Source organism: Shewanella gaetbuli (assembly GCF_023284065.1).
Taxonomy (GTDB): domain Bacteria; phylum Pseudomonadota; class Gammaproteobacteria; order Enterobacterales; family Shewanellaceae; genus Shewanella; species Shewanella gaetbuli.
Map to the genome: position 1 here is coordinate 115,344 of NZ_JAKIKP010000007.1, position 57,671 is coordinate 173,014.

The following is a 57,671-nucleotide window of genomic DNA, read 5'->3' on the forward strand; positions in this document are numbered from 1 at the left end:
AGCCCAACCATGCCTATTTTGTCTAATAAAGGCTTCCCAGTTGTAGGCACGGTAAGTGGCATTCCATAATCAGGGTTTTCAATTAACTTATTTGGAAAATCGGGATCAACCGCCATAGTACGTGCAATACCAACAAAATCTGTCGCCCCACTACTTAACGCTTCATTCATTGCAGGCGCACTACGAAAACCGCCCGTAACGACCAGAGGAGTACTCACCAGTTTTCTCACTTTTACCATGTAATCAAGAAAGTAAGCCTCACGTTTTACAGTGCTTTCCTTTACAGGTTCTGCGGTACTTTTAGATCCCATCATTGATGGACTTTCGTACGTTCCCCCAGAGATTTCAATTAAATCAATACCGTGTTCACTGAGAGTTTGAACAACCTGCATAGACTCCTCTTCGGTAAAGCCTCCTTTCATAAAATCGGCACTATTAAGCTTAATGCCAACAGGAAAATCAGCACCAACTTCGTTGCGGATTGCACGATAGACTTCTACGACAAACCTCAGACGATTTGCTAAACTCCCGCCCCATTGATCATCACGTTGGTTGTGCCTAGTAGATAAAAACTGGCTGACCAAATAACCATGAGCACCATGAATTTGTACCCCAGTAAAACCCGCTTGTTTTGCAAGCTTAGCGCTGGTCGCGAATTTATTAATTATTTGATAAATTTCGTTTTCAGTAAGTTCACGCGGAGTATTAAAGCTTTTTTCTAAGCCTCGGCCTAATGAAATAGCAGAAGGAGCTACAGGCTCAGAGCACAAAAATTTAGGAATTTGTTTACCCGGATGATTAAGCTGCATCCAAATTTGAGAATCATTCTGTTTGCCAGCACTAGCCCACTGACGAAATAATGCTAAATCACTTTGCTCATCTAACACTACATTTTTAGGCTCACCAAGCGCAGTCCGGTCAACCATTACATTACCAGTAATCGATAAACCAATACCGCCTTCAGCCCATCTTTGATAAAGAGTCACTAAACCAGTAGTAGGATTATGTAGCTTATCGCCAAGCTGCTCACTCATAGCAGACTTAAAAAGACGATTTTTAATAAGGTGGCCATTGTTAAGGGTAAAAGGTTGTTCAATATTTATCGCGTTCATACAGGCTTTTAGGTGATATTTTTTGATAAGCAAGTATGCAATATTACACTGATTTTTCATAGGATTAAGTCTCTTTTTGTTACAGATTGCCCCGTCATTCTGGCGATGCTTTTGGGCCAGAATCTAGCTTTTCTTATGGAAAATACAAAAAGCAGATCCTCGATAAAAGATCTCGAGGATGACGAAACTAACAACCATTCTGGTAATGCTTTTGAGCCAGAATCTAGCTTTTCTTATAGGGAAAAACACAAGCAGATCCTCGATAACAGACCTCGAGGATGACGGAAGTTTGGATTCATCGAGGATGATGAAGCTAATCGTTATTGAGCAACGCAACAAACACGCAATCCAGACTGCGCAAGTACCACGCTATTCTGGCAATGCGTCCCACTCGTCATTCTGGCAATGCTTTTGGGCCAGAATCTAGCTTTTTTATGACGAAAATAACCGTCAACAATGAAAAAATAACCGAAAAGGAAACTAACAGGAAAATAAAAAAAAGGTAAAAAGATAAGATAAAACGAGGGATAAACAAGAAATGGTACACCCGAGTGGACTCGAACCACCGACCCCTACCATGTCAAGGTAGTGCTCTAACCAGCTGAGCTACGGGTGTATATTTGAAATGCTTGAGGAAATAAAATTGGTACACCCGAGTGGACTCGAACCACCGACCCCTACCATGTCAAGACGTTTAAAAGCGAGCTAACAAAACACCCTCAAAACTTCATTTCACAGCCATTCCCCTCTATTTATCTAGTTTTAACATCGAAATCAGCATCTCATTTTCATTAATTTAAGAGAAAAAACGCAATTATTGCGCTTGATTTAGGCACAAATTAGGCACAATATAGAAATTTCCAAATTGACCACTATTTCGTCGTTTAGGGGGCATGATGAATGCACATGCTGAACATTTCAATAAGGGTCTAGAAAAGTTGTTAGTCGACGTGAAATTAGAAATGATTGCATTTAATCAACTTCAACTTGAGCGATCACTGAAAAGCTTTTGTGAGTCATTTAATCTTCTCAGTACCTTAAAACCAAGCTCGGATGATGACGTCGAATCACCCGCATCAATATTGCTCGACTCATATCAAGCCCCCTTGTTAGCAAGTAAAACTGAGGCTGGTTATTATCGTTTAATTTCTGGATTATTGACTTATCAAAAGCTATGTAAAATATATGCTGGTGATGCCAAAGCTCTAGTACCATGTATTGTATTACCTCGGCGCCCTAATAAAGACATACTCCATTTATTAATGCTCAATGATATTGTTAGGCCTTTATTAAAACAGTTTGTTAATGTCACTGGAGATTCAATCACTCAATCTCTATCTACATGGTTTGTCACTGATGAACACCCATCAATATTTAACTCCCCACAATGGCAATCGCTGTTTCCCATGATAAAAACCAAAAAACAATTATGCGAGTGGTTACATGTCAGCACTAAAACGGTCAGATTAAAATGACAAGTCTCAAGCAATATCTAGTAGAGCATATTTGTCGATATTGCGAACTAAAAATGCCGCAAATTGGCAAAGACGAAGTGTGTGAAGATCTTGATGAATTTGTTGATCGTATATTTGCCCCAGAATCTCTCGGAGGACTTAAACAACTTATTCAAATGATAGTCCGTATTCGAAATATATCCTTTCATTCAGCACACACCATAATGAAAGAGTTGCATTTGCCAATCTATATTTTTGATGCCTTACACAACTATAGTTTTGACGTTGATGACCGTTATATCAGCAATGAATACCATCGGACTAAGTATCAAAAAGGATGGTGTAGTGAATATCCTTTCTATGTTGTATTACTTAAATCTTATGAGTACAACCTGACAATAAAATCATGCGAATTATTCGCTGCATTCATCAAGCACTATTATTCAGTGTTAGATACCCTCAGAGATAAAGACTTAGCAAGGGAATCGTCAACCAGAGAAGAAGATGCCTGCTCAAATTTCAGGCTTTTCATGAGAACCAATGCTTCTGAACTGAATTATGTACGCGAGACAATTCCCAATATAACAGGCGATTCACCTACGGCTATTGCTCACCAACTAGATCAATATCTTAATAGTAAAGAAACATGGCCATATCTACCGCATAAAAATTATCTTCGAACACTGTGCCATTTTTTTTCCAATGATTGGAGGCCACCAAAGCATATCCGTCGCCGAAGAGCATCAATTGACAGATTACCCAAACGTTATGCTGATCCAATAGCCATTCCGATTGTTGGTGCTCACAATGACATTTTCGCATTAATTCCCGATGAACCATTAATACCTAACAGTGAAGGTTTAAATGAAGATGACCAACATGCTGCTCAGACATTTGTGATCAATAACCGCGATGTTGATACTAAACGTGACAAAACCGAACTACTAGACACTGCAATTCCATTCAATAAGCATGTACAAAAGCGAACAGCAATTGACATCACCGCAAGTGTTCGTCGCTCTCATAATATGGGCATACAAAATACACAGTTATTAATGCCTGAAGAGCTTAACTTCCTTGCTAGAAAGTTAATTCTTATGAGTCATCAAGCTGAAAACAGCGAAATGGTGATAGTAATTTGGCTAATGTTGTTATTGAGTAAATCTGTAGAAGAATTACAAAGCTTAGTGGTGTTCACCGATTTATCTAGCAAACAGCAAGGCTTGTATATTGATGAACTTGGTCAAGGGTGGTGGTTCTTCTATGTTAGCCATTCAGCAAAAGCTAAGCTAAATAACGAAGGACTAAGAGAGAACAAAGAAGAGGTTTTTACATCATGCCCAGAGTTTTTACAAAAACTAATAGTTGCAAATAGAGGGGATCAGTTAACTGGACCAATCCTTAAGGAAAAAGATCCAAAGGTAATCACACAATCAGTAGTTCATAAACTAAAAAAGCTATCTGATCGCCATGCTTCAGGCCGCGTGAGTGTTCGACGCTTGGTTAACTTTGTAAGTTATTATCTTAATTCAACAGAAGTTATCGATCCTATTTTTATCGACTATAGCTATGCTGTGCATATGTACATGACTCGAGTTGCGAGAAGTTACGCGAATGTAAGTGATCATTTTCGAAGCGTACAACTCGAGAAACTCTGGCGAAATGTTGAACAAGATATTGAAAGCTACACCGGCAACGTCCTACCGATTTCATTATTTGAGCTTCGACATTTTGATCAAGCTGATTCATTCATAGGGTCATCGTTCACGCCGACAAATGATGCCATATCAACATTGATTAACTCATTAACAAGGCGAATCTCGGCATCTATGCCCAGTTTTCAACATAGATTAATAGATATAGTTGATTATCATAATGCATTCACAGCTTATACGGCGTGGATGTTGCTATTTGGAACGGGTTATAGAGCGGCTTGGAATCCGTTACCGACATTCGCCTTATTTTTACCTTCATTAAATTTAATGGGGATAAGTGATAAAGACGATTCTGATTTTAGTCATTCTCGTATCGTCGCCGTTCCCAATGTTTTAGCCTCACAACTTAAAGAATATAAACGTCACTTAGGGTGTTTACGCTCACTGTTGCGCGTGTTATTACCAAAGTTATGTAGCACGATTGACAATATCGTAGATGTTGAGCAAAACATACTGAGCTTTAATCATTCTCAGGCAACACAATGGTACAAAGTCATCCGTAATTCACGTAAAGAACAAGGTCCTTTCTTTTTTTTAAATAGGCAACGCAATAGTGTTGTAGCCACGAATTTATCTCCTTCAGAACTTGTGAACTATTGTAAAAATGAAATACAACTGCCAGCTAATGCTGGACGCCATTGGTTGAAATCCCACTTACTAAAGAAAAACATTTGTCCTGAGTTAATCAATTTCCAAATGGGTCATTGGCAAGCCGGAGAAGTGCCATTAGGCCATTATTCAGCGTTAAGTCATGTTGAAGCTATAAATGAAATGGTCCCTGTACTTGATGAATTATTTGAGGAGGTGGGATGGAAAACATTAAAGTCCGTCATTTCATAAAAAGACTCATTGAAACTGGAAAATTACACCCTTTGTATCGAGAAGTGTTTGATGCTTTCGTTGAACAAAATGAACATGCAGTTGAAGACGATTCTGAAAGTAAAGTTGATGATGCTCAAAGTAAAATTGAAGCGGATTTTTATCAATCTTATAAAAACTTACTTGGGCATTTAAAAAAACGATTCATTCTGTCGGAAACAAAAATTTTACCTGATGAGTTAGAGGCGTTAATTGCGCAACTAAAACCAGCTGTTTTGAGTAAGCAAACACAGTTGTTGATTTTGCAGTCGATACTCAACTATGCCAAAAAACATCATGGCATAGATTCTCCTAACATACCGTCTATTGTCACTCTTAAACGTGATAAACCTATTTTATCGCCGGTTGAACTCGTCAAACTACCAATTGTTGATATGCTTTACACGCTACTCGATAAAGAATTAATTAGCCCAAATAGAGCGCTATCTAAAAACGAAAAGCTAGGACGAGCTGCACTGTTAGTCTATCTGACAGTTAATGTGAGCAAGACTCAGGAACTTCTGTCGATTCTTGAGCATCCCAAGGATGTGTTTTATGTCGGGGGAATTTGTTATTGGCAAAAACAACAGACAATAACAGCTCCAAAAAGATATATATTGAGTGATGTTGCGGTAATGGCATTACAGCAATGGGTTAACGTCAATCAGAGTTCATCAAAGATCCAAGCATGTATCGTAAAGTACTTAAACACCACATCTGAATTTGATTGGTCAGATTTATCAATTCTAAAATTACGGACTCTTAGAAAAATTCACAACATCCTGCATTTAGGGCCAGTACAGTATCAGATGTATTTTTTACCCAGTGTGAGCCAAGCACTACCAGAACATCCTCTTATGCGGATACTAACAAATAAAGCATGCTTACATTCAGAGCCTCATTTGTTAGGGGTAAGTGAGCGAGGCACAAACAAATTTAACCAATGGCGACATATGGTCAATAACAACCATTGCTTTATTGCTATTGATATCACCTTAAAACAACTCGATGACATATTTTTTAAACTCAATCTGCTCAAAGAACGCAATGAGCCACGAGTAACATGTTTAGCTTTTGTGAGTGATATGCTTCAATCATCTGAATTGACAGCTAATCCTTATCTTTGGTTGTTATGCTCTTGGTTATTCTCGCTGTTAAAAGATGGAGGTACTTATAAGCGCCGTTTAAAGTTGGCTACTACAGTGGACTACGTTAGAAGCTTGAGTAAACCGTTTCTTGCCGTATTTAGTACTTGTGATTTAGGGTTATTATCGGGTGAAGATTGGGCGAATAAACTGAATGAATCCGCTGAAACCTTTACCTCAGCTCAACGAAAAAAATATATTTATTATTTTGCACAGTTTTTAGTTGAAACAAACTTAGTTCGAGATCTCTGCCTATCCGATATCGATGTTGTTGGAAGTTCTAGTAAAGTTGACGCGAATTTAATTTCTCCAAGTCATATTGATGAAGTATTGGGCTATCTTACAGAACATGTTCAAGATGATGTAGTCTATCAATATGCTTATTTTTTGTTATGTTTTTGCTTTTACAGCGGCTTACGCAGGAATGAAGCTTCAAAATTAACCTGGGCTGACTTTTCATTTGCAGTCAAGGCACCAACCATAGATGAATTTGACTATGTGCAACTTTCGGTTAGACCAAATCAACATCGCTCGCTTAAAACGACTTCTGCTCGTCGTGAGTTACCATTAGATGCTCTTTGGCCAAAAACAGCCATAGAAAAGTTGCGGGTGAGATATCAAATACAGCAACACTCAGGAACAAACAAAAAGGCGCTATTGTTTGATGATGCAAATCGAGTCAATCAAGCTTATGAGTTAATATCAGATTTAATCCGCCACTTTACAAAAGACTACACTTTACGAATTCATCATCTTCGTCATAGCTTTGCTAATTGGTCTTGGTGCCGCTTAAATCCAAGAATCATTAAGCAAGGGCGTACACAATTAACGATGCTAGACCATCAAATGTTTGATGATGATTACCTACAACGGTTACAAACTCGATTACGCTACAATATGAATAGCCGTAAAAAGATGTTCATTTTGGCTCATCTAATGGGGCATAAAGATGTCCAATCAACTTTAAATAGCTATTTACACCTTAAAGATATTTTGTATTACCTAGAGTTAAAGCCTTACTTTAATTTAACTAAGTATTTTACCTCTGAATGTGTCGGACGCGTATCTTGGCTAGAACCTGAACAGGGCTTAAGTTTGGCAGAAAGGTTAAATTATTATACTAGAGATACTGAAGCGAAATTAGCGATTCAACCAGCACCATTAACGTCATCCTTGTCGGTTCCTACATTTTCAAATTATGTCAGAGAAATAAAACCCAATTGTGAGATAAGCAGTATGACTTGGGCTAGAGCACTGAACGCTTTAAAAGTCAGTTCGGTTATCGAGTCTTCTCAATATTACAATGTTCCCCTAGAAGAATTACAGCAACTGCTTAATAATGCTAAGCAAGTTCATCAGCACTACCCGCGCGTGAGTAAGCGACTTCCATTAATACCAGCCTTTCCAAGATTACCTCACGCCGACGATGCAGCCAAAGTTGATGTTTTCGTCGCTAAATCCAGTAAAGTCTTTATGTATCTTTGCAACAAATTCGACAAGAGTATTGGAGTTGAACCGTTTACCTTATCTAATGTCAGGTTGAGCATGGAAATATTGAATTACGCCGTACCTGGAAAGGATTTTGCTTTAAGGTGTCCCGACTCAACAGTATCAAGAATATTTATTCGTTTTTGTCAGCTAATGGGCTTAAAAGATAGACATTTAAAATTCAGGTTTCATCGAGCAGATTTAACTAAAGATAAAGAGCAATCAAAGGCTATTGAATATCGATGGAAAAAAACCATCAAAGATTACGGATTTAATGAAAATAATTTTGTAGTTGCAAGTGAGAGTGAAGGACGCTTTTTAGGTAAACATGACGGTAATGGCTTTTTAGAAATCGCATTGGTCAACAATCGATATAAGCGGGTTCAACGACATAAAAGCCTGTTTAGTTTTTTACATTTTTTGCTCATTTTGAGCTACCAAGGAAAATAAATCTATGGTCAATTCCACCAAGTCTTACATCTTTCAATCAAACCTACCTTATCTGCTATTAAAATACCTTTTGAAGGAGCCTCTAAAAAAGTAAGAACAGGTGTACTAGCTCTCACTTTTTCAAGTTGAATGTCAGATCAAGTCGAGACTAATACAATTTACGACAAAGTCGCTCGGTAATTAGACCGACAGTCTCCCTTGGTAATCACACTAATACACCTAATGGCTGGACTCCCATTCTCTGTAGTGTAAAGCCCATTCAAGTTCCTTTGCCTTTTTCTCTGCCTCTGTGGTTCTTTCGGATAGATGAAGGATATTGACTATCAAGAATATAAGGGTTAATGACTGCACAACTATAACTGCAATCATATGACTCTTCTTTATTTTGCAAACCACTTTTTACAACACCTCTAAAATTTGAGCTCAAAACAGGATTCTGTAACTTTATTAAAGCTTTGTGATTATGTAACTTTAACCATCACTATATCGATCACATTTTAAGAGAGTTTTCCTCATTTAATCACTTGTAAAATATTAGCAGTAAATCATTCAGCGATTCATGTAGCCGATCATAATTATATTCTTCAATTCAACTATCAGCGATTTCCCTAACCTCAGTCAAGCCACTGGACAAATAACAATCTAATACTTCATTTCGATACGTACGGCTAAATGGTTCAATATACACATGTTGTGAAGGTATCCTAGGCATAATGATGTATAACTTGATGTCATTTTGCTCAGCCCAAACCTCAAGTACATGTGAAATAAACTCAGGCCCATGATCTGTCTTAACCGCTTTGAATAACCAAGATAGACGACAATCGGGTCAAACACGCGTATCTCAAGCCAACACAACACCTAAGCCAAATTTATTAATGGCATAGTGAGCTAAGACCTTTCGCTCTGCTGGCTTTATATCTTTTACTCAACAATATCTTTGGGTACCATATTCTGTAAACTGACGTCAGCAAACATATTTTTAAGTTTGGTGTTCTCGGCTTCTAATTCTCGCATACGAGTTAAATCAGAGGCTTGAAGTAATATTGAGCTAACTGTTGAAATCAAATTTAGTTCCATTGGCTATAGAATGCTTATTCTATAGCCAATGGTTTCTTTTAAAAGTTTCACAAAGTAAAATCCTTTTTACCTAGGTATATAAGGTGAAGGATCAATCAATAAAAATTTTTAATGAAAAATCAATTGATTCAGTTTATCTCGGTCTGCAAATAGCATTTCCTCATATTAATTAAGCATCAAGTACACTAATCTAAGTTGAGCTAAGCTACCGTATGCTTACAACACAATAAACTCAAAAGCTCGAATGCGTTCTCGATACTCTCTAGATATACATTCAACAATATTAGGCTTTACAGAGCATAATTGGTCGATGTTCCTAAGCCATCGTATTTGATCAGTCTTTAGAGCCTGTGAGTTGGGGGACTGGTCGTATGATTCAGAATATAGATAGCTAAGCTCTCTGTCGTATTCCGATAACATTTCATCTGAGCAAATGGCTTTCTCTCTTGTACTTGTTGCTAGCTCGCAATTGAAACTAGGCCCTGATTGAGAAAGATAAGCTCGAGCCTTGCTTGAGTTGAATCGCCAATTCTTATCCATGTAGCTAAAATAGTTATTCCCCATACTATCTTTCACATTAGGATCTACACCCGCATCAAGTATTAGTTGTATTGTTCTTTGGCTTGAATTCTCTGCAGCATACATCAGAGCCGTTCGACCATAAGTCACCATATTCTCAGCAAGTGGAAAGTCGAAGCGAGCAGTGTTAATGGTTCTTGCGTTGATTAGCTCAGGAATTTTTAGCAAGGTTGATACGGCCTTCGAATTATTCATATGAGCAGCGTACATTAGAAGGTTTTTACCGAATGCATTGACCTCAGATAAAGAGCAGTTGGGAGTTGAGCCAGAACATTCTGTTATTAAATCATCAAGTACTGTTGGTTTATCCAATACTATCGATAGGCAGTCGGCCATACTCCTTTTGTTATCATGATAATAATCAAAAGATTTACTACGAATGATCGCTTGGCAACTTTTTACTATTGAATCAGAATCATCGTTTGAAAGTGCATTTGCGAGTTGCTTTAACTGACTCCGCCCAATTTCATCAAGCTGTTTTCGGTCATAATCAGAGTAAACTTTATCCAAAACCAGTGAAGCAAGATTATTAGCATCTAGCTGACGAGAAACATCACGAAAATAGCCTTCTAAGTATGATCGGTTTATGGATGCGATGTTTTTGGCGGCCCCCAATTCTCTGACTGACCAAGCGTCACTTTGAGCAAGATACAGAAAACTATCGACTTCTTTAGAACTTTCAAATTCCTCCGTATGGACAGTAGGGCGGTAAATGATATCCAACATTAAATCATGATTCTTAGAATAATAAGGACTTCCTGCGCTCCCGAAATGGCCTTTGATATCTGTCATAAAGTATCTCAGACCATGACGATACGCTAAGTCAAGGCCTGCATTTTTTACATCAACTGATATCGGTGGTTCTACTTGGCAGACTTCTTTACTCTGACTATTGTCAAGTAAATACACGGAAATTGGCCTATATAGCCCAGAAGTTGCCATTACATAAGCTTGATCTTCAAAATGGAAGACATTCCAAAATGAGCTATGTAACCACCCAAATGGCCCTGCATTATGAAAACTGCCTTGGAGTGCTTTATCATTATCTACCAGATATTTATATATAAGGCCTCGCCACCATTCAAATCCATTGATTTGCAGTCGTAAATCTTCATTCTTGGATTTGTCGCTTGATGAGAAATTCAAAGATTTAGGAGAAGTCTCGGCAGAGTCAAGTGACCACCTTGTCCAAACAAAATCATCTCTCACAAATGGTGCCTGTACTATCAGTTGGCTATCATCTTTAAGGTTTGCCTTGCTCGCCATTCTTAAAGAATAACTGTCAGCCTGTGCACTTGAATAAACCTTATTTAACTCTTGAGTAATTGCTTGGCATACTGGTAGTTGGGAGCCTGCATAAGCAATAGAAGTTTGGCCTATTAATACAATCAAGGCGATTAATAGAAAAGTATTTTTCATGGTAGTACCACTTAGTTTGAATTCTGGACGATAAATTATGTTCGCAGGGAACTTAATGTTTGTTTCTAAATCTAGCTATTAATTTTCATGAAGACTAACCAATTAATAGTTTTTTGCAATTGCCACGGTGCATCAATATCTTTCAAGTAGCTTAGCTAGTTGTGCTAAATCTTTATCTGATGCGACACCAACATACTTATCAGCGTAAATAAATTGTGGCTCATTCCAATTCGCACGTTCAACTGAAAATATTTTTTCACCTGGATATGTCTGGAAAAGTAACGAGTTCTTTCTTCCCGATTGATTTTGAATCAAGTTACGGTCTAATATTACCCAACCATAATAACTCGAGTAACCAATCCAAATTTTTCGAACGGTGTTGAGTGAAGTAATCACTTTTTGAAATTCTAACTTCTTCTTCGCAAATCTAGATAAGTTAGCAGCCTTAGCGAATACAGCCGCTTCTTTGTGACCAGCTTCAGCTATATTCATAATAAGATCTTCGCCCTTAGTCCTTTGAGGAGCAGTACCTTGCATAAGCATTAAACCTAACTGCCATTTAGCTTGGTTATTATTCTCGCTGGCCGCCTGTTCTAATAATTGCATATGTGCTTTTTCAGAATCCAACTCTTTAGCCACGATTGCTCTGGAATATAAAGTAGCTCCAGCATCAGAGAGCTCTTTTGAATCACCATACTTCGGATTCATTAATTCCAACTTCCAAAAGTTGCGTAACCACATCTCCATCTTTTCCGCACGGTCTTTTAAAAAAGTTGAACTAGGCTTGACGATACCGGTTTCATAGGAATATCTGGCTGCAGTCTTTGGAAGTCCGACAAAAAACTCAGTCCGCTTATTTGGCAAAATGGTGTACTTTTCTCGTAACAGCTTTTCACAAAAGTGCTGCCAAGATGTTAGGTGGTCATGAATATCCGCTTGCACAAAATCTAGAATATCTTTAATAGAAAGAGCACCGTTATTAAACAGAGCTTTAGCATTCCATTCTATGTTTTTGAAGATGCGAGTTTCACTAAATTGACCTCTTAAGAACTCAACAATGATGACCTTTTCAAGCTCAAATATTAAAATCTCAGTTTGGAAATTTGAACACGCCTTTAGTACTTCAACGTTGGCAGGGATCGCCCTCATTTGCTCTTCAATGTATTCATAACTAGTTTGTGGAAGTAACACGCGAATACGATTAAAACGCTCTGAGTAATTTGACCAAAATGAAGCACGACTTTTAATTTGGCGTTGTTCAAACTCTTCTAACGCAAGCTGCTGTGCTGCATTTTGACTGCATAGCATTCTAGTAATTAACTTTAATTCAAAAAAATTTGATAGGTTAAACTTACGTTTAAGTAGCGCTCTAGCTTCAACACTTAACTCATACCAATAGGTATCTTTTTTCATTGGCAAACAATGTTCTTCAATTATAGTTGTACTAACTTCACCATAAGTATCAATTTGAAGTTTTCTGACAAATTCATCACAATACTTTATCCTATCCTTGGTCGTATCCAACGAATAGAAGCAGCTAGTAATCCAAAGAACATCGCTTTTAGTGTGTAAATTTTCTTGTAATACGCTAATAATCAAACTTGCAACTTTTTGTATATACGTATTAGCCAATGGTAAGCGTAAAGACTTAACTCGCTGCTTGGGAGTCATTTTTTTGCTATAACAATCGAGGATCATTACTTTAAAATCACTTTTGTAAAGTGCTAACAACCAATCAATTTTCTGTGAGACTATTGAATCGAGTCCTTTAGTTGTTCTAGCTATTTCCATGGTTTCAAGTAACTGATAAACGATGCTACTCGGCTTTCCATCTAATGCTAAAGCAACCTTAAAAAATGCAATATTACCTAAAATTTTATTGCTACATATTGCAGTCCACACCGCTCGACATGCATCAAACACGTCGTCTTCACATAAGTTTTGCCATTGAAGAGGGTTTTCAATGACGTCTAACCATTCACAAATTGAGATATTTGCATACAGCCCCTCATCAACTAGTTTGACTATCTCTTTTAGAGTTTTAGGAGGAAAGCTTGGCAAAATTATCTCGCCACCTCCTATAGATAAAAAATCTTCAGCTAAGTCTTTATCTATGCCATTAATGCTTGGCAACTCTGGTAAAGAAAAAGAAAACATATTACTTTTCAACTTTCTCTACCTCTGAAAAGTGCCCTAAAAACTCATCATCTTTAAATTGGAATCGAAACTTTACTTTACGATCTGATGCATTTACATTAATCGGGTCTGCCTCTATCGGCCCTCGGCCAGATATGACCACTTTGTCAAAGAAGCGCGCTTTATTCTCGAACTCCATCGAATTAATAAAAGTGATAACACTGTTGGCACGTAATACACTTAACTCCATGTTGCGATTAAATGCACCTTCCGAACTGGAGTGGCCTTCAATAACAATACGGCTTACTTCTTGTGCCGTTGCATCACTTTGAAAAATAACGTCTGAATAAATGGGTATAAATGTACTCAAAAATTTCTGACCAGATTCTTTCAATTTATAATCATCTAGATCAAATAATATCGAGTCAGTGATAGAGATGTCACCGGTATCTGAATCAGCTTGCACCTCTATACCCACTGCATTTAGCGCGTCGTTAATCCCTTTAATAATGACTACTCGAGTATTTTGACTATCTTCATATACTTCTGATATTTGGACTAAAGCACTAATTAGCAATAATGCAAAAATCATTAGTAGTACGGACATTAAATCGCCAATCGAAAGCCAAACCCCTGATTCATCGGCATCAACAGTTTTCAGTTCAGTACTAAACCCACGCATTAGGAAATCAACTCATGTTCTGCTTCAAACTCACGAAGCTGAACTTGCGAAGTAATCAGATAGCTTGCCGCTTGCGATAGCTTATTGTGAATAGTTGAGGCAGACTGATCAAAATCTTTGAAGAAGGTTTCAAAGCTTTCATTAGCCCGAGTAAAATAATCATCCATTGCTTTCGGTAAATTCTCAGTCACATTTGTAAATGTTGCAGCGGCTTTAGAGTACTCTTTTTTCAACAAAGCAATTTCACGACCCATTGTATGAGCCGCATCTTGAAGTTCTGCCATTTTAGATACTTCATTTAAACCTATTGCTTTAGCTACACGCTCTACTGTTTGTGCAGATGCCTCTAAATTTTGGTACTGGGCAGTTAGTTCTTGAAGCAAATTATGGCGAGCTTTGTACTCACTTTCGAACACTTGACGGAAATTATCGACAACTTCATTCAAGCCATTACGCTGCTTGCTTAAGCTATTTTCTAACAGGCTATTTTGCTGTTCAAAGTAGTTTGTAAGATTCTCTTGGTACTGCACTCGGAAGGCTTCAAGTTCACTTTGTACCGTCTCTGACATTGATTTAACTTTGTTGTCTATATCACCTAAACCTTGTTGAAGCTCAGTTTTGGCTGACTCCATGACGCCACTGGCTTCAATACCGACTAACTTAATAACATCGGCCTGTTCTTTAAAGATCATCTGTGAACTTGCTACTAAATTAGCAATTCGAGTCTCCATTTCGCCAAATAAGTGCGACTCCTCATCACGGCGTAATTTTACTGAGGTTTCAAAATCTTTGTGAGCCCTATTCATCAACGCTGTTGCGGCATCCCCAGTATTAGCAATAACAGTCGATTGAGCCTGGAATGAATTAGAAACATCGTGTAATAGAATACTAATTCGTTTTTCAATCTCACCAAATAAGTACGACTCCTCGTCACGACGTAACTCAACCGAAGTTTCAAAGTCTTCCTGAGCCTTGTTAATTAATGCGGTTGCGACATCACCTGTTTTGGCAATAACTGTTGACTGTGCTTCGAAAGAGTTTGATGTCTCGTTAAGCAAAGCATTAATCCGTGTAGTAACATCTTCAAATAGCGCCCTTTCAGAAACTTGGCGTTGATCTAATGCAAGCTCTAATGACTCTTTCATACCTTCAAATGCCGATGCTGCATCTTGTGAGCTTTGTTCAAATGCCACTCGCTGCTGGTCCATGCCTTGTGAGGCACCTTGGAGCATATTATTAACCTCTGTAGCTATTTGACTCATTGCTCCTTGAGTGTCTTCTTTAAAGCTCGATAAAATTGTTTGTAAAGACTTTGCAAACGATTGCAACTGAGCCATAGTTTCTTTTTGGAATCCATCAATTGTATTAACTGTTTCTGACGTCGTTGTAATCACGCGCTCAACATTGGCATTCAAGGTAGCAGTAACAGTGTTACTCTCGCTTACTGCTGCACTAGTTTTACTAAGCTCCTCAGTAACTGGCTCAATAAGTTCTGACTTCATCTCTCCAATTAATAGTTGTACTAATTCTTTCTGTGATTGTTCCTTGATGTCACGCAAGGTAGCAAGCTCAACCTTTATTGCCTCTAACGTTGGTACCATTGTGACTTCAATTGACGAAGACAAGGCTGATGCAACTCTTTCTGCAATCACATCACCATTAAATGACTCACCTAATTTATTTAAAGCCGAAGATGTCTGCTCCATCTTCTCGCCCATCGTCTCCATTACTTTAGATGAGCGTAATTGCGCTTCAATAACCTGCTCTTGTCCTTCATTTGACATGTTTTTTAAATAATAAATAGCACTGGCTTCATAGTATTCCTTTGAAATAGCATAAATGAATGTTTTCTGAGCCTTTGCAACTGAACTAGAAGAGAATTTAATAAGCCCCATAAAAATTGCAGAAGTACTTAACCCTGCTAACGATGTATAAAACGCAGTTTTCATGCCTTCTAAAAGTTCAGCAGCTGATGCAAGTAATGCTTTTGAATCGCCAGACATTCCAAACTGGCTTAAACCTAGAGTAATACCCAAAAATGTACCAGTTATACCGATACTAGTTAATAGAGCTGGTACCAATTTGTAACGATTTGGATCATATGCTGGTATCATTTGAGAAATAGGTGTTTTTGATAACCAAAGTGCCCCTTTAGATTCTATCTCAAGGAAATCAGCTTTTGGTGAATATATAAGATGGTTGGTAACCCACAACCTTTGAGCACTATTTAGGGAGTCCATACTTAAATAATTATTATCGCTATTACTCTTCACTTTTAGAAGATCTTGTAGCTGCGACTTTGCTCTATTACTCGAAAGGATTTCTCTAATGGTAAAGAAACAAAAAATAAGTACTGTGATCGAAATGATAAGATCTGTTACCAGATCTCCAGAAGTAAAATTATTAAACATGGACAACCTATTGTTTCAAGAAACTTTCAATTTCTTCTATTGTAAAAATGTCATGAGCAATTCTTGCAGGTAAATGCTCTGCATCGCTTCGCAATACTCCATTAATGGTTACAGGATGTTTTAGGCGAACGCTATAAACCTGCTCTTCATGATCATGACTATCTGTAGCGACCATTAAATATGCATCATTCGAAAACTCTCTAAGTAAAGTCGCTTGCAAAGAGGATTTAGTATCTCGAAAAGAATTTGTAGCAGGAAAGTTATTGCCAAACTGCTCTTTAGATAATTTCCATGCATGATTCACAGCAATGATCCGTGAAATTATTTCATTTTTTAGAACCGTCATAACTATATCCCCTCCCAATTAATACAAACAAAATCATTTTAAGATTTAACATGTGTTGTTCAAGCAAGCATGTTCATTGAATTTTAAGGAATTTTCCAAAAAGGAAGACATTAATTTAATTAAAGTATTATTAAGTTATCGGTAGGTGTACAACACGAATAACCAGAGGTTTAAAATTACTTGGTTTAAGAAGTGACTAATGACTTTTATACCTGTCCACATCTAAGTTGTAATGTTCTAAAATTAAGGGAACTAACTCAAGAATTTTGTGCTTCTTACTTTTAACTTAAACATTTATCCAACATTCCACCAACCTTATCTGCCTCAGTGTTGATGATACTCAATAAACCACTTTAATTTTAATAACAATTAACCAGAACAAGCATTAAGCCACCTAGTTAAATATAAGGTTGAGTTTAATTGTTAAAGTAAAATGGCTAGATACCAAACAGTAACGGTAACCAAGTCATTAGCTTTAACTGGTTACATATATCACTTTTCAAGAAAAAAAGTGAAGAGCAAATATAGATAATTAACACAAAAATTAAGAGTCAAATATGTAAAAAATTGACTCATTTATCTTGTAATAATTTTTTAAATCTTGACCAAAAAAATTAACAGAATCAAAACAAACAGCAGGCAAATCTAGCATAAATATAACAGAATAATTTTATATTCAAAAGTTTTATAGATAAAGCTGACAAAAAGATCGACTTTCTATAAATTAATTCATAAGTATTTTATTCAATTATCAATTAATCCTAAAAATATGAAGCCAGATAATATGTTACCAACAAAAATCAAAGTATTAGTAAAACATCAAGAACATTGCAATCTAGATTCATTCCCTCTACGTTTCGGTTTTAGTTTCGATAGAGACCAAATGATAGAAATTAGCCAAGAAACAGAAGCAGAACCATCAGAAAAATATCCCAACAGATGGCGGTTTAAGGGCTCGATGATAAACCCAGAGTCAGGAATACTTGAAAAAGCCTCTTTTGTGATAGTCAAAACCAATTCTAATTCAAAAATCGTAACAGCCTGGCGAAATGATCAAGAAACGGAATATTATCTTTCAGAAGTAATGAAATCACTGAGAAAATCCGGTGCATTAACGGTCATTGATCTTTTAGGTTTTCATCAAAAATACATTCAAGGTGAACTCTGCACACATGCCGATCTCGTTAATGCTCTATCAACCAATAAATCGAGTTCAGAGATTGATAAAATCAAACGTGAATCCTCTGAAACTGTAGCTAAAGTCTGTGAAGAACTTGAACATATTAAAATTGAAAACATGATATTAAAAGAGGAAAATATAGTGCTTAAAAACCAGCTAGATAAGGAAAAAGAACAAGCTCGCCGCACTAATGAACAAGTAAGTACTAGTGCTCCAAATACGCTAGTAAGTGTTGAACTATCAATTATTCATAATAACTCTTCTTGTACGGTGTTGACTCTAGGTGACAATCAAAAATGGTATATGGTCACTAAATACTTTGATAAAAATGGCGATGTTACTCGTAAGGCGCAATCTTTAATTGGTAAGCAAGTTGTTATTACTTCTTGGGATCCAATTGATGAACCAGGAAAATGGTCATCTCGAAACTATTTTAGAAACATTTATAAAATATAGTAGCTTTAGCCTAAGTTTCTTCTGAGAGCATAGTCAAGTCAAGCTAATCTTTTCTATGCTCTAACGCTCAACTCAAGATAATATTTAACCACTTTGACTTTATTGATATTTATATAAATACTCCTGCCCCTTGTTCGTACGTTTGCATATACTGCTCGACCCAATTAACTTGATTGGTTAAACGAGTACAAAGTGCTTCACCTCTATTTATTTCAACAATTGGTTGATACCCCTCCCATTTAAACTGATTATCATCGAATCCAGAACAACTTACACTTTCTTTATAAATGGTAAGCTTGTTATGATTTAAATACTCTGAATATAAAACACCATCATCAGAAAGCACGAATAATTTCGGCCATGTATTATAAGTTTTTTTTGCATAGAAAAATCTAAACGTTTTTTTTGCTGACACCATATTTAGCATATGTGTAATATCATTTACCCACTGAATTTGTTGTTTATCACCTCGAGGTAAAGGGTGATAGTAAGCTAAAACACTATCGGTTTTTAGCTTGCCAATGGGAGATTTTATTTTAAGCGTTTTAATTGCCATTTCAGCAAGATGATTTAGCGCAGGATCAATTCCCCAAGCAAAAATAACAGGTACATCTTTTATAAACAATTCATTTAGTTCATTATTTCTTTGTGGATCAAATATAGAATGCGGAAAGCATTTTGATTTTTCTGAACAAATAAAATCATATAGCACTTTAGATTTTGGAGTTCGCAAATCAGATAGATTTAATATACGCGCAAAGACACGAGAGGTATTGCGCATTACTTCCATAATTTGATCTTGGGTTCTATCTGGAATAGTAAGTGTTACCTCACAACTATTATCTACACCATTAATAGGTTTAGATGCACCAGGATTCATCATTATTACCATTAAATCTGGTATGTTACTATTCGATGACTTGCACCGTATGTCCAAATATTTTCTACATTTATACCCTGAATGTTCATAAAACATTCCCGTGATATTAAATTGTTCTTTCATCTTAAATGCCCTAAAAATTTAACCAATGTGCTCTCATTAACACTGAAGCAAACAATTCAAACACCACCCTCACACTTGTTCCCATCCTTCTTTGCAGCCTCTAACCACTTATAAACAAGTTCGCGGGTTTCGTTTGTTGGGAGCGCATTACACTTTCCTGCTATTTGATCCAACTGAATCACATGTTTATGTTTGTCTTTCTTATAAACACTTACGCCGATGGTGATCCGCTCAGGCTTTATCATGGTAAAAGCGCAATAATGACCACCCACAATTCTATGGTGATAAACCGCAATACAATGTTTTTGTGATTTACCTTCATTAATCAATTCATCGTAATTTTTAATCGGAACAATATACTCATTTCCAGGTATAAGTTCTGGATAAGGTAAATCAGCATTATCTGGCCTTACTTTTTCACGTCGTTCAGCCCTGATATTATTTCGCTGCTCAATCCATAAGTGATGTAATTCTTGTAACTCTTCAAGAGAGGCCAATTCCCTTACTCTAGCCGTTGGATCATTTACGCCTAATTCAATACCTAACATCAATGTGTCAGATAAATAGCGAACTAAAGAGACACGTCTGATTTGACAATTATTCGCGTATTGCCCCAAACGACTTCCTGTTAAAAACGGGAATTTGCCATCTAAGCTCAAAGCAGCAAAGTTAACCCTTGAGTAATGCTTGAATACCTTATGACGACAAAAACGTGCATCCAACTGTTTTTTAACGTGTTCAAGCTCTATATTGCGTTCAAAATCAAGTGCTAGCTTATCAATAAACTTTAAAGCCGCTTTTGAACCGTCATACCCAAGATTTTTTAGAATATCTCGCTGACCGAGATTGCTTAACGTCAAAGCCATACGATTATCAATCGCAAAATGTTCGCATATTAAAACCAATAATAACGGCCTAGACATAAGTAGCTGTTTTGCTGGCTCAGAATTAGCAACAAGCCATAGCATCTGATATTGATGCTCAACAAACGGTGCCGTTTTCTTCAAGTACTCCTCAGGAATGCTATTTTCCCAGTCCGTATCCGCATAAAACTGGCTAATAATGTTAAACCCTAATCCAATTCCGCCTTCTATCAACTCTTTCGATTTATTATTAAACACCCTATAAGCATTTAAGTTACTGTTCCAATTATGTAACTCTAAATCATATTCAAAACCAAGCGTTCGTGTTGGTATAACAAGTTGTTGATTCATTTGAATACCCATACCTTTTCTAAGCCACTTCTAGGCGAGTAATAATAGCCTCTAGAGGAATCGATTTTTGGCGGATCATTGCTACAACAGCCTCAATATCCTGCTCTCGGTTCAATGTCATAGCTTGTTCAATATTACTAATTAGCTCATTCGCCTGATCGCTTGTCATCGTCCGAAACGCATTTACACGATTATGGGTAGAGAGTTGCAAAAGTTGTGTTAAACCAGTTAACTTTTTACTTTGGCCATCCTGAGCGATTTGAGCTTTAGCCGTTGGTATTACTTTCTCTTGTTTAATTTCGGGCAAAGCTTGCTGGCCTTTACTCAATTCCCTCACTGGCTTATTAATCGACTTGGAGATGATGCTAATATCTGATTCAGCTTGCTCTATAGTGGTGTTCTCGACCAGCAAATCTGAATAAAATGCCATAGTAGGCAGCATGAAATTCAAATGCCTCAGAATGCTTGATTCAATCTCTTTCATCGCCTTAGGTTTAATATAATTAGCTTGCCTTTGATTCTGCAAAGTATGAGATATTGACGCTTTAACAATTTTTAGGCGCTCATCCTTAATAAAGTCAATATCATTCGTCTCAAGCACTTTGTCTTGCTCTTGCTGCTTAATAGAATCCACCCTGGTTCTTAAAGATTTAATGCAAGTTTGAATTAATTTTTCAAAATTAGGTTGAAACATCGATTTAATCGAAGGGTTTTGTGGTGTTGCCTTCATTGACGTATTCGCTAAATTCGACGTTAACACTTCGATTGCTTTTAATTCTCTTTTGACATGGCTCATAAAATTATCTAATGACTTAGTGTCAGATGGCGTCGAGCTGGTATATAAAGGCTTATCAAGCCCTTCTATTAACACTTTTAGATGATTATTTTGAGTTTTTTCATAGGTGAATGGTATTTGAGTGCCAAGTAGTTCATTTAAAAACTTGATAACACTCTTTTGATACTTACTAAAAGTTGCTTGCTTGCACATATCTTTACCCTTTGCTTCAAAGTGATGAAAAATAAATTTGAATCAAAAGCAGCAAGTGTTTCTTAGCATAAAATTGCCAACCACAATTTAAAAATGTTGTAGGCAATACTAAGAGGCTGCTACTGCTTAAAGTTTGATTGAGGTTGTGCTTAAATCTGATGATTTAAGTACACCTAAGCCGAATTTCAGTTAATGAAAAAGCGCTCAAGTTCTTTAAGGCTTACTGTACCAGCCCCTTCAAATTGAAAAATTTTTTGAATAGGTATCTCTACCTTAATAATTGCTTTTTTATCCGTGGGATCAGGTCTAACTACAAAACCTAGTTGAGCCCCCTCTTCCCAAATAATGACATAAAGCGGATCGCCGTGTTTGCTGTAATCAATTGCTGCTTTACCCGAAAATAAAGCCTTGGCGCCTCTTTTATTACCCAAGGCATTCTCTAAAGATTGATGAGAAGCTTTTCGCCATGCATTCTTTGTATGTATGGCTCTGTAGTTAACTTTTTTTGTTTTTAATATATTCATGTTTACTGGCCCCAAAATTGGATTGACATAAAATGATTGACTAAATGAGTAATTCAATCTGTACATCTATATCAAAGCAACAAAGGGGCCAATATTTAAAGAATTGATTTTAAACACAAAATAAAACATCAAACAAATACAAACACATCGAATAGTAATTTTTATTACCTATAGGTAATTTAATTAAAAGTTAAGTTTAAACGGAAAATCTTATTCTAAACATTCTGATTTTAAGGGCGGTTACAATTTGTTATAGCGCCATCACCTAAAACCTGTCTCTGGCAATACGCCAATAGAATTTCCACAGGGATCACTTTCTCTTTACGCTTAGTTTCTTTATTTGTTATCCGTTTTACCGAAGTGTTTAGGTAAATTGCTAATTCAGTCGCTTGCTGAGCCGATAACTCAGAGGCACCTTGCTCCCTTAAAATGTGTTCAACCCAAAGCCCGGCATCACTAATATGCCCATTTATACTTAAATCAGTGTTTTTGACCCACTCTACGTTAAATGTTCCATCAGATAGCTGGCTCAATAATCGGGCTATTTCACTTCTAGGAATGAGTTGATAGCTTTCTAATGTTTCCGCCAACATTGCCTGCCACTCCATAGTGAGTAAATTAGTTAACTCATTAAGAGTTAAGCGTGTAGTAACTGGGATGAAGAAAATGAAGCGACTATTGGCTTCACAAACAATGATGGTCTTTTCATAGGACTTGTATTGGTTATCAATAATGTGAATTTGCCAGCACATAGTTGTGCTGTCTGACTTCAATACGTTGACGCCAGCTTGTTTACCTTCAAGTGTAGGTAATCTCGGCAGGTCTGCATTTAGCCACTTTGCCAGGGAGTTTGACGCACCAAACAACAAAGATATTTCTCTACCCATTTGAAATCCCTAACAACTCTAATTTAACTCTTTCCTTACTCTTATGGCTCAAATCAAATGGCACTACTTTTAACTTTAACTTTCGTTCTTCGTCGTAATAAAAATCATTCATTAAAGGCTGGTCAAAACTATCCGTTTTCGGGTAGATCAATACTAAGCTGCCTTCACCTTTAAGGTACTTGTAGCCATAAGCCAGCATTTGATAAAAATCATTTTGCGACAAACCAAATTTATATTTACCTGCTTTTTTATGTTGATCGATTAACTTCCATTTGGTGTCCAATACCGTGTCAATACCTATAAAATCTTTAAGATAGAGATCAGGCTTGAGGCGGAAATAGTTCCTATCACCATAAGTTACCAATGATTTACTTTTTACTTGAGAAGATAGCTTTTGAGGGTTCGTAACTCGTTGCTTGAGGTATTTAGCGACAAAGTTTTCAAACACGGCTTCCATTGGAAACAACAACGAATAAGCATTGTTATCACCTAACATTGACTGGGGCGAGTAACCTTCCAATATAAGCCTTGCCCAACTTAACGGCACATCATAATGCTGCATTCCTCTTTGGAGTTTCACACTAGAAAAGTCGTTCTTGTAGTTTGTACTAAAAGGCACTTCGTCAAAAGCAAACAGCAGCTCCTGAGATAGCTTCTTACTCTTATTCATATTGGTATACGAGGCGACAGATTTAAGTGCAGAATGAATAAGTCGATTTTCTGCTCTATCCATCAAATAAGCTTCATATTCAACATAAAACTTGTGCCGATTAATAAAATTGTGCTTAAGTTGCTGGCTATGAAGTAGCTTGCCTTTTAGATAAGCACTATTAGTTTGCTCGCTAACATAGTCACTTTTTACGCCCTTCTTAACGAGAACATTCACCGCATTTAAAAACTGTGCGATAAATATTTCCATCAATGGCATTTTTTGCTTCTTAATGCTCGCAACTTCAGTTTCTATGTGGCGAAACTGCTTTAATGACTTGAGCATCATTAACAAGGACTTTTGAGCTTCTGTGGCTGCATTTTCCTGATTATTTGCTTTTGCAATTTTAGGGAGTATTTCTATTTGTGTTCCATCAGGACAAAAAACCACACCAGCGTAATTCTGAACTTGCAGAATTTCCATGCCATGCGCAATTTTCAGCTTTAAAAAACGTGATTCCGACTCATCACATAAACAACACTTTTTAAGATATGCAAAAGCATCTTCTGTTATTGCTTCAACATTATCTTTTTCTACCGCCTTAGTATTTGCACTCAACAGCCCATACTCAAATACGGTGATGCTTGTTGTTTGTCGTCGTTTTAATCCCTTAATCATGATGAGTGAGTTAACCTTCATCCTGGTTTGAGAAAGTTAAATCACTAGCGTTATACATACCTATATAGGTCAAAGCATCAATCCAAAGTTCAGAGTCAACTTTAATTAATTTATAGTCTTGAACGTCATCGGCGATATCACCAACATCCTCTGTATCACCAAAGAGCATCTCATAATCTACATCTGACTGATTGATAAGTTGATAAGCTTCTGGCTTTTGATTGTCTCCAAGCACTAAGCGAATTTTTTGCCAATCGTCAAAAAAGTATTCAGCTAGTAAAGGTATGATCTTATTCTGAAAGCAGTTCTTTAATTCATTAAGCGCCTTATCGTTATCATCAGCAACTATTGCCTTAACCACTGGCATTAAGAACGCATGCCCTAATTGGTGCTCTCTGTCATAAAGCGCTGATATTCGTTTGTTTAGTGCTTGTAATAACAAGGCTAAATCGACTTCAAAACCATTACTTTCAACTCTAAATGGCTCGCCACCTTCGTCACGTAATACATTGTAATCAGGCATCATCTCAACAAAGTCAAAACGGCGGCGAAGCGCGGTATCCATAAGTGCTAAAGACCTATCAGCGGTATTCATGGTGCCGATTATGTAAAGGTTATCCGGTACTGAGAACCTATCACCAGAGTATGGCAATGACACTTCTATAACCTCTTCACCACCCAAACGTTTTGATGGCTCAACCAATGTAATTAGCTCACCAAAAATTTTTGATATATTGCCTCTATTTATTTCATCGATGATTAATACATAGTTTTTACGCTCTTTTTTAGAAGCATCATTTTGTGTTTTGAATTTATTAAGGTACTCAATCACAGCACCATAATATGGTTGAAATCCACCTTTAATTTCTTTTTCACCGTTATGAACAGCTCGCAGTGTCTTAACACTCAACGAATGAACTGACGCTCCTTTACTTTTATCAAATCGAATAGTGTTATTCGTTATATCTGTAACGGTAAAGTATGTTTTTTTACTTAAAGTATCTATTTTAATTCCGTCATCAGCTTCGGCTAACTCTTCAGAAAACGCCTGCCATTTATCTTCAAAAGTACTTGCAACCGTCTTTGTTTTCGCAATTTGGTGCTCTTTTGCATCTAAACATAACGACTTAAACACACCATCTTTTTCAAAGTAACTAAGTTGATCACCTTCAGTTTTAGCGCTTAAACCCTCAACGAATTCCTCATAGCCATAACTTTGATGGAAAGTAACAAACCTTATACGCCCTGTGTCATAAAGTTCCTTATAGAGCTTAGTTAACTCTTCTCGCTGCAACTCTGTAGTGCCTTTCCGCTCATTTATACCGAGCTTATTGTAAGCCTCAGGTTCTGCCGCTTTAACCGCCGCCTGAATTGAGTGATAGGTTTTTCCGGTTCCAGGAGGGCCATATAAAATTTGATTAAGAGGAGATTGATTCTTGCTAATGTTCAGATTGTCCATAACTTGATAACCGCCAGCTTCTTTTTCTTTGACGTCACTTACTTCCGCATAAGACTGTGCTTCAATTTTTTGGGTGAAAACTTGATATAACTGCCATATCAAAATATTGCGCTTGTATATGTCGGTATTGGGTTCTATAAAAGGGGTAACAGCATTTACTAATGTATGGTTATCTTCAAACCAATGCTGAGAGTGAAGCATTGACAACTCAAATTTTGAATTTAACCCTTTAAATATCTCATTTAAATATTCCTTACCAACAACACTAGTCATATGCTCTGGATCAGCTAAAGCAAAAACACGGTGCAATACTGAATAAAGCGTTCTTGAAAAACCTTCTTGCTTCTTCCAATCAGCAAATGCTTTATCAAATGTCGTTTTTGTCGGGCTAGTTAAAATATCTAATGTCAGTTTCTCAAGAAATACTTTATTGTCATCAATCTCTCTCTGATACATAAAGCCATTACCAACGCTTGCAATACCATTCGCTTTTTTAAGCCAAATTTTATGTATTATTTCATCAGTAACAGAGCTTGCTGATGTAACACTTTTTTTTAAGTTACATGCTGCTTTGTAATCTTGATACCAACCTTCTTCTTTAAAAGAATTAACACTTAACCAATCAAATAATATTGCCAAACTATGCTTACTCCTCCCCAGCTTCCAGAGGTCATTAACCCCTTCTACATATTCAGGTTTTATTGATATACCAGAACTTTGCGGGCTCCATTGCTGTTCAGGAAACGCATTTTGCAGTAAAATTTGAGGGACCAACCCTTCATTACAAGAGTGTCTAATATCCTCAACTCGAAAATCAATATAAGTACGTGCCTTGGTTGAGTCTTTCCAACACTTATCTAAATAACTCGCTTTTGTAACGACACCCTTTGAAATAATGCCTCTTGAACCTTTACCTAATTTTATTAGATATACAATATCCCCTTCTACCACTTGTTTACTGTGGCAAGACCAGCGAACAACTTCACCTTTCTGGTAGTCTAAAGTTCCTTGGTCTGAGCCTTCGCCACCTGTTGAGAAATTTTTTGGATTCCAACTTAATAAATATGCAGACATTATCATTTCCTTAACTTTTCGATGATAGGCGATTAATCATATCGACTAGCTGTGTTGGTCCTTGGTCATTTTTAATCATATCGGTGGTGCTTGGCCTGAATAAGGTTTGCAGAATAAGCTGTCGGTCTTCCTCTTTGGGTCCTTGGCCCTTACGGGTTAAAGCTAGGTAAGTATGGATCATGGTTCTGCGCTCTTGAGCATCAGTTGCTAAGTGCAGGTGAGACATAAATATATTACCCACTATCTTAATAATCCAAATGCCAAACGTCGTTATCGCTGCTGCGGTTACTAAACGGCTAACAGCTACTTCCTTGAAAGGCTTATCTAAGCCAAATATTGCAAATAAAATAATGGTCAGCAGAACCACGACAGTCGTTGCACCTAATACCTTTGCATAAAACTTAGCTTTGTCGTTATGGCTATCTTGTTGAATGCCCCAATAACGAACTGCTGCATGTAGTGCTAACTTGTCATCGTATGTTTTTGTGAGGTTTTCTAAATCAGTTTTGGCGTATACTAACTCTTCATCAAACTTCTTCTTAAACTGCTCTTTATGTGAATTTAAGTCCCCTGTTTGCGTTTCCGTTTGGTTTTGCCATTCAGTAATTAAACCATCAACTTTCGAGTTCTGAATTGTCGCTTCATCAATTTTTAATTGATATTCATTAACCCAACTGTCACGCTGATTGGTTTGCTCTTCATCCCAGCGGTCTTTTAATTGCTGCAATGAGTCCGCTTCCTCTTTAATACGATCATCACTACCTGCAAAATAGTCATCTGCTTGCTGTAAGCCTTGATACATTTTGCGATCAACAGGTGACACATTAGCATCAAAAGCAACAGCTAATACGGCGAGACCCAATTCAGCACTTTTGTCAGCTTGGCATTGTACGAATGGTGCAAATGGTGCTTCCTCAGTAAAAAGTTGCTTATTAGTGAGATAGGAGGAAAAGCTGTTACTAAACTGCTCAACTCGATTGTTGTAGTTATCAGGGTCGTTTTTAAATCGGCGCAGACCATTGGTAATTTGTTGTTGTAAGTCATTCCAACTTTGGTCAAATCTGCTAAATAACTGCTGCATTTGATAACGCTGACTCACATTACCGTGAAAACCATATAACTGACGTTGCTGTTGAACCCAGGACAACAACTTTTCAGGATCATCAAACCACTTACTGCCTGTTTCGGTTTTGATGGTGATGCGCTTTAGTTTTATTTCTTCTTGTTCAATTTCTTCTGACATATCAACGTCCTTGTTACTCTTGTTTTAAGTTAAACCCTATAATTCGCAAGCTCAGCAGACGAGCTTTGTGATAAGCAAACTCAGTTGAGCAGTCTTTCTGGGTAGGGGCTTTTTGCATCAGCGGCTAACGCCGTATTTAACGCATAGTCGAGCTATTCACTGATGTTATTGTCGTCATCGGGGTTAATCCCTATATAGTTGGCGTTCTTCAATAGCCTTGAGTAATAGTGACATAAAACATCCTTGTTTTTATTTACCTTGCGTAGAGAGCTAAAGTTCACCAGCGAAAGCTTTTTGGCTTAACGAGTTGAAATTATCATCTAACCACTCAGCACTCTTATCAAAGCTTTTTAGCTTTGATTTAGTTGCTCTCACAATTTTTTCATATTCATTTTGAAGCTCAATTGATGGCAAAAGAATTTTTATATCCTGCAACTCTTGAGCATTAATATTCGCCATTCCGACAATGCTTTTACACATATTTAAAAGCGTCTGCTTACCATGGTATGAATTCAAATAGCCCGAAATATAGTAATTATTGCCGTGTTCATTAGGCCGAACTCGTATCAAGTAGCCTGCTATCGCCATTGGCTCGTCTTCTTCAAAAACAGCGGTTTTACCCACTAACTCTTTACTGTTTGTACGGTTAAAGAGTAAGTCACCTTTTTGTGTCAAATACTTAGGTTTATCATTTGCACTCAGGTCAATATATTTTAGATTTGTAAAATCCCAACCACCTTCGTATGTGATATTTCCCATACGTAACATTGGGTATTCGCCTTCAGTTTCTGACGCTTTACCTGATGACCCGTAATTTACAGTTTCAACAAAATCACGAATAGTACCTCTTGGAAAACTCTTAGGGTTGGTGACTGGATCGCCGAACATGTCGAGGAAGACGCTGCGGAGGAAGTCGTCGGCGAGTTGGATGGCTTGTTGGCGTTTGCGGCGGATGGCGTCGGCTTTATCTAATATCGCGGCAATGCGTTTTTGCTCGTCCAGTGGTGGGAGTGGGATTTGTAGGCTGCGAATGTTTCCTAATGAAACAAACTTCTGTGTTCCCCCTCTAGAATTACTTTGAAATTGACGAATAGCCAAATTGCTATTTAAAAAATGATAAATATAACGATTATAGACTTCTGTACCCTTAGTAAACTTAAAGAGTGCTACGTTTTTAATTGAAAACTCTCGCGATTTTTCAACTATAACTGGATTACCTATAGTACCAATCATTGCATAAAGGATATCACCATCATCAACTGATGAACGCTTAGAAATAGCTTCATGATCTTCCATTGAAATCAAGTTACAGGTTGAGAAGTCAACTTTTCCTCCAACAAGATTTTTTGAAGTTACAAGAGGGATACCTTCGTCTACTGCCTTAGGAGAATCATGAGTACCATCTCTAACATCCATTACGTCATTAGCTTCTACCCAACGCCAATTATTTGGTAACGATTCATCGCATCCCAATTTAATCACAGCATCGCCTCCAACTCTTTAAGGTCAGCCAATATTTCATTTTCCAATGACACTAACTTGCCTAATATTTCTTTTGGGGCTTCGTAGCTTTCTTCTTGGTACACAACTTCTTTGTAACGGTTAATGGATAAATCGTATTTATTTGAGGTGATCTCTTCTTTACTTACCCAGAACGCCTTTTGGGTTTTGTCGTTTTTAGCACTGGTGGCAATGGCTTTATCGCGGGCTTTAAACTCGCGCACTAGGCTGGGTAAGTCGTTGTCTTTTATTGGGGTGCGTTTATCGTCTAGCGAGAAGCCATCGGCTTGGACATCGTAAAACCATACGTGGTCGGTGCTGCCGCCTTTGGTAAAAATCAGGATGGCGGTGGATACGCCCGCGTAAGGTTTAAATACGCCACTTGGCAGTGAGATAACGGCTTCAAGCTGGTTGTTATCTACCAGTAATTTACGCAACTGCTGGTGTGCTTTAGATGAACCGAATAATACCCCGTCTGGCACGATGGTGGCTGAGCGGCCACCCACTTTTAACATGCGCTCGATAAGGGCAACAAACAGCAGCTCAGTTTTTTTGGTTTTCACCTTACGCAGTAGCTCTGGGCAGACGTCTTCTTCATCTAAACTGCCTTTAAATGGCGGGTTAGCAAGAATAATTTCCATGCCTTCTTTGGCCTCGTTGGGGAAGTTTTCACTAAAGCGCTGACTTAAGGTATCTTGGTAATGAATGTCTGGCTGTTTAATGCCGTGCATCACCAGGTTCATGGCGGCAACACGTAACATGGTGGCGTCAAAGTCAAAACCGTGGAACATATCGCTGTCGATATGCTTACGGGCTTCGGCGTCAATTAAATCGCCTGAATAAAGCACGTTTTCAAGTTGCTTGCCGTGTATGTCGAGTAAAGGTTTACCTTCAGCGTCAAACAATGGCTCACGCTCTATGCCCTCTTTGGAACTGTATTTTTCTAGTAGGTATTCGTAAGAGATAGATAAAAAGCCGCCTGTGCCGGTTGATGGATCGCAGATGCGGCTTTGTAGGCTTGGGTCCATCATTTCAACCATGGCGCGAATAATATGGCGCGGGGTTCTAAACTGACCGTTAATGCCTGCGGTGGTCAGTTTACTGAGTAGGTACTCGTATAAATCGCCTTTGGTGTCGGAGTTGTCTAGCGGCAAGTCATTCACCATTTCCACCGCTTTAACCAACAAGCTTTGCTTTTGGATCATCAATTGTGCGTCTTTCATAAACTCGCTGAACAGCGAGCCTTCGTTGTCTGCGGATGAACTAGCGGCGAAAAACGGAAACAGTTCATTGCGAACCACTTTAAATAACTCTTCAGCGCCTAAGTGACGTATATTTTGCCAACGTAGATGCTGCTGATTGTCGTTAAAGCGACGGCTAAATGGCTTGTTGGTACGGGCGCTGCGTTTTTCATCGGCTTGCTCGTTCATATCCAGCATGCGGGCATACATTAAAAAGGTAATTTGCTCAATAACGGTTAACGGGTTGGTAATGCCGCCCGTCCAGAATTCTTCCCAAAGTTTATCGATTTTGCTTTTTAGTGGACCTGTGATCATGTGATTCTCTTTTTTATCTGGATGTTAGCGCACTGAATACGAAAACACTTATGCTAATTAGTTTTACTGTTGGCAATAAGTGTTTTATTGCCAACAGTAACTTGTTTGCGAAATTATTAAGCAGTGCGTTAATTATTACTGCTGCTTGATATAAATATCGGTGGACCAGTCAAAGCTATTTTTGACATTTACCGTCTCATAAATTTTGGTTAATTGGATTAATTGATCTTGTACATCAAAAAACTGAAATTTTGCATTATGATAATTCAGATCATGTTTCCAATAACCTAAGCCTTGATCAAAGCGTATTGAGAAGCGTAAACCTGATGTAAAAGATAAAGTCAGTTCTCGGCGATGCGGTATATTACCTCTATACGTTGTAATATCTAAATTAATAGGCATTTTTAACCCTAATTTAAACCAATGCTCAAACAAATCACGCATTTCTTGTTGGTCGTCCCAATCATGCTCAACTTGTGAGCCTGTTTTATCTTTTCTGTTATATAAGGTAAAGATGTCTACTCTTGGTGACACGGTAGCGAATGGTTTAAGTAATTCCCCTAACATCACCATTGACCAAGGATTTTGAAGGTAGCGATCACTGTATTGAATAGATTCAATATTCTGTGATTCTAATGCCTGTTTAAAGACTTCATTTTTATCTTTTAGTGCCTGCCAGAAGTGATAACCAAAGTCAGTTAATAAGCCATTACATTCTTTTGTTAACTCAACTGCTATTTGAGTTACCTCTGAATTTTTTTGCCAAACGGTCGTATCAATTTGCTCAATATACACCGGAGGGTGTTGATTTGACTTAATTAAGTATGAGTCATCATTAAGCTGTAACCAATTTTGATCTGGATTTGCTATCGTAGTATCATTGCTGGCAACGGTGAATACCCCTACTCTATTTTGAACTTGCACAAGAATTTGACCACTATCGCCATTTATTGCTGATACCTTTGGATTACCTTGAAAAAGCTTAAATCCTTTGGCATGGAGTTGGAGTAAGTCGTCAATTACACCTTGATCGAATGATGCTAAATGTACATCGGTTGGTATTACGATATTTATTGATAAGTCATCATTGAAATTATCATACTGTTTTAGCTTTCGTCTAAATGTACTCGCAGCTAAGTCCCATTCATTTAGGTCATCTGATAAAAATAAAGAAATAGTTTTAGCTTGGTTATTAAGGGCTAAATGTATTTCTTCAAATGCACTCTGACTTGCATGTTGAGATTGATTAAGTAGTTGCATTGGCAGTGGTATAGCTAAACTTAAACTAAAATCTTTTGTTAGCCACTCCAAAGCCAATAAGCGATTGAGATTATTAACATCGTGACGAGTATCGGCATCAAGTAGACAAGATGCACAAAGGCTGTCACATTCATCTTTACAATGAAGCGTGTCATACGCCCTTGAAAGAACCGATGCAATCATCGCCGCCCCGCTTGACGCAAAGCCTGCCCCCCCACTTATTGTGTCATACACTTGTATTGCTAAGACTGGCTGAGTATTAATTAATGTGGGTTTTATTGAGTAACCCATTTCATTATTCAATATGCCTAAACTTGCTGCTAAAGCGTTTCGTGTTGCAACTGCAAGGGTTAATGCAATTATTCTATTTTCTGTATTTGGCCCAGTATCGTTTAGATATTCACCTGTTTTAGGATGGCAAAGTACTATTTCGAGTACATCAGTTTTTGTTCGGCAACCAAGATAAATATCTTTGTGAATATGTGCGGAACCTTCACAATCGTGATGACGCCCATCGGTTTTATCTTTTTTAGATCCACGTATTGGTTTATGGGGTTTTTCTGGTGTTAAGGTTGCCGGAAATTCACCCAATGCTGTTAGTGACTCTGCCCGACCACAACTTAAGCATATAGCATAACCCTTACCATGTTCACCTGCGCTGTAGTTAAAGACAGTACCATCAGCACCGTAACGCATAAAACCTAGTTTAGGATTCGGTAGAGGGTGAGTTGGACTCTTAACACTGACCCAAGCTGGCTGAACAGGAATATAATGTTGTGTAGATATATTGTTTGTGGGAGATGCATAAAAGTCTGTTACAAAACCGGTGGGCTGCAACACTTTTAACTTATCTTCAATCTTTATTGAATGTTCACAATGCGTACAACATAGATTACTTTCAGACGTTTGAATTTCTGTTGTATAACCGGTTTGCCCACAATTGACACAACGCCAGGCTAAATCAAACTTTTGTGCATCTTTAGCATCCGCAACAGCAATGTTTTGCCAATTAAGCGATACGCCAGCAGATTTAAATACGCGCCCATCGATTACCATTTCTGCCCCAGGGGCATATTCACGTATCGCAATTGCTAGGTTTCTTGATGGTAAACCACGTAGACGTGAAATATTATCTTCTCGTTCTTCACTCTTTTTATTACGTCCTTTTTGGTCTCGCATGAAGTCTTCAATATTGTAATTGTCTAAATTGACAATATCCGTTGGGAATCCATAACCAGGTAAAAACGCTTTGGCTGCCAACTCACGTAATAAATACTCACGTCTATGCCGTTGTAACTCCATGCCTAACCTAAATGCATAAGGGCTATCTTTTTGAGTGGTACTGAGCTCTTTTTCAACACGACGTAGATCTTTTAGCCAAGTAGTTTGAAGCTCTTCAATACTGTTAACCGTTTCATCAACTAATGATTGGATTGATCTTCCCTCAAGAACCGTTCCTTTGACTAGTCTTGAAATATCTTTTTCAAACAGATGAATATGACCTGAAATATTGGCTTTAAACAGATCGCAAATACTCAAATTTTCACCTTCGTAAAACCAACTTAAATTAAGTGACGTCTTCTCTTTTTCAGTTTGCCCCACCTCGTGAGTTAAAAAAGTTCCCAATAAAAAAGCATTAACATGACGTTGTGTTAATCGTGCGGAGTTTAGTGAAACAATGGGAGCCGATATTAATGCTGTAAATGGCCAAGTTGGATTATTAAATACTTGAGTATCATGTGGGTTCGATTTACACAACGTAAAAGCCAACGCTCTTGACTCTTTACTTCGACCAGCACGACCCGCTCTTTGCAAATAGTTTGCTGGATGTGGTGGTACATTGTTCATGACCACCGCCGAAATACCCGCGATGTCTACCCCCATTTCCATGGTTGTCGAACAATTGAGCACATTCACTTTGCCTTGTTCAAATAATTTTTCGTAACTCTTTAAACGCTCAGATGACTGCTGTGCTGAATGCTCTGCTGTGCGGTAATAAAATCCACCTTCAACGGTCCTATCATTAATGTCAGTCCACAGGTTTCGAGAACGTAATAATTGAACATCTTCATTATCTGCTACTAGCCTTCTTATTTTATTCAAGCCAACTTGATAATCATCTTGTTTCGCAGAAAAACTCCAAGCAGCAGGAAACTTTACTTCTTCGCACATAAAGTTGCCTTGATTTAAATCCCTAGGCAGATATGGAGTAATCGCTCTGAAAGTAGTGTCTATAAGTTTGTTGGTAATTGGACAAATGTAAGCTTTTTCAACAAACGAAAAGGTCATTTTATTACGGTCTAAAAAGAACTGATTGCCTTCATAGCTTAATATTGGTTGAAGCCCTTCAGTTAGTGCATCCCATGCGTCACGTAATATATTATTAATAATATCTTTATCTGTATTTTTTTCGGCATCTAGATTAAAAGCCAACACTAGCAACTTAGCGAGTCTGTTTAATTGATTACCTTTAATCTGTGGCCACTTTTTAACCCTATTTTCATCATCTTCATTTGATAGAGGGTTCCTTAGTGTTTTGGTAGCAAAATTACTTCCAATCCAACTCTTCCAATCTTCATTGAGATTTATATAGCTATTTTCACGAATATAAAAATCAAGACATACTTTTAAATAATCACGCCACTCTTCAATCGTTCCTAGCCAGCTTGTAGGTAAACGGCATATTTTATCAAGGCCGAGATAGCCTATTTTAACCATGCCCTGGGTTTCTAGGCTGTTTTGACGTTTAGGACGACGGGCAAATTCACGAACAAGTAAAAGTTCTGCAAGTTTTCGTGGACCAGCTGAACCATCAAACACTTCTGGATTGGCATATTTATTATATTGAAGCATTGCTTTGCTTAAGCTGCCATGAGAAATTAAACTGTCAATCATTTCAGACCAAGACAACGTAATCAGGTTTAGTTTACTTGCCGTACCTGCCAATAATGATTCAGCAAATTCATTGAGTTCATTTGCTTTTTCATTAAGTCCCATCAAGGCCATTTGTTTCGCCAATGCAAAAAGATCTTCGGGTTTGGCATCTGCATTTGGCTTTTCTTGAATAGGTGCTTCTAATTGGGCTTTTTTCAAGATGTCTATGACCAATCCGCGTAACTTTGATCGTTCAGCTTCTTGTTGCATCCGAACAGCCATTCTGGCGGTACCTTGCCTGCTATCAGTAAAGGTGATTAATTTCCTACCTCGCCCAGGTAAAGATTGAGCACCTTCTCTATCACCTGGCTTCATTTCATGATCAGGGCAATACTCTAAAATTGTTGGTACAACGTTAGCTACATAAAATGGTGCACCGAGAATACTACGCCGATATGGCAAGCTGCCATTAAAGCCTTTATGGCTGCAATTCGAACATATTGCTTGTGTTGTTTCATTATAAAAATAAGAAACAGATTTTTGGCTGAGACTTGCTAGCTCACCAGTCTGCAGCTCTATATTAATTGATGTAAAACATCTATTATTATCTTTATCTAATTTATCTTGTTTACTAGACAATATAATCTTTGAAATAGTCGTTGTGCTTTGTTTAGCTATATTAGTTTCGTCTTCATCATTGTTATTTTCAATTGTTAGTGAAAACTCATCACCTGCATCTTGTTGCCATTGACATAAATTACCATTTTTGTCTGCACCTAATAAATGTGGCTCATTGCATTCATTACAAAATGCAATTTCTAATACTGGTGCTTTGCTATCACAATCACAATTATTTTTGTGTTTAGTATAAACATAACCAAACGGCCAATTAGTTTTGAGTTCTGATGTCGCTTTTTTTGAGCAATTAGGATCAATACAAGTAAATAAGCCACTAAGCATTCTTTGAAAATAATGCGCACGAACTTTTAAAAAGGCTTCTTTATTTGGCGCAGGTTTTGTAGCAGTTAACAAATCTATCCATAATAATAAGGTTTGTTCATCAAAAGGCTTAGCACCTAATAGGTTAGTCACTTTTTGATTTATATCTTCTAATGTTTGGGGGACAGTTGAGTTAACAAACACAGTGCGTATTGAGTTAGCTACTTTGGAACTGACTAAGGCATTAAATCTAGCTAGTGATACGTCCGGATTAAAATCTTCTTTCTTTACTGGGATTTCCGCTGGTATATCCATTAAATCTTGTAAAGTGGTCTGTTTTTCATTCACCTTTGGTAACTTCGGAATGACTCTTTGTCCACCTATAACCGTAATCTGCTCTTGACTAACACCTGCAAGCTCAGCTAAATATTTTTTAAGTTGATTTGCAGTATCTTTACCGGCAATAGTAGCCGATGTTGCCACAAATCTAACATCTTTGGCTTCAACACCGAAAGCAATAAGCACCCTGCGTAATTGTAATGCTAATTCTGCAGCTTGCGACCCTACATAAGTATGAGCTTCATCAAGAACAATCCAACGGAGTGACTTTTGTCGTTTTGATTGTTCAATGATTGGGGAATCGACTTGACGAACCATCATATACTCAAGCATTGTGCCGTTTGTGACTAAAATCGGCGCAGGTTTTTCTCTCATTAACTCACGAGATAGCACTTGATTTGGTACCAAGTTTTGGGCAGATGAGACTTTAGCCTTGAAGTTCTCTGTATTACCGTTATACAAACAAAAACGCATATTGTTACCAAAATGCTTGGTCCAAGAGTCAAGACGTTCTTTTTGCGAGTTAATCAGGGCATTTAAAGGGTATAAAAAAAGCGCTCTAACACCAACGAGTGGCTCATTTTTTTGTTTTATCTCTCGATGTAGATCTTCAATCACGGGTACCATAAAACATTCTGTTTTACCAGAGCCAGTGCCGCTAGTTACAACTATAGATTGAGGTTTATCACTCAAAAGCATTTGCCAACTTTTTAACTGATGAGTAAATGGAAAATACTCAGCATTGAAGCGATAACGGCCATTATTTTTATGATCTAGTGCTTCTATAACTTCATTGGAAAGTAGTGAGCCTTCTAATTCTGAAACTCTTTTTTTTGCGGGTTCCCATCCAAAAGTGTGCTCAAATAAAGGTGAAGACAATAATGACTCACCTTTCCCGCTAGGTTGATTTAATAAGGTTTTTAAATGATTTCTTAAAGATGGGTTACTAATACCAAAAACACTTAATGACGCTTCTTGTGCGCGCTCAGCTGCTTGTCTCGTTAATTGCGAAAAATATTCCAATGTCCTTCCCCTAACCCAAATCAGAAAATTTAATGACATGATATGCATACATAGTAGCAAACCAGTTGGGATCGAAATCCCGCACTTTTTTCAACTTAAAAATAGCATTCGCTGAGTCATCATAAACATCATTAAGTCTGGCTTTTCCACTAGATACAGCAGCTAAAAAAATTGGTAAATAAATAACTGAATTTTGAAAACTATGTAAGCTATCAATGTCAATTTGCTCTAGTGAGTTTTTTTCATACCATCTTTTTAACTCGTAACCATCAGTGTCTGGCCATAGCTCATCCTCACTATGATCGCGTAATAAATCTTGTAACCAATGATCTGCAGCTTGGTCCATTATAGATTTTGGTAGCTTAAGTTTTGGATCAACCTTCTTTGTCATAAAATAATTTATTAATTCATCATTAAAACCCGGTATATGCTGCAAAATAGCTTCATACCAAGGTTTAGCGATCATTTCTATATATTGTTTATCGACACCTTTATATTCCAACCAATCAAGCACTTGTTGATATGTTTCGACAAACATATTTGGTGGTGTAACTTGCCATAAGACGGGAAACTCAGATTCTATACGCGCCATAAATTGAGGGTTCGCTTCAAAACGATAGAAACATAGTAATAATGCTTTAGGTTTTGCAACAATTTCACGCCACACTTGAAATGTTGTTAAGGGTAAGTTTGGAAAATTGTTATAGAGTTTTAGCAGGTATTCCCAACCACTATGTTGTAGATTTTCAGTCATTCGCTCAATGACACCTGAAATTATCTGTGGATTAAATCTAGGGTGGTATGCTTGAACAGCCCGATTAAGAGAATTAACATTATCATTTAATTCATCATGTTCAATCATGTTAACAATGTGACTATCTTCATGTCCTATGAGTAGTTTGGCTCTAAAATTTATACGACTCTCAGTACTTGGAACAATTAACCATGGGCCTTCGCTTTTAGCAACTTGAGGAAATAAATAATGACCTGTAGGCACTCCTTCGCTAACAAAAGGTTTTAGCTCAGTAGGAGTTCTCTCAGGGTTACTCATTTGCATTAACAACAACTTAGCACCTTCAACATCACTTAGTTGTTGTGAGGATACTTTAATATAACGCTTATCCTCAGTTTCATGTATGCGGCTACTGTAACGATTAACTCTATATTGTAAGTTCCCAGTTAAACTAGATATATTTATAGTCACTTGAGTGTCTAAATCAGGTACTAATGACAATAATTCGTTAATTTCATCTTTAAAGCTATATAAACTAACTATTACAGGTTTATCTTCTACATGAAACTTATGTCTAAAAAGTGGAGGACAACGTCCTTGATTGTCTAAAACAATCTCTATTTCAAAATTTGCAGCACATTCTGCTGATGCAAATAAATGTAAACGACTACCTAATAAATCATCTATTGATAAATATTTTTGCAGTTCTTTGCCACCTCGGTCAAATACAAATGCTCCCTGCCTTGGGTAAGGCAACTTAATAGATATAGGGGTGGCCATTAAGTTAGGTGTAATTTTTAAAATTAAATCTGCAGGCGGAATACCATCACAATTCAATAACAAACAAACACCATCATTAGTATCCTTTTTAACAAATGAAACTCCCGGTGTTTCAAGGCTATAGATCATTTTATCATTTGTTTGAATATAGATTTCTCCACAGCCTAATTCAACTCCCGATTTTGTAGATATTTTTACACCTGGTGGCAATAGTCCAATTTTTTTTCTAAATAATGTTTCACCGTTTTTATTTTTCAAAGAAAAAGTTTGCTTGCCATAACGTTCATGTAGCATAATCTCAGACTTCGACTTACCACCAATATATTCAGATAACTCCATTTCTTCAGCTAATTCACTGTTAACATAACGGTACTTAGGTACACCTAAATATGTCGCACTTGGTTCTGTGTCATACGACAGCATTTCACCAAATAGATTAATTTGAATATCTGTCGACACGGGACTTACTGATTTGATCCGATACTTATCATCTTCTACCGTGATAACCATTTCGCCTTTTAACAGAAGAAAGTTTGGTTTTTCACTATGTATACTGTGAGACCAGTTTGTAATTTCGCCATTAATGAGACTATAGTTACAAGATTGTGGGACTATTAAATACAACTCATCTTTGTGGCTAAAAGTTGCTTGGCCAGCATATTTTAATTCACCATCTTTTTTAACGAAGCCTACTGGGATTTCATTTAGAAACACGCACGTATTATCTAAATTCCATCGAGTTATCTCTCTTCCACCTTGTCTTGCTACAACTGACAATTGCTTTTCAGGGGATGTACGCAATACCTTAACAGCACGATTTCTGATTTTAACTAACGCTTGTTCTCCTGTAGCATTAATATAAGAGACACCTAGATGGTAAATATCTAGAGAAGATTCAGCTAAAAACAATTCTATTCGGCTTGATTTTAATGTATGCAGTGGAATATTTAAGACAAACTCATTCGGTAATAACAGTTTAGACTTAATAGAAAGATCACTTTCATTAAGATAATGCTCAACAATAAGCTTCTTATTTAATTGCCGACGCTTATTACCTTCACGGCTAGCTTGTTGTAACCATGAATTAACTATGTTTGTTCCAATAGCAGTATCTAATGGGATGGGGAAATCATCACGCCATTTAGGTGCAACACTATCTAAATAACTTGCAGGATCGGTTTTATTTTCTAATCCAAACAATTCTACAAGTCTCATTAATTTCTCTGCCATCAATGTGATTAATTGAATTGATTCAGGTTCTTTGAATGCTTGTGGCAATATTTGAACATTTAAAGTTACTAATTTTTCTGTTGACTCACCAAGCAGCTTTGCCATTGTGACATTTTTTAAAATACGCTGAAGTGCAACACCGAATTTATTATCATTATTACTGAGTAATTTAAAGGGTAGCCCTCCCTCAGAAAAAAGTGTGCCCAAAAAATTACGTCGTTCAGTATAAGTTTTAATTGGTCGTAACCAATATGATTCAATACCCTTTATAATTGACCGTTCAATTTGAGATGGTGTTAATTCTTGACCCAATTCATGCCAAATCCCATGCCAGCTCCAACCATCACTGTTTTCATATTGTCGCTGGTACCACAATGAACAAAATAAACAAAATGATGCAGACCAGCAAAGGCTATTGTATCCATAAAGTGAATTGTCTTTGTATTGAATAACTATAGTTCGTAAAGTTTGGTAGTCAGATTCCGTGGCCTGATATTCATATAAAGGTTTACCTGATGGCTTAAGTAATCCTCTATCTTTCAAAAATTCACTCAACCATTGAGAAGGATTTATTGATTTCAGCATAATTATAAAACTCCTGTAAAATAAGTGCTCTTGTTCGAGTGATCAGCTATCTGTTTCTCAATAGTATTTTCCCTATGTCCTAAACATACATCAAACTGAGTAATAAAGGTTTGAATCACATCGGCTTGTTGTTCGCTAAATACACCATCTAACCCCATATCATGTACTTGTGTGAATGGCGCATCGTAAAGCTGTGAAATTTGTATCGACCCATAGCGGATTAAATGATTTTGCAACATGCCAATAAAGCGCTGTTGCTTGGCATTCATATGGGTATGGGTTTGTTGAACAAACGCCGTAAACTTAGCCTCAATATCTTGTTTATCCATACCCACAATGGTGCGTAAAATTTTGTCTAATGTGGCGGTTGACTCAGGGAAGAATTCTTTTAGGGTATTTAAGTCTACGCTTGGATTTTGAGTATGCACAAGCGAGTTTAGCTTGGCTAAATCATCCGCTGTCACTGGCTCGCCTTTGCGTATTTTTTGCAAAACTTGGTCGGTTGCAAATAAAGGGGTTAATGTTTTTTCAACCTCTTGACGAAATATTTGATAATCGATAGACACAATTTTTGTGGGTCGCTCGGTTTCTTGTATTTCACCGTCTGTTATGTCGATAACATATTCTGGCGACAAAGGCTGAGCTGTCTTGTCGCGCAAGTGAATAATACTTCGAAGAGCTAAACGACTTTGTTCGAGTGACTCAAAGGTTAACGATGCCCAGTATTGATCTGTTTGAATATCGGCAATGTGTTTTGCTTTGGCGCGCACTTCGTTTAAATGCATTTGTAATGACTCAATTTTTGTCATTACATTTTGTTTTGCTGCATCAATTTGATTCGGGTCGGTAAACAGTAGGGTTTGAATGATAGCGATTTCATTATCAAACTTATAAGCTTCAGATTGTCCCATAATGTTACGCCACTGCATAAGCGGTGCGATGTGCTCAAATAAATTGGCTTTGGTTTGCGGAGCAAATTGATTCAAGGTTTTTTCATCTTTACAAGACTCAACCACTTGCCAGCTGTCTCGCACCGCAATGGTGTTCATATCTAGGGTGTTTATGTCTTGATGAATAAGTTTTATCACCGCATCAAAGGTGTCCATGTTAGCCTTTTTTAATGCGATATCTGCAAGTTGTAAACGGCTTTCAAACAGTTTTTGAGTGAGCGACTTTGCTTGCTTTACATCCTCTTCACTGGGGTCCATGTCGAAGTATTCAAAGTTTTCCCAGTGGTCAAATATTAAAAAATGCGTTTTGTGTTTGCCTTTGCCGTAAAGGTCTTCGCATAGGCGTGTGCCACGTCCAATCATCTGCCAAAACTTTACTTTTGACTTGATGGGTTTAGCAAATACCAAGTTAACGCATTCTGGTACGTCGATGCCTGTGTCTAGCATATCGACAGATATTGCAATGCGAACACTGTTGATCTCGGTTGATTTAAAGTCGTCGATTAACTCTTCTGCGCGCTCATATTTAGAGTGAATAACGCGGCAAAAATTACTGCCTAACTGGGGATACATTTCAGAAAATAGCTGCGCCATGAGTTCGGCATGGGCAATATTACGGGCAAATACGATGGTTTTGCCCGGTAATTGACCATCACTATCACGCAAGCCTTTTTCCATTAAATTACGCAAAATTAAACGGTTGGTGCCTTTGTTTTTTACCGCTTCATCGACTTGTTTCGCGTCAAAATTTAACTCATTTGGGTCAATCCCTTGGTCTTCAAGTTGTGCGATTTGTTCATCGGTCAGGTTATCTTTGGTAATACCTTCGCGTAAAAACTTAGTGGTAAAACTAACAATTTTATAGGGGACTAAGTTACCTTGTTCAATTGCTGTTTCTAATGGGTAATTAGCGGTAGGTAACTTGAAGTCACAACCAAATAATTGGCATGTTGAACGAGAGACCATTTCAACCGGCGTTGCGGTTAACCCAACCTCTAATGCGTCGAAGTATTTAAAAATATCACCGTAAATATTGTAAATAGAACGGTGCGATTCATCGGCGACAATAAGGTCAAAGTAGCCGACGTCATATTTTTGGTAAATGCTCATCATGCCGGGATAAGTGGCAATGAACACCCGTGAGTTAGTGGCGAGTTCTTTTTTGGTTTTACCGACGATGTAAATTGGCTCATTGGTAAATTCATTGAAGGCATTACCCGCTTGTTTACGGAGTTCTTTACGGTCACATAAAAATAGCACGCGTTTTGCCCAGCCAGCATCGAGCAACCGTTTAGCCAGTGCAATTGATACCCGTGTTTTACCTGTGCCCGTAGCTTGAACAATCAATGCTTTGCGATGTTTGTCAGCAAAGCGCTCACATACTCGGGTAATGGTTTCCATTTGATATAACCGTCCTGCGACGCTGATATCAATCGGTGTTTGGTTTAAATCTTTTTTAAGGGTCCGCTGTTTGATGAGGTATTGCAGCGAGTCTTTTGAGTAATAGCCGTAAAGCTTACGACTGTTGTAGCCTTGGGCATCATCTAAAATGCGAATATCGTAGCCGTTAGAATAAAATATCACCGGACGTTGCTGATACTGCTTGTGTAAGGCATCGGCATAGAGTTTGGCTTGCTGGCGGCCTTTTTCGACGGATTCTCGCGTGCGCTTGGCTTCGATTACCGCTAATGGTTTACCATCGTCATCCCATAGCACGTAATCTACAAAGCCAAAGCCTGTTGCGGTTGGTTGATCGGATACTTGAACTTCTTTACCAACCTCTTCGGTGCTTGATTCATCAAGGGATACTTTCCAGCCAGCGGCACGTAAATCTAAATCAATAATGCGAGCACGGGTTTCGGCTTCGTTAAAGTTAAAGCTTGACGTGATTTGTTTATTACGACCCTGCACTTGGGTTACTTTTGCTTGATTGATGGTTTGCTTAAGCTTTTTTGCTTCTAGCTGGGCTTGCTTTTGTGCTTGCTCAGCGGCGACTAATTCTTCAAGGGCTTTTTTAAGTCGAGCTTCATGTTGGCTTAGCTGTAACGCAAGTTGCTTATTCTTCTTGGCAAATTCAGCATCACTTTGATCGACAGGCTGCTTTTGCGACGGCAGCTTAAATTCAGGGCAGTCGGCTTGCTTACCATTGCCATATGCCATAAACAGATAACAAGCGACATAGTAGCTCTCTTTTAAAATCCAAATGGCTTGTTGTTGGTCAACCCGGCCCTCATGTGCGGCTTGGTTACCACTTTTGCGAATAGCATGCAGTTTGTCGGTAATTAAACTAGGGACTACGCTGGTGAAATCGTCGGAGGTGAGTTTGTCATAAATATTGGAATTGGGAAAAACAGGTAATTGCAGTTCTTTATATAAAAAGCCAACGACTTGTTCAGCAAAGCAACGCAGCTTTACCAATGAACTTTGAGGGTCGGTTATCGCATATTCTTCAGCAAATGCAGCTAATTGATGGAGCTGTGGCCACTTTGTTTGAATATGTTCAAAATTCATTGATTGCTTCATTCCGAGTAAATTCCTTATATTTCTTACATGGCAATGCCTGTGCCAATTTAACGATTAAAATCCATTTAATTATTTCTCTGAATCAATGCCCAAACGTTTTATCCAATTTGTTAGTGTTTGATGGTCTTTTAAACCTAACATTTTTGTTGCGTGTTTTTTTACATTACCGCTAGCTTTTAACGCTGCTTTAACATACTTTTTCTGCATATCATCAGTAAGTTGCACTATATCAACTTTGTCATGATATGACATAGATATATCACAATCACGGTTTAAATTTTGTTTTTTTATGATGGCATTCAAAATATCTTGTTCTGACACAACGGAAGATTCAGCCCACAAGAAAGCCCGGTTTAAGGTGCTCCATAACTCCCTAATATTGCCTGGCCATGGCTGACTACAAATAACATTAATTCCCTTTTCGGAAATATTTTTACTTACAAAATTGGGGTGCTTTGAATTTAGGTGATTTATTTGCTCAACCAATTGATTAACAATGTATGGCATATCGGCTAAACGATCGCGCAACGCTGGCATTTTAATAATACCGACAGCTAAGCGATAAAATAAGTCTTCTCTGAATTTCCCTTGGGCAACTAGTAATGGCAGATCTTGATGGGTTGCTGCAATAATACGTACATTAACGATAATGTTTTTAGTGTCACCTAAACGGGTAATTTCCCCTTGTTGTAGTGCTCTTAGTAGTTTCACTTGTACATTTAGCGACAACTCCCCTACTTCATCTAAAAATAATGTGCCGCCATCTGCTTGTTCAAATAAACCTGGATGATCTTTTTCTGCGCCCGTAAAAGCGCCTTTTTTATGTCCAAACAATGTTGAGTCGACAATATTTTCTGCTAGTGCACCGCAATTGATAACTCTAATAGGCTTTTGTGCCCGTAAACTTCCTTGATGTATGGCTTTGGCCATTAATTCTTTACCGGTTCCTGTCTCACCAAGAATTAAAGCTGGTAGTTCAGAACCAGAAATTTTTTGGGCTTTATAAACCACCGATTTCATTATGTCTGAGTAAGCCGTGAGCTCATTAAACGCTGAGCACATTCGGGGTTCGGAAGTGACTTTTGATGCTATGCCCTTAGCCGCCGATTGCACATAGGCTTGAGCAAAGTCGATAGGAATATTGACTTCAATAATCTCATTTGAAGGGGATGCTTGTAAGAAGTTAACGTTAGATTTACTTTTGCCAATGAGAACTGAAAGCGTTGTCATTGCTGGCGTGCCTGAAGTCAGATTTATTGATAGTGTTTCAGCCTCATCACTTAGCTTGGATATCCATCTCTCGGCGACTTTGGCAATAGATTGGTAGTCAATTGGACTATTAATGTGTGCTTTGTAAACCTGAATATCATTTGCCGGACGGTTTGAAATGGTCATTCTTTTTTTGAGAAAGCGTTCAAAATGCCCCCATTTTTCTTCGTCTTTGTTGGATAGTATTACGATTTTATCAAAAGCTTGCTGTGATTTAGTCGCAATTGAACTGATTGCGGCATGTTCATCGTTAAGCATGTTATCTAGGTCTTTAGTACCTAGCCAAGTTAGAAGAGTATGCATCCATGGGTACTCATAAAAAAGAATTGTAAATAATCTTACATTAAATAATTAATTTTACTATGAAGATTTATTCCTCAATATACTCAATGACATCCTCAACTTTACAACCAAAGTACTGGCATAAAGAATCAATCGCTTTTGTCGTTGTTGAATACTCATAACTTGGATTCATCATCTTAGATAATGCGGTTCTATTTACGCCAGCGGAGTCAGCAACCTCTTGAAGGGTAATCTTCCTTCTCTCTTTAAATTCTTTTTCTGCTATTAACTCTTTGATTTTAAACCTAATCAATTTTATTCACCCTTAAATGATGTAAAAAAACCAAAATGTTCCTTGCAGGAACGATAAACAAATGCTCTAATGTTCCTATGCGGAACATATTTACTACACTAGGAACATTTGGAGCGTGCTATGAAACAAACGTTACTCAATGCTAAAGAACTTTCTCAAAGAATAAAGTTTAGTGCACCATATATCAACCATACATTGAAAGATAATGTTTTCATTGAGGGGGTTCATTACATTAAACCTTTTGGTGGTCGTAAGATTTTTTATATTTGGGAGGAAATAGAAAGGGAACTATTTAAAAAATCTAAGTCTGTTCAAGTGCTTGTTCCAATGGCGAGAGGAGGTATTTGTCATGGCTAGCATTAGAGCTCGCAGTGGAAAATTATTTTTTGATTTCACTTATCAAGGCATTCGATGTCGTGAACAAACACTTTTAATTGATAACCGCCAAAATCGAGCCAAGCTAAATAGCATTTTAACTACTATAGAAGCTGAAATACGCTTAAACAGGTTTGTTTTTAAGAACTATTTCCCCTCAAGTTCGAAGTGTGCTGCTTTTTGGGATTATGATTTAAAAGTCGAGCAATACATATCAGAAAATACAGCCCCTTTGACCACGCACATTTTATCTAACATTCCAAAATTTGGAGAGTTTGCAGACGAGTGGCTTGCTGAAAATAAAATCCAATGGAAGAAAAGTCATTACAAGAATGTAGTAATGATTGTTGAGAACTATTTATTACCTGTGTTTGGTCAAGTTAGGCTTGATGAGATTACTCGCGCTCAAATAATCAAATTTAGGGCGGCAATTGCTAGCCCCAAACGCTCTAACGTAAAAGATAAACTCAGTAATGACTGGATCAACCATGTGATGACACCTCTACGAGGTATTTTGAATGAATCGGCAATGCGTTATGAGTTTCCTACACCGTTCATCAATATTAAACCATTGAAAATTGATAAGACTCCGATTGAGCCCTTTAGCCTAATTGAAGTCCAACGTTTCCTTGCTAACGTTCGTGCTGATTTCCGTGATTATTATATTGTGCGATTTTTTACTGCCATGAGAACAGCAGAGATTGATGGTTTGAAATGGCAATTTGTCAATTTTGAACGAAAGGAAATACTCATTCAAGAAACACTGGTTGACGGCAATGTGGAAACACCCAAGACATCGGCATCTTATCGCTGTATTCAACTGTCTCAACCCGTTGTGGATGCGTTAAAGCGCCAATACTCTATAACAGGCAATAATGCTTATGTTTTTTGTAATGCGAATGGTAATCCTCTAGAACACCGGAATGTAACCAAACGCATATGGTATCCGGCTCTCAATGAGGTGAACTTGAAAAGAAGAAGGCCTTATCAAACTCGACATACCTGTGCCACCTTGTGGTTGGCCGCTGGCGAAAACCCTGAATGGATAGCAAAGCAAATGGGTCACAGCACCACAAAGATGCTTTTTGAAGTCTACAGCCGCTATGTGCCGAATGCTACACGACAAGATGGTAGCGCCTTTGACCTACTGATTAAACAAACAGACTTTATCGCTATTGAGGAGTTGTGTGATGAATAAGGCAATTTTTGTGTGGATTAAAGACATTAAAATAAGTGGCTCTTTACCAACGGCTAACTGTCAGTTTATCTCTAATTATAAAACGATGCATGCTATCACTTCAGCCGAAATAGCAAGAACTAGTCAAACAAGCTGTGGATTGGCTCAAATAGTATTCGGTCACGATAGTCAGGGAAATATCGTAATTTGCTCTATTAAACCAATTTATACCCAATGCTCTGAAAATGTATATTTTCAGCTAGTTAACATGATTGATCCAAAAAATGAAAACTTAGTTGGTCGGTTTTTAAAACTCATCAGTTTTATCACTTACTCAGAACTTCAGCCATTTACTGATTTTATTCTAAGTAACGCAAGAATTCTAAATGCATTTATGCAATCTCAAGCCAGCTATGCTCATCATCATGCTAATATAAATGGCTTGTTTGAACACAGTATTGAGGTCGCTGAAATGACTTATCATAACGCAAAGCACTTAAAACATTCCGAAATAGAATGTCAGACAGGCTTAATTGCTGGGCTATTTCATGATATAGGTAAAATCTATCCCGCCTTACACAGTAAAACTGATTCCTATGTTGCTGGCCCCCATGAAAGTTTTAACTTTGCTATTCTTGCAAAACCTTTAGGGGAACTAGGCACTCAAAATAGTAAGGTTTTTGCACTATTAAGTGAATTACTTGCGGCAAAACCATATGGCCATAAAACTCGATACGCAATGGAGTATGTTCTTAAGCAGGCTGACCGTACCTCAGCAGAATCGAACTTTGTAAAAAAGCAATTCGAAGAACTACCAACGCATTACTTTTTCACTAAAAAAAATGGCAAGCTAATATACAGATTGAACAGTCTTTAACTAATGTTTTGGAGAATTTATAAATGACAGATAAATACATAGGCTATGCAGAATACTTTGCGACTGGCGAGGGCTTAACAAAGTTTGTTGCTTCCGGAACAAAAGAAGAAATCATGAACTCCGCAGAACCTTTTATGTCTCGTTGTTTGACGTATTTCTCTATCCATGAAATACGTGATGCTCTAGAAGACGTTCAGAAAGATGAAGAATGTATTAAAAACCATAAAAATATAAATTATGAAGCTATAAGAGTAGCTTACTTTCTAAGGGGACATGCGCCTATTGTCGCTCAAACAATTCATGAGAACAATGGATATTATTCCTTCTCTTACAAGTTTTATATAAATTTTTCCTAACAATAATTTCACTCGTTTCATGGATTATATTTATATCGATAAAGCAACCACTGCCTAGCTTTAAGAACAGGTAATTGTATTATTTTAGTTCCTGTTAACTTATGAGGTGAAGATATCACCTCTAACTAGGTGGCCAAATTAACCGTACCACTACACCCTTTGTGATAGGTCGCAAGGCATGGCTATTTTCAAATACCCCGCGTGGTGCACGTGCCAGCGCAATCCTTTTTAGTCTCATAGAAACAGCGAAGGCCAACGACCTAGTCGTACATACGTATATCGCTAATTGCCTGCAAGGCTTGGCGGAGAACCCAAGTGACGTTGAGCCTTTACTACCGTGGAATATCAAGCAAAGATAAATAGGTAGGTGTATTTTCCCAGACACTAACTCTTATACGAATTTTTCCGTGGTTCGACCTCTAAAATGTATGTATACTCACACAAGATTCTGATATCTATTGAGTTTCAAAATTAATGACAGCAACATAGACGGAATCCAAAGATGGAAAAATGCCATCTATAAAGCAAAGCGTTATATTGATTGGGGAAATCATACATGAGAGTAATTCTGTTACTTGCTCTACTTTTAGTAGTGCCATTTACAACGTATGCACAATCATTTGAGGAAAAATCAATTGATGAATTTTTGACACTTAAGGACTTTTCTTCTGTTGGAGAATTTGAAGAGTATATAGGCGATTATGTCCAAAACTGTTTAGATCACAGTTATGGTGGCTCTCTTGCAGTTAGGTGCTTTATTAATTATGAAATATGGGATAGAGAGCTTAACTTTTATTATCAGCTACTTTATAGAAATTTAAGTGATGATGGTAAGTCGACCTTGAAGAATAGCCAAATCTCTTGGCTAAAAACAAGGGACAATTCGATAGCATTTAATAGACTATTGTTGAATGGACGATACGAAGATAAAATTGGCACTATGTATATTGCTATGAGAGCAGGTGATGCTAGTGAAGCTATAAGCCCAATTATTAAACAAAGAGCACTTCTCCTTAAATCTTGGTTAGAATACCAGCGTGCAAATTAATAATAGCAAATTGCTTAACAGTGACAGTAAACATTTGGAATTTTTGGTTTGGTTAGCTTCAGTGTTTACGTATCTTGGCTTGTGTTCAGTCGCGAATTAGCTACATCCTAGCAAGGCGATATTCGACAACCTATTTTTGACAATTATACAAATTAAGTGTAACCATCCCTTATATCGATCATATTTTGAGAGAGTTTTCCTCATTTAACCGCTCATACAATTTGGGCGGTAAATCATTCAGTGATTCATGTGGCCGATCATAATTATATTCTTCAATCCAACTATCTGTGACTTCTCTTACCTCAGTCAAGCTATTGAACAAGTAACAGTCTAATACTTCATTTCGATAAGTGCGGTTGAATCGTTCTATATACGCATTTTGTGTAGGTTTCCCAGGCTTAATAAAATCTAACTTAATGCCATGTTGCTCAGCCCAAATCTCAAGTGCATGTGAAATAAACTCTGGCCCATTATCTTGCCTTAAACGCTTTGGATAACCGCGATAGGCAGCTATTCTATCAAGTACACGTATAACCCGTTGCGCAGGTAAGCTTGAGTCCACTTCTATAGCTAAAGCTTCACGATGATAACCATCAATGACATTAAACGTTCTAAACGATTTTCCTGAAAATAAGTTATCGCTCATGAAATCCATCGACCAGCACTCATTAACTTTGGCTGGAACAGCCAGCGGATCTGGCTCACGAGAAGGTAAGCGTTTTTTGCCTTTTCGACGTAAGTTAAGCTTCAAACCACAATAAATACGGTACACACATTTATGGTTCCATTTATGCCCGAGGAGTCGTAGCCGTTTAAATATCCTGCGAAATCCATAAGCCTTATGTTTTTCAGCAATGTCAGATACTGCTTCAATGATGTCATTATCATCGATACGTTTGAGTTGATAATAAAATGTGCAACGACTGATACTTAACGCATCACAAGCCAACACAACACCTAGGCCAAATTCATTAATGGCATAATGGGCTAACCCTTTTCGCTCTGCTGGCTTTATAGCTTTTTTTCAACAATATCTTTGAGTGCCATGTTTTGTAGGCTGACGTCAGCGAACATCTTTTTAAGTTTAGCGTTCTCGGCTTCTAATTCCCGCATGCGAGATAAATCAGAGGCTTGCATACCACCATATTTAGATTTCCATTTGTAATAGGTACTTTGACCCACATTATGTTTGCGGCATAACTCTGGCACCGACATTGCGCCAGACTCGCCTTCTTTGAGGATGTTGATAATTTGGCTTTCAGTAAAACGTGTCTTTTTCATGTGATTCTCCATTTGGTTTAGTGTAAATGGAAAACTCTATTTAAAACATTCTGATTTTAAGGGAGGGTTACAATAACTCACTATTCAAAGCTGAACCGCTGCTAAATTAACAATTAGCGAATGTGTCTAAATTTACTTTACATCATGATTGGTACCAATTTATAAGAAATTTAGCTACATCTAAAGGCAAAATACTAATGAGAATCTTTTAGGGTGGTGGTCATAGATTTATGACAAAAAAATTGTTCGTGCCAACATGTTTGGCACAAAATGGGCACAAAACCAGAATTTCAAGCTTTTGAGGTAAAGTTAGACTTTGAAAGAATTAATATGCGGATGATGAAATTTTATTTTAAGAAAATAGAATTTTTAGAATATAATATGATTTGGCACCAGATTTTATCTTTATGGCACAGAAACAGGTTTGGCTATACTGAAGCGCACACCTGCAAGCTATTGAATAATAATAAGAAATGGTACACCCGAGTGGACTCGAACCACCGACCCCTACCATGTCAAGGTAGTGCTCTAACCAGCTGAGCTACGGGTGTATATTTGAAGTGCTTGAGGAAATAAAATTGGTACACCCGAGTGGACTCGAACCACCGACCCCTACCATGTCAAGGTAGTGCTCTAACCAGCTGAGCTACGGGTGTACATTCTGTAAAAACAGTATTTCCTTACAGAGCGGACGCTATATTAAGTGTGATAACTAATGCATGCAAGTAAAAGTTATCAAGTTGCGCTCAAATGGCGATTTGATGCGCAACTTGGTGATAAATTATTAAAAATTAAATTTATCACTATGGCGATATTCTACTAACTTAGTCGTAATCTAACTAAGTCATAACCTAACTAAGCCACAATAGCCTAGTTTTGTTCTATCAACGCAATCAGTTCTTTTTTGAATACATCACCAAGCTTAGGGTCATGCAAGCCATATTCTACAAAGGCTTTCATGTAACCAAGTTTATCGCCACAGTCGTGTGATTTGCCCGTCATATTGAATGCTTCAACCGTATCAGAAGCAATTAACATATCAATTGCATCAGTTAGCTGAATTTCATCACCAGCCCCTGGTGGTGTACGTTCAAGCAGTTCCCAAATTTTTTCAGATAACACATAACGTCCAACCACCGCTAAGTTAGAAGGTGCTTGTTCTTTTTTGGGCTTTTCGACCATTTTAGCTATTTGTGCAGATTGTCCAGGAATAATATCTTCCCCGTTACAGTCTGCAATACCATATTTATGCACTTGATCCTCAGGAACAGGAGCAACCATAATTTGGCTTGCATCGATTTCTTTAAAGCGGGCAATCATTGAAGCTAAGTTTTCAGTGCGTTGATCTGCCGAATAGCTATCTAAAATAACATCTGGCAATACCACAGCAAATGGGTTTTCACCAATACAAGGTTTAGCACACAATACCGCGTGGCCTAAGCCTTTTGCTTCACCTTGACGCACATGCATAATGGTGACATTTTTAGGGCAAATTGACTGAACTTCATGCAACAACTGTCTCTTAACCCGTTTTTCTAGCGTTGATTCAAGCTCGTATGATTTATCAAAATGGTTTTCAATGGCATTTTTACTGGCATGAGTCACTAATACAATTTCAGTAATCCCCGCACTCACACATTCATCAACAATGTACTGAATTAACGGTTTATCCACTAAAGGCAACATTTCTTTGGGTATAGCTTTTGTTGCTGGCAACATTCGCGTTCCAAGGCCGGCTACTGGTATCACTACTTTCATAAAAAGTCCTTATTTTTAAAGTTTAATAATCTATTAATTCGTTATCTTTGTTGTGGGTAAATAGCGAACCTGCCAACACAAAGTTAATATGGTAATGAATAATAAGGTATTGGCGGGTGCTTGTAGATTAAAGTCGACCGAAATATGAATAAGCATAAACAAAATAGCCATCGCACAACCATACGCTATGCCTTTGTAAAACTTATTATTCCGTAGGTACATTGTTCTGCAAGCTAACCACAGCGCATATATCAGCCAAAACCCCAGCAGCACGGTAATAATGACGCCATACTCTACTAAAAATTGTATATATTCATTATGAGCATGGTCATAAAACCCTGAGTAAAACTGAGGTTGGTAATTTTGGAATATGGCGTAAAAGCTGCCACCGCCAGTACCGGTTAATAAGTGTTCTTTGATGATGGGAATACTATCAATCACCACTTGGTCACGGGTTTCAGCGGCAAAGCTGGTATCTGCAATCCGTTGTTTTACCTTTTCAACACCAAATATTGAGCCAACAATAATTAAATCAAGAATAAAAATGCTGATAACTAATGGTTTTAAGTAGGTTGGCGGGCGGCGATAAATCACTAACGCCAATATTGACATCACTCCTAATGCGGTAAAAAAGCCTGCATTACCCATTCTTGAACGACTTAAAATAAGTCCAATCACCATAATGATGATCGATAATCTTAATATCAATTTTCGGCTAAATAAGGTTGATAATGCTGACACTAAAAGCTTAGAAATATCGAACTCAGACTTATGAGTTTTAAGCTCAGACACTAACCAACCAAAGGCGATACATAAACATAAGCCTAAATAGTTAGCAAAGTGATTTTGATATACAAAAGACCCACGGGCTCGGTCACCGTCGGCGTAACCAAATATTGGCGAAGCCTCTAACGCTAACAAATTTAAAATTGTACCGTATGATGCCTGTAAGCAACCTGAAATAATTATCGCCACCAGCAACCAACGTAAATGACGCTCAGATTGACAGTATTCACTTATCAACACCGCAAACACTAAATAGGCCACTGACTTTAATATTTGCTGGCTAGTTTGGTAACTGTCTACCGTTGCAATGGCTGGCACCCACTCAAGCATTTGCAAACACAAATAACCGATTAACAGCAAATATGGCAACACTATTTGTTTTTGCCAACGGTAAGTTACCAACAAACTGTTATAGCGATAACAATTCACCAAATGCAAAATGCCTAGGCTAAAAATCATTAGCTCTAATAATGACAACGCCCAAATTCGGTTACTTCCCAAAGGAATGGGTGCCCAAATTAAAATACTACACAGCAACACCACCACAATATGATTTAGCCTTTGTGAGCGTACAACATTATGACCCATTACGACGGCTCACTTACTGATGCATTTTCATCAGATACAGGTTGAGTATTACTCGATACGGTTACCGGAAAACCCTTACACAAATATTGATTTAACCAACCGACTGAACTTTCTGAAATGGGTTGTTTTTGAAATTTAATATATAAACACACGGTTTTTTCAAGTTGATATGTCGTTACTAAATCTTTAAAAGCAGATCGCATTTTCCAATCAGTCTGGGCGGCCAAAACAGAAGTTTTTAAAATATACTGTTTCTGATGACCATCTAACTGTTGCCAATTAGCCAAACCTATTGCCAGCGTTTGCCGAATCACGTCTGGAGAATAAGGCCCGTACTTGGCCGCTAATTGTAAATACGGCCATGCTTTAGCTAAGTCTTGCTGAATAAAGGCCAAGTTGTAGGCATAGTCACTGTAGGCATTGGGCCATACTGTGCGTAATGCAATTGCTTGTTGATATAGCTGATTAAACTTATCGTTATTGGCCACGGCAAAACCCGCATGAATGCCCCACTCCATCACTTTGGCTTGGGTTAACAAATAATGGGGGTTATTACCGTCAATACTCGCGGCATAGTCGCTGGCTAATAAAGCATTGGAATATTGTAATTCATCGATAGCTTTACCAGACTGCCATTGGTCAAGATAATAATTAGATTTGAAATGGTAAGCACTAGCGATACCTTTTTGAAATAAAAAAGGCAGTAAACAAAGCAAGCACACAATAAAGCCTGCATAAACAAAGCGTCTAAAGGTGAGCTTGCTAAGTTTAAGCTTACTGGGTTTAAGCTTATTAGCTGAGGTTTGACGTACTGTAGAAGTTGTCGATTTATGGTGGGACAATGTCACAATTCCATGTGGATGAATGTTAAAAACTAATGTTGAATAACTCAGATATTCAATCTAATCATATAGCTGCTTCAAAAAGCGCATCTGAAATCCTTTTAGGCGTTGAATACAACAGCTTTTCAGCATACTCGCTATTAACTCGTTGCTCAGTTATATCAAACGCCTGCTGTAATTTTGGCGGTCTGCGCTTAATAGAATGGCAGTCAGAAGCAATAATTGAATACAACTGCTGCGATATCCATTGCTGACTTAACGCCAAAGGTTTTTCACCCATGTCACCCAGTAACGATGCGGCGGTTAATTGAAACAAACAGCCTTGTTTTACAAAAGGGTTAATCCTATCTGGATGAGCTTGTAATTCCCTATTACGCTCAGGATGAGCAATCATACAAATAATGTCTTGCTGTTTAAGCCAGTTAATCAATTTATCGGTACCGGGCAAAATGTGACTGCTAGGTAACTCTAGTAACAACACATTTTTATTATCGTATTGGCCAATAAAAGGCAGTTTACCTTGTTCAGCTAACATCATAATTTCAGGGCAAATGCGCACTTCAGCAGCAGCCCGAATATCTACTTTATTATCTGCAGGTAAATTAGCCTGTAATAATTGATAAGCCGCAGTTATTTTAGCTAAATCGTTATCAAAAATACCTAGGTGAATATGCGGGGTAGCCACCATTCTGGTTACCCCTTGTTGTTGCGCTAATTCAATTAACGTTAGGGCTTCATCTATCGATTTAGCCCCATCGTCAATATTAGGCAAAATATGACAATGCAAATCAATCATAGGTGTTATTAGGCACTCTTTTTATGGTCAACTGCATTAGGGTTAATTGTTGTGACATCTTTAATCGTGTAATCGCTTCCGTAAGCTTGATAATAACTATATTGATCATCGTTATATCTAGCATCTTTGGCACAAAACTGATTTAAAATCACCCCTAACACTTTACCACGAGCCTGATTCAATTTAGCTAAGGTAAGCCTTACAGCCTCGTTACGGCTATGGGCGGTTTTTACTACCACAACACAAGCATCACAATGCGCAGAAATCACTAATGCATCACTTACCGCATGTACTGGCGGGGTATCTATAATAATTTTACTATAGGTCTTTTTAAGTTCGGTCAATAACTCTGCAAATTTACCAGAAGATAATAACTCTTGTGGATTCAACGGAATCGCCCCCGCAGGCATCACATCTACGTTGTTTTTAACCTCACTCACAATACAGTTTTCTAATGCGTCTGTACCGGCAAGTACGTTTGCTAAACCGGGTTGATAATTAGGTAGTCCAAAACGCATACCTAAGCTTGATTTACGCAAGTCGCCATCAATAATTAACACTTTTTCCATGGCGGCATAGGCAAATGCTAAGTTCATCGAAGTGGTAGTTTTACCTTCATTAGGAATTGAAGACGTTACCTCAATAGTTTGCAGTTGCTCTCCCATTGCCATAAGTGAAATAGAGGTTCTAATGGTTCTTACAGACTCGGCATGTATGGGGTTGTCTTTGTCAAAAAAGGCAAAGTTAATATCGTCAAAAGTAGCTTTTTTATGCGCTTTAGGAATAAAGCCTAATGCACGTTGCGATAATTGTTTTTCAACATCATCTGAAGTTTTAACCGTGTCGTTAAGGGCATCTAAAATTAATACCACAACCACGCCCAAGCCTAAGCTAGCAATAAAGGCCAATATAACAATCACTTTCTTTTTAGGTTTAACGGGTTTTAACGGCACAACGGCGCGGTCAGTAAAACGCGCTACAGGAGAGTCAAAATCCCCCGTTACTTCTGTTTCTTTTTGGCGGGCTAAAAAGCTTTCAAATAATTGCTGATTGGTATCAACCTCACGCAGTAAGCGGCGGTAATCAGTATCAATGGTGCTTAAGTTTTGGAAAGACCCTTTAGACTGATTAAATTGTTGCTGCAAATTGGCCAGTTTACGTGCTGCGGTTTGTGCTTCTTCTTCAATACCTTGAATCAGTTTAGCTATTTGTGAAGATAAGTTTTTCTGTACCGATTGCAATTCAGCATTAGCGGCAATCATTTTAGGGTGTTTAGGGCCATAAATTTGTTGAAGCTCAGACACTTTACGCTCAACTAAAATCACTTCACGTTTTACGTTTTGAATTGAAGGATGCGCCGTTACTTCTGGCAAGCTTTCTAATCGGCTTACATCAGATGTG

The 57,671-nt window shown here is 37.7% G+C and carries 37 protein-coding genes, 3 tRNA genes and 1 pseudogene (2 of these 41 cut by a window edge); 10 read left to right on the forward strand and 31 right to left on the reverse strand.

Annotated elements, in window-relative coordinates; all coding sequences use genetic code 11:
* Both L2672_RS10920 and L2672_RS10925 read right to left on the reverse strand, forming a co-directional pair.
* A protein-coding gene (locus L2672_RS10920) for an NADH:flavin oxidoreductase/NADH oxidase family protein (protein ID WP_248995885.1) crosses the window boundary here: on the reverse strand, nucleotides 1-1,172 show its 5' portion. It extends 133 nt beyond the left edge of the window; 1,172 of the gene's 1,305 nt are visible here — the first part of the coding sequence; it begins with the start codon at nucleotides 1,170-1,172; its stop codon lies off the left edge, out of view.
* Between the two features lie 479 nt (nucleotides 1,173-1,651).
* Nucleotides 1,652-1,728: transfer RNA gene (locus L2672_RS10925), tRNA-Val, on the reverse strand.
* A gap of 280 nt (nucleotides 1,729-2,008) precedes the next feature.
* Between L2672_RS10925 and L2672_RS10930 the strand changes: the two genes are divergently transcribed.
* Genes L2672_RS10930 through L2672_RS10940 form a run of 3 tightly spaced genes read left to right on the forward strand, consistent with a single transcriptional unit; the run spans nucleotide 2,009 to nucleotide 8,222 of the window.
* Nucleotides 2,009-2,587 carry a hypothetical protein gene (locus L2672_RS10930; RefSeq protein WP_248995886.1) on the forward strand — a complete coding sequence of 193 codons (579 nt, stop codon included), beginning with the start codon at nucleotides 2,009-2,011 and terminating at the stop codon, nucleotides 2,585-2,587.
* The gene (locus L2672_RS10935; protein ID WP_248995887.1) at nucleotides 2,584-5,121 is read left to right on the forward strand and encodes a hypothetical protein; all 2,538 of its coding nucleotides are present in this window, start codon (nucleotides 2,584-2,586) and stop codon (nucleotides 5,119-5,121) included. Before L2672_RS10930 ends, L2672_RS10935 begins: the two co-directional genes overlap by 4 nt.
* Nucleotides 5,091-8,222 carry a tyrosine-type recombinase/integrase gene (locus tag L2672_RS10940; RefSeq protein ID WP_248995888.1) on the forward strand — a complete coding sequence of 1,044 codons (3,132 nt, stop codon included), beginning with the start codon at nucleotides 5,091-5,093 and terminating at the stop codon, nucleotides 8,220-8,222. The genes L2672_RS10935 and L2672_RS10940 overlap by 31 nt, the downstream gene beginning before the upstream one ends.
* 924 nt (nucleotides 8,223-9,146) lie before the next feature.
* Here the strand turns inward: L2672_RS10940 and L2672_RS10945 are convergent.
* The 6 genes from L2672_RS10945 to L2672_RS10970 all read right to left on the reverse strand — a co-directional run bounded on the left by L2672_RS10945 (nucleotide 9,147) and on the right by L2672_RS10970 (nucleotide 16,875).
* On the reverse strand, nucleotides 9,147-9,290 hold the full coding sequence (locus tag L2672_RS10945) for a hypothetical protein (RefSeq protein ID WP_248995889.1): 144 nt from the start codon (nucleotides 9,288-9,290) through the stop codon (nucleotides 9,147-9,149).
* A gap of 228 nt (nucleotides 9,291-9,518) precedes the next feature.
* Nucleotides 9,519-11,300: an ankyrin repeat domain-containing protein gene (locus L2672_RS10950; RefSeq protein WP_248995890.1), complete on the reverse strand. Its 1,782-nt coding sequence runs from the start codon at nucleotides 11,298-11,300 to the stop codon at nucleotides 9,519-9,521.
* 132 nt (nucleotides 11,301-11,432) lie between these two features.
* Entirely contained in the window at nucleotides 11,433-13,469 is a 2,037-nt protein-coding gene (locus L2672_RS10955) for an EH signature domain-containing protein (protein WP_248995891.1), read from the reverse strand.
* On the reverse strand, nucleotides 13,459-14,118 hold the full coding sequence (locus L2672_RS10960) for an OmpA/MotB family protein (protein ID WP_248995892.1): 660 nt from the start codon (nucleotides 14,116-14,118) through the stop codon (nucleotides 13,459-13,461). Before L2672_RS10960 ends, L2672_RS10955 begins: the two co-directional genes overlap by 11 nt.
* The gene (locus L2672_RS10965) at nucleotides 14,118-16,529 is read right to left on the reverse strand and encodes a hypothetical protein (RefSeq protein ID WP_248995893.1); all 2,412 of its coding nucleotides are present in this window, start codon (nucleotides 16,527-16,529) and stop codon (nucleotides 14,118-14,120) included. The genes L2672_RS10960 and L2672_RS10965 overlap by 1 nt, the downstream gene beginning before the upstream one ends.
* Before the next feature lie 7 nt (nucleotides 16,530-16,536).
* Complete coding sequence (locus L2672_RS10970; RefSeq protein WP_248995894.1) at nucleotides 16,537-16,875, reverse strand: hypothetical protein; 339 nt, start codon at nucleotides 16,873-16,875, stop codon at nucleotides 16,537-16,539.
* A 769-nt stretch (nucleotides 16,876-17,644) separates the two neighbouring features.
* Between L2672_RS10970 and L2672_RS10975 the strand changes: the two genes are divergently transcribed.
* Nucleotides 17,645-18,511 carry a hypothetical protein gene (locus tag L2672_RS10975; RefSeq protein ID WP_248995895.1) on the forward strand — a complete coding sequence of 289 codons (867 nt, stop codon included), beginning with the start codon at nucleotides 17,645-17,647 and terminating at the stop codon, nucleotides 18,509-18,511.
* 109 nt (nucleotides 18,512-18,620) lie between these two features.
* Here the strand turns inward: L2672_RS10975 and L2672_RS10980 are convergent, their stop codons facing one another.
* From L2672_RS10980 to L2672_RS11050, 15 genes are all read right to left on the reverse strand, one after another.
* The gene (locus L2672_RS10980; protein ID WP_248995896.1) at nucleotides 18,621-19,514 is read right to left on the reverse strand and encodes a DUF1643 domain-containing protein; all 894 of its coding nucleotides are present in this window, start codon (nucleotides 19,512-19,514) and stop codon (nucleotides 18,621-18,623) included.
* Between the two features lie 56 nt (nucleotides 19,515-19,570).
* Nucleotides 19,571-20,728, reverse strand: coding sequence for a PcfJ domain-containing protein (locus L2672_RS10985; protein ID WP_248995897.1), 1,158 nt, complete (start codon nucleotides 20,726-20,728; stop codon nucleotides 19,571-19,573).
* Between the two features lie 19 nt (nucleotides 20,729-20,747).
* Nucleotides 20,748-21,716 (reverse strand): hypothetical protein, encoded by a 969-nt coding sequence (locus L2672_RS10990; protein ID WP_248995898.1) that lies wholly within the window; start codon nucleotides 21,714-21,716, stop codon nucleotides 20,748-20,750.
* 185 nt (nucleotides 21,717-21,901) lie between these two features.
* A complete protein-coding gene (locus tag L2672_RS10995; protein ID WP_248995899.1) occupies nucleotides 21,902-22,240 on the reverse strand; it encodes a hypothetical protein in 339 nt (112 codons plus the stop codon).
* Nucleotides 22,241-22,470: 230 nt separating this feature from the next.
* On the reverse strand, nucleotides 22,471-23,127 hold the full coding sequence (locus L2672_RS11000) for an amino acid adenylation (protein ID WP_248995900.1): 657 nt from the start codon (nucleotides 23,125-23,127) through the stop codon (nucleotides 22,471-22,473).
* Nucleotides 23,120-24,454, reverse strand: a complete 1,335-nt coding sequence (locus tag L2672_RS11005; protein WP_248995901.1) for an McrC family protein — start codon at nucleotides 24,452-24,454, stop codon at nucleotides 23,120-23,122. Before L2672_RS11005 ends, L2672_RS11000 begins: the two co-directional genes overlap by 8 nt.
* A gap of 10 nt (nucleotides 24,455-24,464) precedes the next feature.
* Nucleotides 24,465-26,987 (reverse strand): McrB family protein, encoded by a 2,523-nt coding sequence (locus tag L2672_RS11010; RefSeq protein ID WP_248995902.1) that lies wholly within the window; start codon nucleotides 26,985-26,987, stop codon nucleotides 24,465-24,467.
* Between the two features lie 10 nt (nucleotides 26,988-26,997).
* On the reverse strand, nucleotides 26,998-28,230 hold the full coding sequence (locus L2672_RS11015; protein WP_248995903.1) for a DUF6161 domain-containing protein: 1,233 nt from the start codon (nucleotides 28,228-28,230) through the stop codon (nucleotides 26,998-27,000).
* Between the two features lie 270 nt (nucleotides 28,231-28,500).
* Nucleotides 28,501-29,712 carry a restriction endonuclease subunit S gene (locus L2672_RS11020; RefSeq protein ID WP_248995904.1) on the reverse strand — a complete coding sequence of 404 codons (1,212 nt, stop codon included), beginning with the start codon at nucleotides 29,710-29,712 and terminating at the stop codon, nucleotides 28,501-28,503.
* Nucleotides 29,709-31,286: a type I restriction-modification system subunit M gene (locus L2672_RS11025; protein ID WP_248995905.1), complete on the reverse strand. Its 1,578-nt coding sequence runs from the start codon at nucleotides 31,284-31,286 to the stop codon at nucleotides 29,709-29,711. Before L2672_RS11025 ends, L2672_RS11020 begins: the two co-directional genes overlap by 4 nt.
* Nucleotides 31,287-31,421: 135 nt before the next feature.
* Nucleotides 31,422-37,721: a DEAD/DEAH box helicase gene (locus L2672_RS11030; RefSeq protein ID WP_248995906.1), complete on the reverse strand. Its 6,300-nt coding sequence runs from the start codon at nucleotides 37,719-37,721 to the stop codon at nucleotides 31,422-31,424.
* 10 nt (nucleotides 37,722-37,731) lie between these two features.
* Nucleotides 37,732-41,049 (reverse strand): STY4851/ECs_5259 family protein, encoded by a 3,318-nt coding sequence (locus L2672_RS11035; RefSeq protein ID WP_248995907.1) that lies wholly within the window; start codon nucleotides 41,047-41,049, stop codon nucleotides 37,732-37,734.
* Nucleotides 41,050-41,051: 2 nt separating this feature from the next.
* Nucleotides 41,052-44,522 (reverse strand): DEAD/DEAH box helicase family protein, encoded by a 3,471-nt coding sequence (locus L2672_RS11040; protein WP_248995908.1) that lies wholly within the window; start codon nucleotides 44,520-44,522, stop codon nucleotides 41,052-41,054.
* A 69-nt stretch (nucleotides 44,523-44,591) separates the two neighbouring features.
* Nucleotides 44,592-46,094, reverse strand: coding sequence for a sigma-54 interaction domain-containing protein (locus tag L2672_RS11045; protein ID WP_248995909.1), 1,503 nt, complete (start codon nucleotides 46,092-46,094; stop codon nucleotides 44,592-44,594).
* Between the two features lie 67 nt (nucleotides 46,095-46,161).
* Nucleotides 46,162-46,386 (reverse strand): helix-turn-helix domain-containing protein, encoded by a 225-nt coding sequence (locus L2672_RS11050; RefSeq protein WP_248995910.1) that lies wholly within the window; start codon nucleotides 46,384-46,386, stop codon nucleotides 46,162-46,164.
* 120 nt (nucleotides 46,387-46,506) lie between these two features.
* On the opposite strand from L2672_RS11050, the gene L2672_RS11055 reads away from it, so the two are divergent.
* The 6 genes and pseudogenes from L2672_RS11055 (at nucleotide 46,507) to L2672_RS11080 (ending at nucleotide 50,219) form a co-directional block, all read left to right on the forward strand.
* Nucleotides 46,507-46,743: a hypothetical protein gene (locus L2672_RS11055; protein ID WP_248995911.1), complete on the forward strand. Its 237-nt coding sequence runs from the start codon at nucleotides 46,507-46,509 to the stop codon at nucleotides 46,741-46,743.
* Nucleotides 46,736-47,959: a site-specific integrase gene (locus L2672_RS11060; RefSeq protein WP_248995912.1), complete on the forward strand. Its 1,224-nt coding sequence runs from the start codon at nucleotides 46,736-46,738 to the stop codon at nucleotides 47,957-47,959. Before L2672_RS11055 ends, L2672_RS11060 begins: the two co-directional genes overlap by 8 nt.
* The gene (locus tag L2672_RS11065; RefSeq protein ID WP_248995913.1) at nucleotides 47,952-48,815 is read left to right on the forward strand and encodes an HD domain-containing protein; all 864 of its coding nucleotides are present in this window, start codon (nucleotides 47,952-47,954) and stop codon (nucleotides 48,813-48,815) included. Before L2672_RS11060 ends, L2672_RS11065 begins: the two co-directional genes overlap by 8 nt.
* Before the next feature lie 23 nt (nucleotides 48,816-48,838).
* Nucleotides 48,839-49,171 carry a hypothetical protein gene (locus L2672_RS11070; protein WP_248995914.1) on the forward strand — a complete coding sequence of 111 codons (333 nt, stop codon included), beginning with the start codon at nucleotides 48,839-48,841 and terminating at the stop codon, nucleotides 49,169-49,171.
* Nucleotides 49,172-49,314: 143 nt separating this feature from the next.
* A pseudogene (locus L2672_RS11075) lies at nucleotides 49,315-49,530 on the forward strand (transposase domain-containing protein); the annotation flags it as partial.
* A 197-nt stretch (nucleotides 49,531-49,727) separates the two neighbouring features.
* Nucleotides 49,728-50,219 carry a lysozyme inhibitor LprI family protein gene (locus tag L2672_RS11080; RefSeq protein WP_248995915.1) on the forward strand — a complete coding sequence of 164 codons (492 nt, stop codon included), beginning with the start codon at nucleotides 49,728-49,730 and terminating at the stop codon, nucleotides 50,217-50,219.
* A gap of 178 nt (nucleotides 50,220-50,397) precedes the next feature.
* Here the strand turns inward: L2672_RS11080 and L2672_RS11085 are convergent.
* The 8 genes from L2672_RS11085 to L2672_RS11120 all read right to left on the reverse strand — a co-directional run.
* A protein-coding gene (locus tag L2672_RS11085; RefSeq protein WP_248995916.1) for an IS3 family transposase occupies nucleotides 50,398-51,500 on the reverse strand; the annotation gives its coding sequence in 2 pieces (ribosomal slippage) (nucleotides 50,398-51,236 and nucleotides 51,236-51,500; 1,104 coding nt in all).
* 474 nt (nucleotides 51,501-51,974) lie between these two features.
* Nucleotides 51,975-52,051, reverse strand: a tRNA-Val gene (locus L2672_RS11090).
* A 28-nt stretch (nucleotides 52,052-52,079) separates the two neighbouring features.
* Nucleotides 52,080-52,156: transfer RNA gene (locus tag L2672_RS11095), tRNA-Val, on the reverse strand.
* A 214-nt stretch (nucleotides 52,157-52,370) separates the two neighbouring features.
* The gene (gene galU, locus L2672_RS11100) at nucleotides 52,371-53,258 is read right to left on the reverse strand and encodes a UTP--glucose-1-phosphate uridylyltransferase GalU (protein WP_248995917.1); all 888 of its coding nucleotides are present in this window, start codon (nucleotides 53,256-53,258) and stop codon (nucleotides 52,371-52,373) included.
* Between the two features lie 33 nt (nucleotides 53,259-53,291).
* Nucleotides 53,292-54,632 (reverse strand): O-antigen ligase family protein, encoded by a 1,341-nt coding sequence (locus L2672_RS11105; protein WP_248995918.1) that lies wholly within the window; start codon nucleotides 54,630-54,632, stop codon nucleotides 53,292-53,294.
* Complete coding sequence (locus L2672_RS11110) at nucleotides 54,632-55,474, reverse strand: hypothetical protein (protein WP_248995919.1); 843 nt, start codon at nucleotides 55,472-55,474, stop codon at nucleotides 54,632-54,634. The genes L2672_RS11105 and L2672_RS11110 overlap by 1 nt, the downstream gene beginning before the upstream one ends.
* A gap of 64 nt (nucleotides 55,475-55,538) precedes the next feature.
* Entirely contained in the window at nucleotides 55,539-56,270 is a 732-nt protein-coding gene (locus tag L2672_RS11115) for a tyrosine-protein phosphatase (protein ID WP_248995920.1), read from the reverse strand.
* A gap of 8 nt (nucleotides 56,271-56,278) precedes the next feature.
* Nucleotides 56,279-57,671, reverse strand: partial view of a GumC family protein gene (locus L2672_RS11120; protein WP_248995921.1) — the 3' portion only. The gene runs 848 nt beyond the window's last position; only the last 1,393 of its 2,241 coding nucleotides appear in the window; the start codon falls outside the window, past its right edge — the gene reads right to left on this strand; the stop codon is at nucleotides 56,279-56,281.

What these genes read in the sequence shown, in the direction of transcription:
- L2672_RS10930 (WP_248995886.1), top strand. Translation starts at nt 2,009, where the DNA reads ATGAATGCACATGCTGAACATTTCAATAAGGGTCTAGAAAAGTTGTTA.
- L2672_RS10935 (WP_248995887.1), top strand. Translation starts at nt 2,584, where the DNA reads ATGACAAGTCTCAAGCAATATCTAGTAGAGCATATTTGTCGATATTGC.
- L2672_RS10940 (WP_248995888.1), top strand. Translation starts at nt 5,091, where the DNA reads ATGGAAAACATTAAAGTCCGTCATTTCATAAAAAGACTCATTGAAACT.
- L2672_RS10950 (WP_248995890.1), bottom strand. Translation starts at nt 11,300, where the DNA reads ATGAAAAATACTTTTCTATTAATCGCCTTGATTGTATTAATAGGCCAA.
- L2672_RS10960 (WP_248995892.1), bottom strand. Translation starts at nt 14,118, where the DNA reads ATGCGTGGGTTTAGTACTGAACTGAAAACTGTTGATGCCGATGAATCA.
- L2672_RS10965 (WP_248995893.1), bottom strand. Translation starts at nt 16,529, where the DNA reads ATGTTTAATAATTTTACTTCTGGAGATCTGGTAACAGATCTTATCATT.
- L2672_RS10970 (WP_248995894.1), bottom strand. Translation starts at nt 16,875, where the DNA reads ATGACGGTTCTAAAAAATGAAATAATTTCACGGATCATTGCTGTGAAT.
- L2672_RS10975 (WP_248995895.1), top strand. Translation starts at nt 17,645, where the DNA reads ATGAAGCCAGATAATATGTTACCAACAAAAATCAAAGTATTAGTAAAA.
- L2672_RS10980 (WP_248995896.1), bottom strand. Translation starts at nt 19,514, where the DNA reads ATGAAAGAACAATTTAATATCACGGGAATGTTTTATGAACATTCAGGG.
- L2672_RS10985 (WP_248995897.1), bottom strand. Translation starts at nt 20,728, where the DNA reads ATGAATCAACAACTTGTTATACCAACACGAACGCTTGGTTTTGAATAT.
- L2672_RS10990 (WP_248995898.1), bottom strand. Translation starts at nt 21,716, where the DNA reads ATGTGCAAGCAAGCAACTTTTAGTAAGTATCAAAAGAGTGTTATCAAG.
- L2672_RS10995 (WP_248995899.1), bottom strand. Translation starts at nt 22,240, where the DNA reads ATGAATATATTAAAAACAAAAAAAGTTAACTACAGAGCCATACATACA.
- L2672_RS11000 (WP_248995900.1), bottom strand. Translation starts at nt 23,127, where the DNA reads ATGGGTAGAGAAATATCTTTGTTGTTTGGTGCGTCAAACTCCCTGGCA.
- L2672_RS11005 (WP_248995901.1), bottom strand. Translation starts at nt 24,454, where the DNA reads ATGATTAAGGGATTAAAACGACGACAAACAACAAGCATCACCGTATTT.
- L2672_RS11010 (WP_248995902.1), bottom strand. Translation starts at nt 26,987, where the DNA reads ATGTCTGCATATTTATTAAGTTGGAATCCAAAAAATTTCTCAACAGGT.
- L2672_RS11015 (WP_248995903.1), bottom strand. Translation starts at nt 28,230, where the DNA reads ATGTCAGAAGAAATTGAACAAGAAGAAATAAAACTAAAGCGCATCACC.
- L2672_RS11025 (WP_248995905.1), bottom strand. Translation starts at nt 31,286, where the DNA reads ATGATCACAGGTCCACTAAAAAGCAAAATCGATAAACTTTGGGAAGAA.
- L2672_RS11035 (WP_248995907.1), bottom strand. Translation starts at nt 41,049, where the DNA reads ATGCTGAAATCAATAAATCCTTCTCAATGGTTGAGTGAATTTTTGAAA.
- L2672_RS11040 (WP_248995908.1), bottom strand. Translation starts at nt 44,522, where the DNA reads ATGAAGCAATCAATGAATTTTGAACATATTCAAACAAAGTGGCCACAG.
- L2672_RS11045 (WP_248995909.1), bottom strand. Translation starts at nt 46,094, where the DNA reads ATGCATACTCTTCTAACTTGGCTAGGTACTAAAGACCTAGATAACATG.
- L2672_RS11055 (WP_248995911.1), top strand. Translation starts at nt 46,507, where the DNA reads ATGAAACAAACGTTACTCAATGCTAAAGAACTTTCTCAAAGAATAAAG.
- L2672_RS11060 (WP_248995912.1), top strand. Translation starts at nt 46,736, where the DNA reads ATGGCTAGCATTAGAGCTCGCAGTGGAAAATTATTTTTTGATTTCACT.
- L2672_RS11065 (WP_248995913.1), top strand. Translation starts at nt 47,952, where the DNA reads ATGAATAAGGCAATTTTTGTGTGGATTAAAGACATTAAAATAAGTGGC.
- L2672_RS11070 (WP_248995914.1), top strand. Translation starts at nt 48,839, where the DNA reads ATGACAGATAAATACATAGGCTATGCAGAATACTTTGCGACTGGCGAG.
- L2672_RS11080 (WP_248995915.1), top strand. Translation starts at nt 49,728, where the DNA reads ATGAGAGTAATTCTGTTACTTGCTCTACTTTTAGTAGTGCCATTTACA.
- galU (WP_248995917.1), bottom strand. Translation starts at nt 53,258, where the DNA reads ATGAAAGTAGTGATACCAGTAGCCGGCCTTGGAACGCGAATGTTGCCA.
- L2672_RS11105 (WP_248995918.1), bottom strand. Translation starts at nt 54,632, where the DNA reads ATGGGTCATAATGTTGTACGCTCACAAAGGCTAAATCATATTGTGGTG.
- L2672_RS11115 (WP_248995920.1), bottom strand. Translation starts at nt 56,270, where the DNA reads ATGATTGATTTGCATTGTCATATTTTGCCTAATATTGACGATGGGGCT.